44 protein-coding genes and 3 pseudogenes (1 of these 47 running past the window's edge) are annotated in these 57,671 nt (G+C 71.5%); 27 read left to right on the top strand and 20 right to left on the bottom strand.

Annotation, left to right across the window (positions count from 1 at the left end; all coding sequences use genetic code 11):
• Nucleotides 1–1,799: the 5' portion of an alpha-galactosidase gene (locus tag ACFYY6_RS18790; protein ID WP_389194209.1), read on the bottom strand. It extends 328 nt beyond the left edge of the window; 1,799 of the gene's 2,127 nt are visible here — the first part of the coding sequence; it begins with the start codon at nt 1,797–1,799; its stop codon lies beyond the left edge, outside the window.
• Between the two features lie 180 nt (nt 1,800–1,979).
• Between ACFYY6_RS18790 and ACFYY6_RS18785 the strand changes: the two genes are divergently transcribed.
• From ACFYY6_RS18785 to ACFYY6_RS18750, 8 genes are all read left to right on the top strand, one after another.
• Nucleotides 1,980–3,170, top strand: coding sequence for an ROK family transcriptional regulator (locus ACFYY6_RS18785; RefSeq protein ID WP_351519146.1), 1,191 nt, complete (start codon nt 1,980–1,982; stop codon nt 3,168–3,170).
• Nucleotides 3,171–3,309: 139 nt separating this feature from the next.
• Complete coding sequence (locus ACFYY6_RS18780; RefSeq protein WP_386607776.1) at nt 3,310–4,593, top strand: ABC transporter substrate-binding protein; 1,284 nt, start codon at nt 3,310–3,312, stop codon at nt 4,591–4,593.
• 5 nt (nt 4,594–4,598) lie between these two features.
• The gene (locus ACFYY6_RS18775) at nt 4,599–5,603 is read left to right on the top strand and encodes a sugar ABC transporter permease (protein WP_351519149.1); all 1,005 of its coding nucleotides are present in this window, start codon (nt 4,599–4,601) and stop codon (nt 5,601–5,603) included.
• A 7-nt stretch (nt 5,604–5,610) separates the two neighbouring features.
• Nucleotides 5,611–6,456 (top strand): carbohydrate ABC transporter permease, encoded by an 846-nt coding sequence (locus ACFYY6_RS18770; protein ID WP_389194204.1) that lies wholly within the window; start codon nt 5,611–5,613, stop codon nt 6,454–6,456.
• A 69-nt stretch (nt 6,457–6,525) separates the two neighbouring features.
• On the top strand, nt 6,526–8,466 hold the full coding sequence (locus ACFYY6_RS18765) for a cellulase family glycosylhydrolase (protein ID WP_351519151.1): 1,941 nt from the start codon (nt 6,526–6,528) through the stop codon (nt 8,464–8,466).
• 37 nt (nt 8,467–8,503) lie between these two features.
• Nucleotides 8,504–10,258 (top strand): beta-galactosidase, encoded by a 1,755-nt coding sequence (locus tag ACFYY6_RS18760; protein ID WP_351519152.1) that lies wholly within the window; start codon nt 8,504–8,506, stop codon nt 10,256–10,258.
• Between the two features lie 25 nt (nt 10,259–10,283).
• Complete coding sequence (locus ACFYY6_RS18755; protein WP_389194199.1) at nt 10,284–13,337, top strand: alpha-mannosidase; 3,054 nt, start codon at nt 10,284–10,286, stop codon at nt 13,335–13,337.
• Nucleotides 13,338–13,392: 55 nt separating this feature from the next.
• The gene (locus ACFYY6_RS18750) at nt 13,393–14,049 is read left to right on the top strand and encodes an HAD family hydrolase (RefSeq protein WP_386607771.1); all 657 of its coding nucleotides are present in this window, start codon (nt 13,393–13,395) and stop codon (nt 14,047–14,049) included.
• Between the two features lie 65 nt (nt 14,050–14,114).
• Here ACFYY6_RS18750 and ACFYY6_RS18745 read toward each other — a convergent pair whose 3' ends face one another.
• Complete coding sequence (locus ACFYY6_RS18745) at nt 14,115–14,750, bottom strand: response regulator transcription factor (protein WP_351519157.1); 636 nt, start codon at nt 14,748–14,750, stop codon at nt 14,115–14,117.
• The gene (locus ACFYY6_RS18740) at nt 14,747–15,973 is read right to left on the bottom strand and encodes a sensor histidine kinase (protein ID WP_351519159.1); all 1,227 of its coding nucleotides are present in this window, start codon (nt 15,971–15,973) and stop codon (nt 14,747–14,749) included. Before ACFYY6_RS18740 ends, ACFYY6_RS18745 begins: the two co-directional genes overlap by 4 nt.
• A gap of 169 nt (nt 15,974–16,142) precedes the next feature.
• Here ACFYY6_RS18740 and ACFYY6_RS18735 point away from each other — a divergent pair, with 169 nt between their 5' ends.
• Both ACFYY6_RS18735 and ACFYY6_RS18730 read left to right on the top strand, forming a co-directional pair.
• Entirely contained in the window at nt 16,143–17,231 is a 1,089-nt protein-coding gene (locus ACFYY6_RS18735; RefSeq protein WP_351519160.1) for an ABC transporter permease, read from the top strand.
• The gene (locus tag ACFYY6_RS18730) at nt 17,228–17,911 is read left to right on the top strand and encodes an ABC transporter ATP-binding protein (RefSeq protein ID WP_351519161.1); all 684 of its coding nucleotides are present in this window, start codon (nt 17,228–17,230) and stop codon (nt 17,909–17,911) included. Before ACFYY6_RS18735 ends, ACFYY6_RS18730 begins: the two co-directional genes overlap by 4 nt.
• 503 nt (nt 17,912–18,414) lie before the next feature.
• On the opposite strand, the gene ACFYY6_RS18725 is transcribed toward ACFYY6_RS18730, so the two are convergent.
• A complete protein-coding gene (locus tag ACFYY6_RS18725) occupies nt 18,415–19,035 on the bottom strand; it encodes a TetR/AcrR family transcriptional regulator (protein WP_351624345.1) in 621 nt (206 codons plus the stop codon).
• Nucleotides 19,036–19,083: 48 nt separating this feature from the next.
• Here ACFYY6_RS18725 and ACFYY6_RS18720 point away from each other — a divergent pair, with 48 nt between their 5' ends.
• Entirely contained in the window at nt 19,084–19,635 is a 552-nt protein-coding gene (locus ACFYY6_RS18720; protein WP_351519169.1) for a GNAT family protein, read from the top strand.
• Between the two features lie 18 nt (nt 19,636–19,653).
• A complete protein-coding gene (locus tag ACFYY6_RS18715; protein WP_351624343.1) occupies nt 19,654–20,154 on the top strand; it encodes a GNAT family N-acetyltransferase in 501 nt (166 codons plus the stop codon).
• A 204-nt stretch (nt 20,155–20,358) separates the two neighbouring features.
• On the opposite strand, the gene ACFYY6_RS18710 is transcribed toward ACFYY6_RS18715, so the two are convergent.
• A complete protein-coding gene (locus tag ACFYY6_RS18710) occupies nt 20,359–21,123 on the bottom strand; it encodes a GNAT family N-acetyltransferase (RefSeq protein ID WP_351519170.1) in 765 nt (254 codons plus the stop codon).
• Between the two features lie 322 nt (nt 21,124–21,445).
• On the opposite strand from ACFYY6_RS18710, the gene ACFYY6_RS18705 reads away from it, so the two are divergent.
• Entirely contained in the window at nt 21,446–22,984 is a 1,539-nt protein-coding gene (locus ACFYY6_RS18705; protein ID WP_388651805.1) for an alpha/beta fold hydrolase, read from the top strand.
• 298 nt (nt 22,985–23,282) lie between these two features.
• Here the strand turns inward: ACFYY6_RS18705 and ACFYY6_RS18700 are convergent, their stop codons facing one another.
• The 5 genes and pseudogenes from ACFYY6_RS18700 to ACFYY6_RS18680 all read right to left on the bottom strand — a co-directional run.
• On the bottom strand, nt 23,283–24,611 hold the full coding sequence (locus ACFYY6_RS18700; protein ID WP_351519167.1) for an alpha/beta fold hydrolase: 1,329 nt from the start codon (nt 24,609–24,611) through the stop codon (nt 23,283–23,285).
• A 338-nt stretch (nt 24,612–24,949) separates the two neighbouring features.
• Nucleotides 24,950–25,594, bottom strand: a complete 645-nt coding sequence (locus tag ACFYY6_RS18695) for a response regulator transcription factor (RefSeq protein WP_351525110.1) — start codon at nt 25,592–25,594, stop codon at nt 24,950–24,952.
• The gene (locus tag ACFYY6_RS18690; RefSeq protein WP_389194195.1) at nt 25,591–27,672 is read right to left on the bottom strand and encodes a hypothetical protein; all 2,082 of its coding nucleotides are present in this window, start codon (nt 27,670–27,672) and stop codon (nt 25,591–25,593) included. The genes ACFYY6_RS18695 and ACFYY6_RS18690 overlap by 4 nt, the downstream gene beginning before the upstream one ends.
• Nucleotides 27,600–28,013: a hypothetical protein gene (locus ACFYY6_RS18685; RefSeq protein ID WP_389194192.1), complete on the bottom strand. Its 414-nt coding sequence runs from the start codon at nt 28,011–28,013 to the stop codon at nt 27,600–27,602. Before ACFYY6_RS18685 ends, ACFYY6_RS18690 begins: the two co-directional genes overlap by 73 nt.
• A gap of 277 nt (nt 28,014–28,290) precedes the next feature.
• A pseudogene (locus ACFYY6_RS18680) lies at nt 28,291–28,893 on the bottom strand (sensor histidine kinase); the annotation flags it as partial.
• Nucleotides 28,894–28,970: 77 nt separating this feature from the next.
• Here ACFYY6_RS18680 and ACFYY6_RS18675 point away from each other — a divergent pair.
• Nucleotides 28,971–29,234 (top strand): DUF6223 family protein, encoded by a 264-nt coding sequence (locus tag ACFYY6_RS18675; protein WP_388651802.1) that lies wholly within the window; start codon nt 28,971–28,973, stop codon nt 29,232–29,234.
• 199 nt (nt 29,235–29,433) lie between these two features.
• On the opposite strand, the gene ACFYY6_RS18670 is transcribed toward ACFYY6_RS18675, so the two are convergent.
• Entirely contained in the window at nt 29,434–30,192 is a 759-nt protein-coding gene (locus ACFYY6_RS18670) for a DeoR/GlpR family DNA-binding transcription regulator (protein ID WP_351525107.1), read from the bottom strand.
• Nucleotides 30,193–30,241: 49 nt separating this feature from the next.
• Here ACFYY6_RS18670 and ACFYY6_RS18665 point away from each other — a divergent pair, with 49 nt between their 5' ends.
• Complete coding sequence (locus ACFYY6_RS18665; protein WP_351624332.1) at nt 30,242–30,625, top strand: DUF4406 domain-containing protein; 384 nt, start codon at nt 30,242–30,244, stop codon at nt 30,623–30,625.
• Nucleotides 30,622–31,308, top strand: coding sequence for an NUDIX domain-containing protein (locus ACFYY6_RS18660; protein WP_389194188.1), 687 nt, complete (start codon nt 30,622–30,624; stop codon nt 31,306–31,308). Before ACFYY6_RS18665 ends, ACFYY6_RS18660 begins: the two co-directional genes overlap by 4 nt.
• Nucleotides 31,309–31,510: 202 nt before the next feature.
• Here the strand turns inward: ACFYY6_RS18660 and ACFYY6_RS18655 are convergent, their stop codons facing one another.
• Nucleotides 31,511–33,325: an enoyl-CoA hydratase-related protein gene (locus tag ACFYY6_RS18655; RefSeq protein ID WP_386610199.1), complete on the bottom strand. Its 1,815-nt coding sequence runs from the start codon at nt 33,323–33,325 to the stop codon at nt 31,511–31,513.
• Nucleotides 33,326–34,116: 791 nt separating this feature from the next.
• On the opposite strand from ACFYY6_RS18655, the gene ACFYY6_RS18650 reads away from it, so the two are divergent.
• Complete coding sequence (locus ACFYY6_RS18650) at nt 34,117–34,368, top strand: cytochrome P450 (RefSeq protein ID WP_351525103.1); 252 nt, start codon at nt 34,117–34,119, stop codon at nt 34,366–34,368.
• Between the two features lie 410 nt (nt 34,369–34,778).
• Here ACFYY6_RS18650 and ACFYY6_RS18645 read toward each other — a convergent pair whose 3' ends face one another.
• Nucleotides 34,779–35,321 carry a GNAT family N-acetyltransferase gene (locus ACFYY6_RS18645; protein ID WP_351525111.1) on the bottom strand — a complete coding sequence of 181 codons (543 nt, stop codon included), beginning with the start codon at nt 35,319–35,321 and terminating at the stop codon, nt 34,779–34,781.
• Nucleotides 35,322–35,489: 168 nt separating this feature from the next.
• Nucleotides 35,490–36,314, bottom strand: a complete 825-nt coding sequence (locus ACFYY6_RS18640) for a dienelactone hydrolase family protein (RefSeq protein ID WP_351525102.1) — start codon at nt 36,312–36,314, stop codon at nt 35,490–35,492.
• A 102-nt stretch (nt 36,315–36,416) separates the two neighbouring features.
• Here ACFYY6_RS18640 and ACFYY6_RS18635 point away from each other — a divergent pair, with 102 nt between their 5' ends.
• Nucleotides 36,417–37,400, top strand: coding sequence for a helix-turn-helix domain-containing protein (locus ACFYY6_RS18635; protein WP_351525101.1), 984 nt, complete (start codon nt 36,417–36,419; stop codon nt 37,398–37,400).
• 771 nt (nt 37,401–38,171) lie between these two features.
• Here the strand turns inward: ACFYY6_RS18635 and ACFYY6_RS18630 are convergent.
• From ACFYY6_RS18630 to ACFYY6_RS18620, 3 genes and pseudogenes are all read right to left on the bottom strand, one after another.
• Nucleotides 38,172–39,656, bottom strand: coding sequence for a hypothetical protein (locus ACFYY6_RS18630; protein WP_351524502.1), 1,485 nt, complete (start codon nt 39,654–39,656; stop codon nt 38,172–38,174).
• Nucleotides 39,657–39,809: 153 nt separating this feature from the next.
• Nucleotides 39,810–40,031 (bottom strand): annotated as a pseudogene (locus ACFYY6_RS18625) (IS5/IS1182 family transposase); the annotation flags it as partial.
• A gap of 250 nt (nt 40,032–40,281) precedes the next feature.
• Nucleotides 40,282–40,902 (bottom strand): hypothetical protein, encoded by a 621-nt coding sequence (locus ACFYY6_RS18620; RefSeq protein ID WP_351524503.1) that lies wholly within the window; start codon nt 40,900–40,902, stop codon nt 40,282–40,284.
• Nucleotides 40,903–41,676: 774 nt separating this feature from the next.
• On the opposite strand from ACFYY6_RS18620, the gene ACFYY6_RS18615 reads away from it, so the two are divergent.
• From ACFYY6_RS18615 to ACFYY6_RS18585, 7 genes are read left to right on the top strand one after another with little or no spacing between them, the layout of a single operon-like run.
• A complete protein-coding gene (locus tag ACFYY6_RS18615) occupies nt 41,677–42,030 on the top strand; it encodes a hypothetical protein (RefSeq protein WP_351524504.1) in 354 nt (117 codons plus the stop codon).
• Between the two features lie 58 nt (nt 42,031–42,088).
• Nucleotides 42,089–44,200: a B12-binding domain-containing radical SAM protein gene (locus ACFYY6_RS18610; protein ID WP_389194185.1), complete on the top strand. Its 2,112-nt coding sequence runs from the start codon at nt 42,089–42,091 to the stop codon at nt 44,198–44,200.
• Complete coding sequence (locus ACFYY6_RS18605; RefSeq protein WP_386610207.1) at nt 44,197–45,516, top strand: YcaO-like family protein; 1,320 nt, start codon at nt 44,197–44,199, stop codon at nt 45,514–45,516. The genes ACFYY6_RS18610 and ACFYY6_RS18605 overlap by 4 nt, the downstream gene beginning before the upstream one ends.
• Entirely contained in the window at nt 45,513–46,865 is a 1,353-nt protein-coding gene (locus ACFYY6_RS18600) for a TfuA-like protein (RefSeq protein ID WP_351633756.1), read from the top strand. Before ACFYY6_RS18605 ends, ACFYY6_RS18600 begins: the two co-directional genes overlap by 4 nt.
• The gene (locus ACFYY6_RS18595) at nt 46,862–48,415 is read left to right on the top strand and encodes an MBL fold metallo-hydrolase (protein WP_389194182.1); all 1,554 of its coding nucleotides are present in this window, start codon (nt 46,862–46,864) and stop codon (nt 48,413–48,415) included. Before ACFYY6_RS18600 ends, ACFYY6_RS18595 begins: the two co-directional genes overlap by 4 nt.
• Nucleotides 48,416–48,433: 18 nt before the next feature.
• Nucleotides 48,434–51,823 carry a thiopeptide-type bacteriocin biosynthesis protein gene (locus ACFYY6_RS18590; RefSeq protein ID WP_389194179.1) on the top strand — a complete coding sequence of 1,130 codons (3,390 nt, stop codon included), beginning with the start codon at nt 48,434–48,436 and terminating at the stop codon, nt 51,821–51,823.
• Nucleotides 51,820–52,698: a hypothetical protein gene (locus ACFYY6_RS18585; protein WP_389194176.1), complete on the top strand. Its 879-nt coding sequence runs from the start codon at nt 51,820–51,822 to the stop codon at nt 52,696–52,698. The genes ACFYY6_RS18590 and ACFYY6_RS18585 overlap by 4 nt, the downstream gene beginning before the upstream one ends.
• Before the next feature lie 474 nt (nt 52,699–53,172).
• On the opposite strand, the gene ACFYY6_RS18580 is transcribed toward ACFYY6_RS18585, so the two are convergent.
• Nucleotides 53,173–54,123 carry an SDR family NAD(P)-dependent oxidoreductase gene (locus tag ACFYY6_RS18580; protein WP_389194173.1) on the bottom strand — a complete coding sequence of 317 codons (951 nt, stop codon included), beginning with the start codon at nt 54,121–54,123 and terminating at the stop codon, nt 53,173–53,175.
• Between the two features lie 622 nt (nt 54,124–54,745).
• Nucleotides 54,746–55,174: a transposase gene (locus ACFYY6_RS18575; protein ID WP_389194170.1), complete on the bottom strand. Its 429-nt coding sequence runs from the start codon at nt 55,172–55,174 to the stop codon at nt 54,746–54,748.
• A 148-nt stretch (nt 55,175–55,322) separates the two neighbouring features.
• Between ACFYY6_RS18575 and ACFYY6_RS18570 the strand changes: the two genes are divergently transcribed.
• Together ACFYY6_RS18570 and ACFYY6_RS18565 are read left to right on the top strand one after the other, a co-directional pair.
• Nucleotides 55,323–56,000: an HdeD family acid-resistance protein gene (locus ACFYY6_RS18570; protein ID WP_351524513.1), complete on the top strand. Its 678-nt coding sequence runs from the start codon at nt 55,323–55,325 to the stop codon at nt 55,998–56,000.
• A gap of 417 nt (nt 56,001–56,417) precedes the next feature.
• A complete protein-coding gene (locus ACFYY6_RS18565) occupies nt 56,418–57,005 on the top strand; it encodes a TetR family transcriptional regulator (protein WP_351524514.1) in 588 nt (195 codons plus the stop codon).
• On the opposite strand, the pseudogene ACFYY6_RS18560 reads toward ACFYY6_RS18565, so the two are convergent.
• Nucleotides 56,983–57,432 (bottom strand): annotated as a pseudogene (locus ACFYY6_RS18560) (DUF6928 family protein); the annotation flags it as partial. The gene ACFYY6_RS18565 and the pseudogene ACFYY6_RS18560 overlap by 23 nt on opposite strands.
• Nucleotides 57,433–57,671: the final 239 nt, after the last annotated feature.

The raw sequence follows: 57,671 nt of genomic DNA, 5'->3' as shown, positions 1-57,671 counted from the left end.
TCGGCGGCCTCGCCGAGTTCCTCGTCGGACCAGCACGTCAGGTCTCCGCCGATCCCCAGCGCCCCGGCCATGGCGACGTGGAAGCGGAAGCGCAGCGGTGTGCGCCGGCCGGTGGCGGGGTTGGGGCTGTCGGTGACCCACGCGGCCATGGCCTGGGCGGGGAAGAGCTGACCGAAGCCGTGGTGGATGCCGATCCGGTCGACCGGATCGGTGTTGTCCGAGGTCCAGGCCTGGTCGGTGCGGGCGAGGACGCCGAGGTCGATGCGACCGCCGCCGCCCGCACACGCCTCGATGCGCAGCCCGGGGTGGGCGGCGCGGAGCCGGTCCATGACCCGGTGCACGGCCCGGGTGTGGTCGATCCACAGCCGGTCGGGGTCGGGGTGCCCGTCCCAGCCGGCCTCGGTGAAGGGCCGGTTGGCGTCCCACTTGAGCCAGTCGACGTCGTGGTCGCGCACGAGCCGGTCGAGGGTCTCCAGGGCCCAGGCCTCGACCTCGGGCCGGGCGAAGTTCAGCACCAGCTGGTTGCGGAGCTCGGTCGCGTCGAGGTGGGGGGAGTGGACGACCCAGTCCGGATGGGCGCGGTACAACTCGCTGTCGCGGTTGACCATTTCCGGCTCCACCCACAGCCCGAAGGCCATGCCGAGGCGGTGCACCTCGTCGGCGAGCGGACGCACTCCGCGGGGGAACGCCTCGGGGCGGGGGGTCCAGTCGCCGAGCCCGGACCGGTCGTCGCGGCGGGCGCCGAACCATCCGTCGTCCAGGACGAAGAGCTCCGCACCGAGCCGGGCGGCCAGGTGTGCGAGGCGGATCTGGCCGGCCTCGTCGACATCGAATCCGGTGGCCTCCCACGAGTTGTAGAGGACCGGCCGGTCCCGTTCGGGCTCCGGCAGTACGTGCCCGCGTACGTAGTCGTGCCAGGCGCGGCTGGCCGCGCCGAAGCCGTGCGGGGTGTAGAGGCCGGCGTACACCGGCGTGCGAAGGCTCTCGCCCGCCCGCAGGGTCCAACTGAGGCCCTCATGGCCGAAGCCGCCGGTCCAGGTGGTGCGGCCGACCGGATCGCGGTGGACCGTGACGCGCCAGCTTCCGCTCCAGGCGAGCGTGGTGCTCCACACCTCGCCCCGCTCCTCCGCCGCGGTGCCGTCGTCGAGGGCCAGCCAGGGGCTCGCGTGGTGGCCGGAGAGTCCCCGACGGCTCGTCAGTACGGTTTCGGCGACGGGAAGTCGGTCGCGGTGGAGCTGGAACTCGCTGTTCCAGCCGCCGACCAGATGACTCAGCCGGTAGTCGGTCAGCGGGGGAGCGGTCCAGGAGGCCGAGTCCAGCCGGTCGACGGTGACCGGATCCGGCGGGCCGTCCGCGGCCCCGGTGTGGGTCAGTTCCGTCCAGCGCTCGACGACGTCGGTGCCGGGCCGGACGCGGTAGCACAGTTCGGTTCGCAGGGGGCGGTGCCGGTCGTCGAGGCGCAGTCGCAGTTCCCCGCCGTCGACGGTGTGACCGGCGAAGCGCCACTGGGCGCCTCGGGTGCCGTCGGCGAAGCGGACCTGGAGGCCGGCCGGTCCGAACCGCGCCCCGGTCTGCGGTGCGAGCTCGTCGGCGGCGGCTTCGGCCTCGAAGCTGCTCGCGGCCGGGGAGACGGGTTCCGGCATCGCGGCGAGGGCAGCGGTGTCGAGCGGGGCGCCCCAATGGAGGTGGCGGGGGCTGCCGTCGGGGGCGAGGCGGAGGGCGTACTGGCTGTTCGGTGTGCGCAGCACCGCGAGGCCGAGATCGGGATCGAAGGTGACGGGCGGGAGCGTGGCGAGCACGGATGGGTCCCCTGACGTACGGAGAGGAACAGGGCCTTGTCCAGGGCGGTGTGGTGAGGGCACGACCGACACCGCGATCCGGGGCCCCGGGACGGGCACGGAGGCGGGCCCGAGCGTAGGACGGTCCCAACTCCTAAATCAATACTGGAAGAAGTTATTTATTTGCTCTACGTTGCACCCGTGCTTCGACATCACTCCCAGCCTCTGGTCAGTGCTCCCGCCGAGACCGCGGTCCTCGCCCTGCTTCTCGCGGAGGGACCACTCAGCAGAGTGGAACTGGCACGGCGGACGGGGCTCTCCTCGACAGCCGTCACCAAGGCAGCCAGACCCCTCATCGACGACGGCTACCTGTACGAACTCCCGCCGGAGCGCACCGCACCCGGCGCAGGCCGACCGGTCAACCCGCTCGCGGTCGCTCCCGACCGGGAGTACTTCGTCGGACTGAAGATCAGCGTCGACCAGCTCTTCGGTGCCGTCTGCGATCTGCGGGCCGGCATCCGGGACACGGCTGCCCGGCCGCTCGACGTGTGCGCCCCCGAGGTCGTCGCAGCCCTCGTCGCGGAGCTGGTCGACGAACTGCTCGACGCCGAGCCCGCGTTCCGGGACCGTACGCGCCACCTCGGCGTCGCCGTGAACGGCGACGTGGACCGCGACAGCGGCCGGCTCCGCCACTCCGGCCTCCTCGGCTGGCGCGACGTCCCGCTCGGCGAACTGCTCAGCGCCTCCACCGGCCTGGCGGTCACCGTCGAGAACGACGTCAGGGCCCTGACCGTCGCCGAGCACTGGTTCGGCGAAGGCATCGGCACGGGCTACTTCGCGCTGGTCACCATCGGCGCGGGCATCGGCTCCGCCCTCGTCGTCAACGGGCACCTGCTCAGAGGCGCCCATGGGGTCGCGGGCGAGGTCGGACACATCTGCGTCGACCCCACCGGACCGCTCTGCCGTTGCGGCGCTCGCGGCTGTGTCGAGGCGATCGCCTCGACCGACGCGATCCTCGCGGCGGTCCGCCGCGCCGCCACGAACCCGCATCTCACGTTCGACGAGGCCGTCGACATGGCCCGCGAGGGCCACCTCGCGGCCCGCGACGCCTTCGCCCGGGCCGGACAGGCCATCGGAGTGGGCATCGCCGCGCTGGTCAACCTCGTCGGCCCGGAGCGTGTCGTCGTCAGCGGCGAAGGAGCCGACGCCTACGACCTGTTCAGCCGCCACATCCAGGATGCGTACGCCGCGCACGCCTTCGGAGCGGCGTCCCGATGCCCGCTGTTGCTGCGCCCGCTGCCCTGGGAGGAGTGGGCCCGCGGTGGCGCCGCCGTGGCCATCCAGGCCCTCTTCCCACAGCCCGCTGCCACATCCACGATCGGCGCCGGATGACCGAAGCAGCCACCGCCGTCCCCGCAGCCGCCGAATACGACTCCCTGGCCGCCGCCCTCCTCTGCCGGCAAGCACTGACGAGGGCGCCGGCCAGGGAGCACATCCGCCCCTCACACGCCCTCACAAAAGGACATGCGACATGAGCGCACGCAGATCAGAGCTTAGCCGACGCGGATTCCTCACGGGATCACTGCTCGTCACCGCCGGAACGGTCCTGACGACCGCCTGCAGCACCGACCCCACCGGCGGCACCTCCTCCGGAGCGAAGACCACTCTCAACGTCTGGTACCACGCCTACGGCGAGGCCGGCGCCCAGCAGGCGGCGCTCCGCTACGCCACCGCCTTCACCAAGGCCAACCCGGACATAGCCGTCAAGGTGACCTGGGTTCCCGGCGACTACTCGAGCAAGCTCTACGCGACCCTGCTGACCGACGCGGCCCCCGACGTCTTCGAGATCGGCGACTTCAGCGAGGCCCTCGCCCGCCGCGGCCAGATCGCCCCGCTCGACGACGTGTACGGCAGCGCCAAGAGCGACTTCAACACCAACGCCACCGAATCGGTCACCGTCGACGGCAAGCTCTACGGCGTCAAGATGATCGACGACGTCATGATGCTCTACTACCGCAAGAGTGTCCTGTCGAAGGCCGGGATCACCCCGCCCACGACCTTCGACGGTCTCGTCGCCGCGGCGAAGGCCCTGACCACCAAGAAGAACAAGGGCCTGTTCGTCGGCAACGACGGCATCGGCGACTCCGCGATCCTCAACGTCTGGTCCAACGGCGGCGATCTCGTGACCCCCGACGGCAAGGTGGCGTTCGGCTCGGCCCGGGCGCTCGAAGCGCTGACGGGTCTGAAGCGCCTGCACGACGACAAGTCGCTGCTGCTCGGGTTCACCACCGACTGGTGGGACCCCGCCGCCTTCGTCCAGGGCGTCGTGCCGATGCAGTGGTGCGGACTGTGGGCGATGCCCGCCGTCTCGCCCGCGCTCGGCGACGACTTCGGCGTGCTGCCGTGGCCGGCGTACAAGGCCGGCGGCGCTCCCGTCGTACGGGTCGGCGGCTGGACCAGCTGCGTCAACGCCAAGAGCAAGAACGTGGAGGCGGCCAAGAAGTTCGTCCAGTGGCTGTGGGTCCAGCAGTCCGACCTCCAGAAGGACTTCGCGGAGAGCTACGGCTTCCACGTCCCGCCGCGCACGTCCGTGGCGGCGACCGCGAAGAAGCTCTCCGCAGGCACCGCCAAGGAGACCGTGGAACTGGCGGAGAAGTACGGGAAGCACAACCCGGGAACCTGGGAGACCGCTGTGAGCAGCGCGTTCAACGCGACCGCGGCGAAGATCGCCGGGGGGCAGGGCGATCCGGCCGCTCTCCTGGCCGACGCGGTGAAGAAGGCCCAGCGCGAGATCGACAAGCAGCTCGGCCGATGAAACCGATGAACCCGGCGACCGACATCACGCCGAGGCCCGAGCGGGCCGGGCGCCCCGCGGCCACCCCGCGGGGCGCCGCCCGCACCGGCCGGGCCCGTGCGGGCCGGCCCCGCGTCGGCCGGTCCGGCTGGATCGCGTTCATACTGCTGACCGCGCCGACACTGATCGGGCTCGGCGTCTTCAAGTACGTCGCGATCGGCTGGAGTTTCCTGCTCAGCCTCAGCGACGCGCGCGGCACCATCGCCCTCGGCCACTGGGTCGGACTCGACAACTACCAGACCCTCCTGTCCGACCAGGCCTTCCGCGACTCGCTGCTCACGATCCTGCTGTTCACCGCCTTCATCGTGCCGGTCACCTTCGCCGCCTCCCTCGGACTCGCCCTGCTGGTGCACCGGATCCGCCGCGGCCGGGCCCTGCTGCGCACCACCTTCCTCGTCCCCGCGGCCGTCTCGTACGTCGCCGCTTCCCTGTTGTGGAAGATGTGCCTGTTCAACGGCCTGCCATCGGGCATCGCCAACATGATCGGCGGATGGTTCGGAGCGGAGCCGGTGCCCTGGCTCCAGTCCACCTCGCCACCGCTCTACTGGATCGTCCTCGTCACGCTGCGTCTCTGGCTCCAGGTCGGCTTCTACATGGTGCTCTTCCTCGCCGGACTCCAGGCCATCCCCAAGGAGATCTACGAAGCCGCCGCGCTCGACGGCGCCACCGGTCGGCGGCTCCTGACCAGGATCACCCTGCCGATGCTGCGCAACACCGCCGTCGCCGTGCTGATGCTGCTGTTCATCGCCGCCTTCCAGGCCTTCGACGAGTTCTACAACCTGTTCAACAGCGGGCTGTCGGGAACCGGCACCGCTCCCGTACAGACACCGCTGGTCCACCTCTACAACACCGCCATGGGCAGCCAGAACTACGGCCTCGGCTCGGCCGGAGCCTTCGTGCTCACCGCCCTCATCGTCGGAGTGACCCTGATCCAGGGACGGTTCACCGGATTCGGCAGGAGCGGAGAATGAGAAGCGCATGATCACCCTGCCCGGACTGTCCCGAACCGCGCGCCTGCTGGCACGCGGCCTGCTCATCGGACTGCTGACCGCGGTCTTCATGGCGCCGTTCTACCTGATGCTCCGCAACGCGCTGATGGACTCCCAGAGCCTGACGGCGCCGGAGTGGACGTGGTGGCCCTCGACGATGCACTTCGAGAACTTCACCGCCCTGTTCGACGACCCCGCCGTCGCCATGGGCCGGTCCCTCGGCAACTCGCTGCTGATCGCCGCCGTCACCGCGCCCGTCTCCACGCTCCTCGCCTCCGCCGCCGGCTACGCCCTCGCCAGGATTCCGGTTCCGGGACGCGGTGTGCTGCTCGCCCTGGTGGTGGCCACGCTGATGATCCCCGGCTCGGTCACCTTCGTGCCGACGTTCGTCGTCGTCGGCTCCATGGGAGGCGTCAACACGTTGTGGGGCATCATCGTGCCCGGCCTCTTCAATCCGTTCGCGGTCCTGCTGTTCCGCAACTTCTACCTCCAGTTCCCGCGGGAGATCGAAGAGGCGGGACGGCTCGACGGCCTCGGCTGGCTCGGCCTGTACCGCCGGATCGCCCTGCCGAGTTCAGGGGCGATGCTGGCCTCGCTCGGGGCGCTGTCCTTCATCGAAAGCTGGAACTCCTTCCTGTGGCCGCTGGTCATCGGCCAGGACCCGTCCGCCTGGACCGCGCAGATCGCGCTGTCCACCTTCCTCACCTCGCAGACCATCAACCTGCCCGGTCTCTTCGCCGGCGCCGTCGTCACCATCACGCCCCTGGTCGTCATGTTCCTCGTCGCCCAGCGCTACATCGTCGAGGGGATCGCCACCAGCGGCCTCAAGGGCTGATCCACCGCACCGCACCGTTCCGCACCACGCAAGGCAGGCACACGTCCCCCACCCGCAAGGAGCTTCCCCGTGACACCTCGCATCACCCTGCTCCGACGCGCGACCGCGGCCCTCGCCACGTCGTCCGCGCTCCTCCTCTGCACCCTCACCCCCACAGCCGCCGCAGCGGACACGGGAACGGCACCGCCGCCCCCGGCCCTCACCGGCGCACAGCTCGCCGCCTCATGGACCGCCCCGCTGTCCACCCGGGACCGATACGTCGTCGACGCCGACGGCGACCGGTTCAAGCTCAAGTCCGGCAACTGGGCCGGCGCCCAGGGCACCTGGCAGGGCGTTGGCGACGTCGGCGACGTCGCCAACCACCAGGCGAGGCAGATGTCGCACAACATCCCGCTCGGCCTCGACCGGAAGCCGATGGCCCAGATCCTGGCCGACTTCCACGCCCTGGGCCTGAACAGCATCCGGCTCCCGTTCGCCAACGCACTCATCCACGACACGAGCGCCGTCCCGGACTCGGCCGTCGCCGCCAACCCGCAGCTCAAGGGCAAGACCCCGTTGCAGGTGCTCGACGCCGTCGTCGGAGCCCTGACCGCGGACGGCTTCGCCGTCATCCTCAACAACCACACCACCAGCTACCGCTTCTGCTGCGGCCTGGACGGCAACGAGCGCTGGAACAGCGGCCAGTCGACCCAGCAGTGGATCGACGACTGGGTGTTCCTGGCGAAGCGCTACCAGGACGACAAGCGGGTCGTCGGAGCCGATCTGCGCAACGAGGTCCGCCGCGACACCTGGAACGACGCCAACTGGGGCTGGGGCGACGACCACGACCTCAACAAGGCCCTGGAAGCAGCCGGCAACAAGATCCTGCAGGCCAACCCGGACATGCTCGTCATCATGGAGGGCATCAACTGGCAGGGCATACCGACCGACCTGACCCCCCACGGCCGCCCGACACTCACCCCGGTCGCCACCCTGTCCAACACCCTGATCCGCTCCGACAAACTCGTCTACGCGGCCCACTTCTACGGCTACACCGGCCCGAACCACACCGGTGCCACCGGAACGGGCGAGACGCACGACCCGCGCTACGAGGAACTCACCCCCACACAGCTCGCCCAGGTCGTCGACGACCAGGCCCTGTTCGTCACCCGGTCCGGCCAGCACTTCACCGCACCCGTGTGGATCAGCGAGTTCGGCGCCGCCGGCCGCGACGACATCGACGCCAAGGAACGTGCCTGGTTCGGCAACTTCACCGACATCCTGGTGAAGAACGACACCGACTTCGCCATCTGGCCCCTGGTCGGCTGGACCGACACGAACGGCACACCGCAGGACTCCTGGGCCATGGTCAACTACAGCGCGGACGGCACACGGCTCGGTGTCATGGACGCCGGCGACTGGCGCGCCACCGACTGGAACAAGCTCGTCAACGCCCCCGGCAGGACCGGCCGGATCGCCCCCGCCCCCCGCTGGAACATGCTCAACCTGGACTACGCCGACTACAACGTCTCCACCACCATGCTGGCGAAGCCGGACTGGTCCCCGGGCAACCGCAAGGGCAACTGCCCGGACAGCCAGCGGCTGACCGGCCTCGGCCGCAGCGACAGCCGAGGACTGTGCACCGACGCCGGGGGGCCGACGAAGGGCAACGGCGCCTGGACCGTCGTCACCGACGAGCGGTACGTCACCGGGGGCGACTGGGCGTCCGGATACAACAAGCTCCAGTGCCCCGTCAACACCTTCGCGGTCGGCTACAGCGTGCGCAACAACGCCATGGCGGCCCTCCTGTGCGCCCCCGCAGCCGGCTCCCTGCCCACCACCGGCCGCGCGCTCTGGTTCGACCGCGGCGACAACCGCCCCGCCACCGGCGGCTCGACCGGCAGCGACTGGGCCCCGGGCCACTACAAGGGCCAGTGCGCCGACGACGAGTACCTCGCAGGCGTCGCCTACACGTGGAAGTGGAACCACGGAGGCGTTCCCGACGCCCTGCTGTGCCGCCCGCTCGGCTGAACCAACCGGATCCGTACCCCTGAGGAGCACCACAGCCATGCCCCGACTGGAGATCGCCGACGACGGTTTCCGTCTCGACGCCCGACCCTTCCGCATCATCTCCGGAGCCCTGCACTACTTCCGCGTCCATCCGGAGCAATGGGCCGACCGACTCCGCAAGGCACGGCTGCTGGGCCTCAACACGGTCGAGACCTACGTGCCGTGGAACCTGCACGCCCCGCGCCGCGGGGAGTTCCGCCTCGACGGAGGTCTCGACCTGCCCCGGTTCCTCGACACCGCGGCCGCCGAAGGACTGCACGTCCTGCTCAGACCCGGCCCGTACATCTGCGCGGAATGGGAGGGCGGCGGCCTGCCCTCCTGGCTGCTCGCCGAGGACGATCTCACCCTGCGCAGCCGCGATCCCCGCTTCCTGCGAGCGGTCGACGAGTACCTCGGCGCCCTGCTGCCCCCGCTCCACCCCTACTTGGGAAGCAACGGCGGGCCGATCCTCGCCGTGCAGGTCGAGAACGAGTACGGCGCCCACGGCGACGACACCGCCTACCTGGCCGAACTCGCCGCCATGCTGCGCCGCCACGGCGTGGACCTCCCCCTGTTCACCTGCGACCAGCCCTCCGATCTCGCGCGAGGCAGCCTCGACGGCGTCCTGCCCACCGCCAGCTTCGGCAGCCGCGTCACCGCCGGGCTCACCGCCCTGCGCGAGCACCGGCCGCACGGCCCGCTGATGTGCACGGAGTTCTGGATCGGCTGGTTCGACCGCTGGGGCGGCATCCACACCCGCCGCGACGCGGCCGACGCCGCCGCCGACCTCGACCGCCTGCTCGCCGCGGGCGCCTCCGTCAACATCTACATGTTCCACGGAGGCACCAACTTCGGCTTCACCAACGGCGCCAACGACAAGGGCACCTACCGTCCCACCGTCACCTCGTACGACTACGACGCCCTCCTCGACGAAGCCGGCGACCCCACCCCCAAGTACGAAGCCTTCCGCGACGTCATCGCCCGCCACGCACCCGTCCCCGCGCAGCCCCTCCCACCCGCCGCACCCAAGGCCGCATTCGGGTCGGTGGAACTCACCCGCACGGCCGGCCTGCTGGAACAGGCCGACACCCTCGGCACCCCCGTGGCCGCCGACCGCCCGCTGACCATGGAGGAACTCGGCCACCCCTTCGGATTCGTCCTCTACGAGACCGACCTGCCCACGCCCGGACCTGCCGTCCTGCACGTCGAGCGGGTCCACGACCGCGCCCAGGTCTTCGTCGACGGCCAACCGGTCGGCGTCCTGGAACGCGAGAACCACGAACACGCCCTCGCCTTCACCGTGCCCCGCCCGGGAGCCCGGCTCGCCGTACTCGTGGAGAACCAGGGCCGCGTCAACTACGGACCCGGGCTCCACGACCGCAAAGGCCTCCTCGGCCGCACAACGGTCAACGGGCACCCGCCCGCCGCCTGGCAAAGCCGCGCCCTGCCCCTCGACCGCCCCGACACCTTCGTCCACCGAACCGCCGATCCCGCGCGGCGCCCGGTGGGGCCGGCCTTCCACCGCGGCACCTTCACCGTGGACGAGCCCGCCGACACCTTCCTCCACCTGGACGGCTGGACCAAGGGCGTCGCCTGGATCAATGGCTTCCCCCTGGGCCGCTACTGGTCCCGAGGACCCCAGAGCAGCCTGTACGTTCCCGCTCCCGTCCTCGGAACCGGACCCAACGAGATCACCGTCCTCGAACTCCACGCCGCCACCACCCGACACGTCCACCTGCGTGACACACCCGACCTCGGGCCCACCGACGAGTGACCGCCCCCGTCTCACGGAGCACGCCATGCACAGCAACCGACGCCTCACCGAGCAGCGGCTCGACCGCGTGCTGGGCCAGCGCATCCGCCCGGCCGTCCACGCCCGCGCCACGCCGCTCCAGGTGGAGATCTGGAACGCCCCGGGCGAACCCGTGCCCGTGCCCGACGCACTGACCGCGCCCTACCGGCCCGTCACGGTCGGCCACCGATGGGGCCCGGCCTGGTCCACCAGCTGGTTCAGGGTCAGCGGACGGATTCCGCCGGAGTGGGCGGGGCAGCGGGTCGAGGCCGTACTCGACCTCGGCTTCGACGTCACTGGCCCCGGCTTCTCGACCGAGGGCCTCGTCCACCGCCAGGACGGCACCGTGGTCAAGGCGCTCAACCCGCGCAACGCGTGGATCCCCGTCGGCGACCCGGCGACCGGAGGCGAAGAGTTCACCTACTACGTCGAGGCCGCCGCCAACCCCACCGTCCCCCTTCCCGGTGAACCGCACCACGCACCGACGCGGGCGGGGGACCGGCCCCCCTGGCTGACGGGCGGCGATGCCACCGGTGATCCGCTCTACCGACTCCGCCGAGCAGACCTGGCCGTCTTCGACCGGGAGGTGTGGGAACTCGCCCAGGACCTGGACGTCCTGGGGCAGCTGATGCACGAGCTGCCCGAAGGCTCCGAGCGCCGATGGCAGATCCTCCACGCCGTCGAACGAGCCCTCGACGCCGTGGACGTGCGGGACGTCGCCGGAACCGCGACCGCCGCCCGCGACGTGCTGCGCCCCGCCCTGGCCGCGCCCGCCGCCGGCAGCGCCCACCGGGTCTCCGCGATCGGCCACGCGCACATCGACACCGCCTGGCTGTGGCCGCTGCGCGAAAGCGTGCGCAAGGTCACCAGGACCATCGCAAACGTCACCCATCTGATGGACGACCACCCGGAATTCCGGTTCGCCATGTCCCAGGCCCAGCAACTGGCCTGGCTGAAGGACCGGCGCCCGGATGTCTACGCGCGCGTGCGTCGGAAGGCGCAGGCGGGCCAGTTCCTGCCCGTGGGCAGCCTGTGGGTGGAACCCGACACCAACATCACCGGCGGGGAGGCGTTCGCTCGCCAGCTGATCCACGGCAAGCGGTTCTACGCCGAGGAGTTCGGCGTGGAGACCGAGGAGATGTGGCTGCCCGACACCTTCGGCTACAACGCGGCGATGCCCCAGCTGATGAAACTGGCGGGCGTGCGCTGGTTCCTCACCCAGAAGATCTCCTGGAACACCACCAACAAGTTTCCCCACCACACGTTCTGGTGGGAGGGCATCGACGGCACCCGCATCTTCACGCACTTCCCGCCGTCGGACACGTACAACAGCGAGCTGACCGGAGCGGAACTCGCCCACGGCGTACGCAACTTCCAGGACAAGGGCCCGGCGAACCACTCCCTCCTGCCCTTCGGATACGGCGACGGCGGTGGCGGCCCGACCCGCGAGATGCTCGCCCGCGCCGAGCGACTGGCCGACCTGGAGGGTTCCCCCCGGGTCGTCATCGAGCGGCCGGCCGACTTCTTCGCCCGCGCCCACGCGGAGTACCCCGACGCCCCGGTGTGGCTGGGCGAGCTCTATCTGGAGTTCCACCGGGGCACGCTGACCAGCCAACTGCGGACCAAGCAGGGCAACCGGCGCAGCGAGCACCTGCTGCGCGAGGCCGAACTGTGGTCGGCGACGGCGGCCGTGCGCACCGGCTTCCCCTATCCGTACGACGCACTCGACCGGCTCTGGAAGACGGTGCTGCTGCACCAGTTCCACGACATCCTGCCCGGATCCTCCATCTCCTGGGTGCACCGGCAGGCGGAGGAGACCTACGCGGCGGTCCGCACCGAACTGGACGGGCTCGTCGACGCCGCGCAGCGGGCGCTGGCCGGCCCCGGAACCGGCACGGTCGTCTTCAACGGCGCGCCGTTCGCCCGGGGCGGCGTCGACGCCCTCGGCGCCGAACTCCGCACCGGGGACCCCGCACCCACGGTCACCCCGGCGCCGTACGAGGGCGGCCACGTGCTCGACAACGGCCTGGTGCGTTTCGTGATCGACGACCGCGGACTCGTGGTCTCGGCCGTCGACCTCGCCGCCGGCCGCGAAGCCCTGCCTCCCGGCGCCGTCGCCAATCTGCTTCAGCTCCACCAGGACTTCCCCAACGAGTACGACGCCTGGGACATCGACGCCTTCTACCGCAACACCGTGCGGGACCTCACGGACGTCGAGGAGGTGACCGCCGTCGACGGGGGCGTGGAGGTCCGGCGCGGCTTCGGCGGTTCACGCATCCGGCAGCTGCTCTCGCTGCGGGAGGGCTCGCGGCGCCTCGACATCGACACCGACATCGACTGGCACGAGCGGGAGAGCCTTCTCAAGGCGGCCTTTCCCCTGGACATCCGGGCCGACCACTCCACCGCCGAGATCCCCTTCGGCCATGTCCGGCGCCCCACCCACACCAACACCAGCTGGGACGCGGCGAAGTTCGAGATCTGCGCCCATCGGTACCTCCACGTCGGCGAGCGATGCTGGGGCGCGGCCCTGGTCAACGACTCCACCTACGGCCACGACGTCACCCGGGACGTACGCGAGGACGGCGGCACCACCACGACCGTCCGGCTCTCCCTGCTGCGGGCCCCCCGCTTCCCCGACCCGGACGCCGATCAGGGAGGACACCGGCTGCGCTACGGCTTCGTCCTCGGCGCCGACATCGCCGACGCCGTACGCGAGGGCTACGCCTTCAACCTTCCGGAGCGCTCCGTCCCCGGGGCGACGGGGGTGGGCCCCCTGGTCACCACGGACGACGAGGCCGTCGTCGTCGAGACCGTCAAGCTTGCCGACGACCGCTCCGGCGACCTCGTCGTCAGGCTCTACGAAGCCCACGGCGGACGCGCCCGGACCACGCTGAACACAGCCGTCCCGTGGGACACCGTGACCGAGACCGACCTCCTGGAACGCCCCCTGGACGGAGCGGTACCCGCCCGGCCGAGCACACCGCGGAGCACGTCGCTCCACCTCACGCTGCGCCCGTTCGAGATCCGTACCCTCCGGATCGGGCTCCGGGCCCGTCCGTGACCCCCGGGCCCTGCCGCAGGCCGGGCCACCCGAAACCCATTCCCAGGGAGCCTCCGTGCACACCGAACTCCAGGCGGTCCTCTTCGACATGGACGGCACACTCGTCGACACCGAGCGGCTCTGGCGGCAGGCGGTCGAGGAGGAGGCCCTCGGGCTGGGACTCGTCCTCGCGGACGCGGACCTCCCGTTCGTCCTCGGCCGCGCGATCGAGGTCAGCGCCGCCCACCTCGCCTCCCGCGCGGTCGGCCGGGCCGGGGCGGCCCGGCTCGCCGCGTCCCTGGAACGACGCTTCACGCAGCTCGTACGCGAGCAGGTCGTCCCCCTGCCGGGGGCCGTGGAACTCCTCGCAGCGGTGCACACCGCGGGCGTGGCCACGGCCCTGGTCTCGGCCTCGCCCCGGCCCGTCGTGGACATCGTCCTCGACGTCCTCGGGCGGCACCGGTTCACCACTTCCTTCGCCGCGGGGGAGACCCCGCGAACCAAGCCGTTCCCCGACCCCTACCGGGCGGCCCTGGCCGCCCTCGGCGCCACCCCCACCGCGTGCGTCGCCGTGGAGGACACCCCGACCGGCGTCGCCTCCGCGGAGGCGGCCGACTGCAGGGTCCTGGTCGTGCCCTCGCTCACCCACGTCCCCGCGGCACCGCGTCGGACTGTCGCCCACAGCCTGCGGGACGTGGACCTCGGCCTGCTCCGACGGCTCGTCGCCGAGTGATGAGGCCGTCGAACCCGCGACGAGGATCACTCATCCCCCGACGGCGCGGCTCGCGGCCGGTTCGGTCAGCGGCGGATGAGGCCGAGGTCGGTGGCGGTCGCCACGGCGGCGGTGCGGGAGTCGACGCCGAGTTTGGTGTAGACGCGGGCCAGATGGGACTTGACGGTTCCCTCGGTGAGGTGGAGCCGTTGGCCGATCGCCTGGTTGGACAGGCCCTCGGCGACCAGCGCGAGGACCTCGGTCTCGCGCCGGGTCAGGGCGGCGGCCGGGGTGCGGAGCCGGTTCATGAGGCGGTCGGCGACCGCGGGGGCCAGCGTGGTGCGTCCAGCGGCGGCGGTTCGTACGGCAGCGGCCAGGTCTTCGGGCGGGGCGTCCTTGAGGAGATAGCCGGTGGCGCCGGCCTCGATGGCGGGCAGGGTGTCGGCATCGGAGTCATAGGTGGTGACGATCACCACGCGGGGCGCGCCCGGTCGTGCGGTGATCCGGGCGGTGGCCTCGGCGCCGCCCATGCCCTTGCCGAACTGCAGGTCCATCAGGACGACGTCGATGTCTCCTTCGGCGGCGCGGGTGATGGCGTCCTGGGCGGTGGCCGCCTCGGCCACCACCGTGAGGCCGGGTTCGGTCTCCAGCACCGCGCGGAGCCCGGCGCGTACCACCGGGTGGTCGTCGGCCAGGAGCAGGCGGATGGGGGTGTCGGTCACGGGCGGGCCTCGGGTTCGCTGTCGGCGGGTGGGGTGAGGGGGAGCTGGGCAGCCAGGGAGGTGCCCTGGCCGGGGGCGGATTCGACGGTGAGGGTGCCGTCGAGGGCGCGCATGCGGGCGCGCATCGCGGCGAGTCCGAAGCCGCCGCCGTCCTGTGCGGGGGCCGGTGGCCGATCGGGGTCGAATCCGGAACCGTCGTCGACGACGTCCACGGCGACGTGGTCACCGAGGTAGCTGAGGGTGACCTCGGCGGTGGTGGCGTGAGCGTGGCGGACGGTATTGGCCAGGGCGGACTGGGTGATCCGCAGCAGCGCGACCTCGTAGGCGGTGGGCAGCGTCACGGGAGTACCGGTGAGGTGGAAGCGGGCGGTGATCCGGTGGCGCGCGGAGGTGGTGGCGCACAGGCGTTCCAGGGCACCGGCCAGGCTGGTGTCCTCCAGGGCGGGCGGGGTGAGGGCGGCGACGAAGCGGCGTGCCTCGGCGAGGTTGTCCACGGCGGCCTGGCGGGCCTGGCCGACGTAACGGGTGGCGGCCTCGGGTTTTGCGGGCAGGGCTCGTTCGGCGGCGCGCAGCAGCAACTGGATGCTGGAGAGCCCCTGGGCGAGGGTGTCATGGATCTCGCGGGCCAGGCGTTCGCGTTCGGCGAGTACTCCGGCGGTGTGCTGGGCCTGGGCCAGGTCGGCGCGAGTGGCGGTGAGTTCCTCGATCAGCCTGCGGCGCTGTTCGCTCTCGCGGTACAGGGCCTGGTACCCCCACACCACCGCTACGGCCACGGCGGCGCCCAGGGCCGGGCCGATCGCCATGGCGAGACTGAAGGAGTGCTGGTGGGCGGCGAAGGCGGTGATCGCCGCGAGTGCGGTGGCCGCGACCGCGGCCAGACCCGCCCAGCGCGACAGCAGGTGGAGCTGGAGGAAGTACAGAGGGAAAGCGACCCATACGCCGTCGGCGGACAGGGTCAGCAGCAGCAGCCAGCCGACGCATGTGCACGCCAGCCACACCGCCGCGGCACGGCGTGAGGCACGCACCCGGGGCAGCAGCGGCCCGGCCGCATACACCAGGCCGCATGCCGCGGCAGCCGCGGTGGTCATCCCGGCATGTGGCAGGCCGTCGGCCACGGCCCGGCCGGCGGCCAGGGCGAGCAGGCCGAAAACCAGCAGGTGCAGGCACCAGGCCAGCACCCGGCTGGTCGGGGTCAGGGCGGAAACGGGGGCGGAGGCGGTCACAGTGGGTACAGCCTACGAAAACAGACCCGGCGACGGCCTCCATCGAAAGTTGCAACCGGTGTGCTGTCCTTCGATCCGCGAAGTGCCGCCTGACGCCAGATGCCCGGACAAGGGGGCAGCAGCGATCGTGGAGACATACCGATTCCACGTTGAAGGGGCAGACCGAGCCGTGTTCGTCGCCTGGAGAGACCTGAAGTTCGCCAAGGGGCGGTTCGCCTTGATGGGGACCGTCATCGTGCTGATCACCTTGCTGGTCGGGCTGCTGTCCGGGCTGACGGCCGGACTGGGCCAGCAGAACATCTCCGCGATCACCGGACTGCCCGCCGACAGGATCGCCTTCCAGGCCCCCGCCGACGGCGGGGACCTGTCGTACTCCAACTCCACCGTCACCGCCGAACAGTGGCAGCGGTGGTCCGAGGCGCCCGGCGTCGAAAGCGCCGAACCGCTGGGGATCACCACCACCAAGGCCACCGCCGGGGACAGGAGCATCGGGGTCTCCGCCTTCGGCGTGACGCCCGGCTCCCACCTGGCCCCGGACAGGAGCAAGATCGACGACCGGTCGGTGGTGCTGTCCACCGCGGCCGCCGACGACCTCGGCCTTGCCCCCGGGGACTCGTTCACCGTGGCCGGGCAGCGGCTGACGGCGGCCGCCGTGCGGGGCGATGCCTCCTTCAGCCACACCCCGGTGATCTGGACCAGCCTGGACACCTGGCAGAAGATCGCGCCGCCCGCCGACAACGGCGACCGTCCGACCGCTACCGTGATCGCGCTGAACACCACCTCCGGGGCCGATGTGGCGGCCACCGACAAGCAGGCCGGCACCAAGACCGTCTCCACCGGTGACTCGCTGTCCGCGATCGGGTCCTACACGTCCGAAAACGGCTCCCTGCAGATGATGCGCGGCTTCCTGTTCGCCATCTCCGCCCTGGTCATCGGCGCCTTCTTCACCGTGTGGACCATCCAGCGCAGCGGCGACATCGCCGTTCTGAAGGCACTGGGGGCCTCCACCGCCACCCTCCTCAAGGACGCCCTCGGCCAGGCCGTCGTCCTCCTCGTCGGCGGCACCCTGGTCGGTACCGGCATCGCCGCCGCCGTCGGCGCCCTCGTCGTCGGCAGCGCGGTGCCGTTCCTTCTCACCCCCGCCACCGTTCTCGTCCCCGCCGCCGTGATGATCCTCCTCGGCGTCCTCGGGGCGGCCCTGTCCGTTCGCCGCATCACTTCCGTCGACCCGCTGACCGCCCTGGGGAGCGCCCGATGAGCCTGAACCTGACCGACATCACCCTCACCTACCCCGACGGCGACACCCGCCTGACCGCCCTCGACAAGGTCGCCCTGGACGTGCCCAAGGGCAGCCTCACCGCCGTGGTCGGCCCCTCCGGCTCCGGAAAGTCCAGTCTTCTGGCCGTCGCCGCCACCCTGATCACCCCCGACGTCGGCACGGTCACCATCGACGGCACCCCCACCACCGGCATGAGCCGCGGTGAGCTCACCGACCTGCGCCGTCACAAGATCGGCATCGTCTTCCAGCAGCCCAACCTGCTGCCCTCCCTCACCGCCGCCGAACAGCTCCAGGTCATGGCCCAACTCGACGGCCGCAGCCCCGCCAGGGCCCGCACCCGCGCCCTCGAACTCCTCGACGCGGTCGGCCTGGCCGACCAGGCCCGCCGCCGTCCCCACCAGCTGTCCGGCGGCCAGCGCCAACGCGTCAATATCGCCCGCGCCCTGATGAACGACCCCACCGTCCTCCTGGTCGACGAGCCCACCAGCGCCCTCGACCACGAACGCGGCGCCGCCGTCCTCGACCTGATCACCCGCCTCACCCACCAGCAGGCCACCGCCACCGTCCTGGTCACCCACGACCGCACCCACCTCACCGCCGTCGACCAGATCGCCGAAGTCCACGACGGACGCCTCCGCCCGATGGCCCTCACCCGTTGATGGCGTAGGGCGTGTTGCGAAAGTCCTGTCTGGCCTGCGACGCCTGGCACGGCGCCTCGCCACGTTGTCGGGATCATCCACGTACGCCCCGTACGAGGACGACCCTCCGCCTTGCGATGCACCGCACCAGACGCCGCGGGCCGCGCCCTTCGGGCGGACGACGCCACTTTCGCAACACGCCCTGGCACTGTGGGCGCTCCACGACCTGCCGCGTGAGCTGCCGTTGCTCAACTCGTTCCGGCGGCGGGCCGGTTGTTCCCGCGGCGGGCCGGCGCCGTCGATGGCTGCGTGCCGCGGGCGCGGACACTCCTCATGAGTGTCCGCGCCTCTTCTGAGTGCCGCTCCTTTGTGCTGCGCTGTTGTGACGAGGGGCCGAAGTGAAGGCTCGCCCGTGGAGAGCGGGTGCACCTGGCCGTCGTGGACGCCGCTCATCACGGTCGCCCCGCCCACGTCGACGACTTCTGCCCGGGGAGTGAAATCCCGAACGCGATCCAGCTCGGTCGTCAGGGCGAGACCGCGTGATGGTCACTGGGCGGAGGCGGGGAGGCCAGCGCGGCCAGGTAGTCGTCGAGGAGTTCGGTCTGGCGGTGCGGCGGGAACGCCTCCGGGCTGAACAGGGCCTGCACCACCAGGCCGAGCACGAAGGCCTGGGCGCCGGCCGCGACGCGGGCCGGGTCCCCGGCGGGCAGCTCACCCAGTTGTTGGGCCGCGGCCACCAGGTCGCGCAGCCGGTCGCGGCTTCGGGCGTACTTGCGGGCGTAGTCGTCGCTCAGCTCGGGGTCGGCGAGCGCTGCGTCCCAGGAGGACACCCAGATCCGGTTGCTGACGGTGGCCTCGTCTGTCAGCGGCAGGACGTCCAGCAGCACGGCCCTCACGGCGGACATGCCCTTCCCGGCGGTACGCCGGGGGCGGGAGGCGGTACGCAGTTCGAGCAGGTCGAGGGCGTGTGCGACCAGATCGCGCTTGGCGGGGAAGTAGTGGGTGAGCAGGCCGGTGGTCGCCCCGAGTTCGGCGGCGACGGCGCGCATGGTCAGCCCGCCGAAGCCGTGCGCGGCCAGCACCCGCCAGACTGCCTCGGAGACGTCGCGCCGACGGGCTTCGTGGTCACCCTTGGTACGTGGCATGCTGCTACCGTACATAGCCATAACGCTTGTTGTGTGAATGGGGTCATCATGTTCTCCCTCCCGCTGCGGGACAACGCCTGTCTCCGCCCGCTCGAGATATGGCACGCCGAGGAGTTCGCCGCCCACATGGACCGGGCCCGCGAACACATCCGGCCGTGGGTCGGGGAGGCGTTCGTCACCGACGATCTCGACGGTGCGCGGGCCACCTTGCGCCGGTATGCCGAGCGCCAGGCCGCGGACGGCGCCCGCCTCTACGGCATCTGGCTCGACGGCACGCTGGTCGGCGGCGTGATGTTCGTGAACTTCGACGCCGCCGTCGGTTCGTGCGAGATCGGTTGCTGGCTGGAACCCTCCGCCGAGGGGCAAGGCCTGATCACAGAGGCATGCCGCACTTTGCTGGAGTGGGCGTTCACCTCCCGGGGAGTACACCGCGCCGAGTGGCACTGCCGAGCTGACAACGAGCGCAGCTCCGCTGTGGCCGAGCGGCTCGGCATGACACGCGAGGGCGTGCGGCGCGAGTACTGGCCGTACGGCGGCACCCGCCACGACAAGGAGCTCTGGGCGATTCTGGCCCCCGAATGGCACGCTCGTCGCCGCTGATCCGAAATGGGGGTTCTGATGGACGTCACGTTGCGGGAAGTGCAGGACGGCGACCTGGCGATCTTCTTCGCTCAGATGAACGATCCTGAGGGATTGCGGATGGCGGCGTTCACTGCCGAGGATCCGTCGGACCGTGCCTGGTTCGATGCGCACTGGGCGCGGCTTCGCCACGATCCGGGGGTCGTCGTGCGCACTGCCGTCGGCGAGGCCGGGGAGGTCGTCGGCCATGTCGCGGTGTTCGGCCCGCCAGAGGAGCGCGAGGTCACGTACTGGATCGGGCGTGAGTACTGGGGCTGTGGAGCGGCGACCGGCGCGTTGCGAGAGCTGCTCGGCGTCCTACCGGAGCGCCCGCTGCATGCCCGTGCGGCTGCGGACAACGGCGGCTCCATTCGTGTCCTGGAGAAGTGCGGATTCGTGCTGACCCGCAACGAGCGAGGCTTCGCGGACGCTCGCAGCGAGGAGATTGATGAGGTGGTTCTCACCTTGTCCGACCAGGGCGCGCTTCGAAATCGAAAGTAGCGTCGTCCGCCCGAAGGGCGGGGCCCGCGGCGTCCGGTGCGGTGCGTCGCGAGGCGGAGGGTCGGAGGCACCCGGCGATTGCCACGAGGCAGGACAAGCTCGCGGTCCGCTAAGAGGCGACCGTTCTCGTCACGGCCATCAACGAATGGTCGCGACGAGGATCGTTATGGAAGTGGGCAGAACGCCTTGTGGAGTTCGGGGTGTTCAGGGGTTGATGGTGTGTTCGGTGAACTGGCCGCAGGAGCGGAACCCCAGGCGGCGGTAGACGGGCTCGCCGTCGGTGGACGCCTGCAGGACCGCGATGTGGTGATCCCGGTCGCGGGCCGTGTGGAGTGCGGCGAGCGTGATGGCACCGCCGTAGCCGCGTCGGCGGTGGGCGGCCAGGGTGCAGATGTTGTAGATCCCGGCAACCCCCGCGTGATGAAACACTTCGGCCGAGCAGACCGGACGGCCGTCCACGTAGCCGACCAGGTAACGGGCCGGACAGTGCGCGGCCAGGGCCTGCGGGGCTGCCTGGGCGAAGAAGCGGCGGACGGTGTCGGAGGGCGGGGTCCAGTTCGCGGCGAGAACCGAGGCGTAGTCGGCGAGCTGTTCGGGCGTGGCCACCGTCCGGATGTCCAGTCCTGGGGCGGCGGGCAGCGGCAGGGTGTCGTCCAGCTCGGCCCACATCGCCGTCTCGCGTTCGGATGCCGGCAGACCAGCCGCTGTCAGGCGGGCGGTGAGGTCCGGTGGCGTCGAGGCGGGCCCCACCCACCAGGAGAAGCGGCGGCCGGTGCGAGCCAGCGTTCGGGCGGTCTCGGTGATACGTGCCGCAGCGGTGGTGGTGGTGAAGCGGGCCGCGGCAACGATGTTGAAAGTGTCGTCGTCCAGGCTGCTGTCGGCGACCAGGAGGTCATCGGTCTCTGCAACGGTCGCACCGCTCATGCTCCGATGCAGGTGACAAGCATGTTCCGCCAGATTCCGCTCCATCCTGTCCATCAAGTCCGCGTCATTGAGAAAATGAACATCCATGACGAATGATCCCAGCACGACTCGGCGCAGGTTGCACATGATTTTGGATCGCTCGCCGGCGGTGTCACGCCGAGCTGTTCGCGGAACTCGCCCGCCCGGCCCCGGCGCTGACCTCGATGGGCTCCATCGTCTCGTCCACGGGACCGGATCCCGACAGATGGACGTGCCGGAGCACGGGGGGGCGTGCGGGGATGCGGGCACGTAGACGCCGGGTCCCTTGTTACGTTCCCACCATGTGCTCATGGAGGCACCGTCATACGCGACCGGAACAGTCACGTGCGTGAACACGAGCCTGTATGTGAACCCGATTCCGAACCCGGCCTCGATACCACCCTCTCCACCGAGACGGCGAGCTCTCTCCGCACTCCTTCTCCTCGCGCTGTCCGCCTCCTCCTTCGCCGCCACCGCTATGACCGTCCCCGGCACGGCGGTCGCCCAGGAGCCGTCCGGCGCCACCACCTCTGTCCCGCCGATCAGTTGGGGCGCCTGTCCCGCGGCCGAACCGCCCTACCCCGACCCCAGCCCGCGGGCGCAGTGCGCGACGGTGAAGGTTCCGCTGGACTGGTCGAAGCCGCAGGGCCCGAAGACCGGCATCTTCGTCGCCCGCTACCGGGCCACCGACCCCGCGCGGCGGATCGGCGTCCTGATGTCGAACCCGGGCGGCCCCGGGACGCCCGGGGCCGATGACGCGCTGTACGCGGACGACCCCGTCAGCGGCTATTCCCCGGACATGCTCCGGCGCTTCGACATGATCGGTTTTGACCCACGTGGCATCGGCCGCAGCCGGAGTGCCGTCTGCGACGAGACGATCACCGAATCGATCCCGGCCCGCCCCCGCGACGCGGCCGAGTTCGAGCGGCTGCGCACCCTGAACGGCCGCCTGGCGGACAGCTGCCTGCAGCGGACGGGGCCGCTTGCCGCCCACATGGACACGGAGAGCGTGGCCCGCGACATGGACGCGATCCGCGCCGCCCTCGGCGAAAGCCGGATCAGTTTCATCGGCCACTCCTACGGCACCTCCCTCGGCGAGCGCTACGCACGCCTGTTCCCCGGCAGGCTCCGCGCGCTGGCCCTCGACAGCGCGATGGACCCGGACCGGCCGGACGCCGAGCGCTACCTCACCGACGCCAGCGTCACCGTCGACGACACCCTGAAACGGCTCGCGGCCTGGTGCGAGAAGGACCCGTCCTGCGCACTCAACGGCAAGGACCTGATCGCCGTCACCGACGAGCTGTTCGCCCGCGCCGACGCGGGCACGCTCCGCGAGCCGGGCCCGAACGGACCGACGCGCACCAAGGTCGACGCCGACAGGCTTGCCGACTTCCTGACCTTCGCCGTCGGCAAAGGGGGCCGGGAGGAAACGGTGAAGCAACTGGCCGCCCTGTACACCGGCAAGGGCGAGGTCCAGTGGATCCCCAAGGTCACCGTCATCGCCTCGCGGCTCGTGCTGTGTCGCGACTACGACTTCCGGATCCGCGACTACGCCGAGTACCGGGACATCCTCAAACGGGCTGCCAAGGCCGCCCCGCACGTCCGTTACAACTCCCAGGCGCTGGACATCATTCTCGGCTGCCAGGGCTGGACCATGCTGCCCAAGCCCCGCCCCGCCCAGGCGGAGGGTCCCCTCCCGCCCGTCCTCGTGGTCAATGCCACCCATGATCTGGCGACCCCTCTGCCCGGTGCGCGCCGCATGGCACGCTCCTTCCCGAAGGCGACCCTGTTCACGATGGACGTCGTGGGTCACTGGCTGTACCGCAGAGGCGGGACGGAGGAGGCGATGCGGGTCATCGACGCCTACCTCACAGACCCGAAGGGCTGACGCGGAGGAGCGCGGGGGAGGGCCAGGCGCCGTCCCCTGCCTCACCCCCGCACCCGTCTACCGGAATCGCCCCGGGGCCGAGCGCGACACCGACCGCGGCCGTCTCCTGGACGGCAGCCGGTCCGAGGCAGGCGCGTGATTCTCTGGAGAGGGGCGGACAGGAGCGCGATGACAAGCCTTCCGGACAGTTGAGCGGCGGATGAGCCTCCTCGCGTTCCGTCAAGGTCCCTCGGCCGAGACCTGCAACACCCGTCCACAACCTCCCAGGACGGAACACCTGGGCCGACGACGGCCGGGACTACGGACCGGTGGGCGACGCGTGCCCGGCCCCGGGGACTCCGGATCCGGGCGCCTCCGGGGCGGGGAGGGGCTTGTCCAGCAGGAAGGCCCGCAGGAGCGCGGTGTACAGGCGTGGCTGCGCATGCGCGATGGCGTGCCCCGCACCCCGGACACGGACCAGCCGGGAGTCCGGCAGGGTCCGGCGGTACTCCTGGGTGACCTCGGGTTTGACGAAGTCGCATTGACCGCGCAGGATCAGCGACGGAACGTGCACCCCGCGCAGCACGGGACGCGGGTCGGGGAGCTGTTCGAAGTCCTTGACGGTCATCTGGTTGCTGTAGAAGCCTTGCGGGTTGTTGTGCGCCTCGGTGGGCGCCGCGCCCACACAGGACGTGGTGTTCTTGCCGAGAAGAGCCAACTCGTGCATCCAGTGGTCGAGTTCGCGGTCGCCGGCCAGGGCGTGCGCGGCGCGCGGGTTGACGCCGAGAAGCAGGCTCGCGGTGATCAGGCGGGGCCTGCTGTCCAGGTCGTCGCGCCGGGAGCGCTGGGCCGGTGTCAGGTCGTCCCAGGGCTCACCGGCCTTGGACCCGGGATACTCCCGGCCCCATAGGGCGCCCGGCGACGTGAAGACAGCCTTCGCCACGTGCGGGGCGTGCGCCCGCAGGTACTGGGCGGCCAGGGAGCCGCCCCACGACTGGCCGACGAGGACGATCCGGTCCGCACCGAGGAGTCGGCGGATCGCATCGAGATCGGCGACCTGGCGGGCGACGGTGTAGCCGGTGACGTCGGAGAGCCGGGTGGAACGGCCCGCGCCGACCTGGTCGTAGGAGTAGACCTCGAAACCGTCCGCGGCCAGTTCCCGCCCGCCGGTGGGGATGCCCTCCGCCGGGGTGCCGGGGCCGCCGTGCAGGAAGATGACGGGGGTCGGCCGGGGCGTGCCGACGGCGCGCGCGTGGACGTACGCGATACGGGAGCCGGTAGGCAGGTTCCAGAAGCGGACGTCGGACGGGACCCGGCCCGCGGCCGGGGTCGGCATCGGGCGGAAGACCGTGGCCGCGGCCAGGCCCGTGACGCCGAGGAGCAGGATGCCCGTGAGGGCGGCCGTGGCCCGCAGGCCGCCCTTGCCGAGCAGGCTCAACGCCGCGCCGCCGAGCAGCGCGGCGACCACCGCGGCGACGGCGAGACCTGTGGCCGCGAGCAGCGGGACGCTCGCGGTCGCGAACGCCGCCACGACGAAGCCGGCCGCCGCGGCGGCCGGTGCCAGCGCCACGGTGACGGCGAGCAGAAGGCCGCCGCATATGCGGCGGACGAGCGGGGACTGACCGAGCGGAGGAATCCTGAGTGCCATGACCGCGAGGCTAGGTGCGGGTGCGGGGCCCGGTCGTCAGGCCGCCGGACGACCGTCCGGCCGCGAGATCCGCTGGTGGAGGGGGTGGTGACCCCCGCCGCACGGCGGGGGTCACCACCCCTCGGGAAGGGCGGCCGGACCCGCCGAGACCCGGAGGTTCCTCAGGGTCCGGCCCAGGAGTCCGGGGTGTCGGCACTCTGTGTTGGTGCGGGCGCGGGCCGCCACCCGGCCCGTACGTTCCGGCGGACACCGCGGTGCGTGACGGCCGCTGTGTGATGTGCCGCGCCCGGCACGGCCGGTTCGGCACGGGCCGACCGTCGGTGCCCCCGGCCGGTGCTTCAGCGGACCCCGGGGCGTACGAGACCGGTCTCGTACGCGGCGATCGTCGCCTGGACACGGTCGCGGACGCGTAGTTTGGCGAGGACCACCGCGACGTGGTCCTTGACGGTGGCCGGGCTGATGCCGAGTTCGGCAGCGATCTCGGCGTTGGCCAGCCCGCGGGCCACGTGCCGCAGGACCTCGGTCTCGCGCGGGGTGAGCTGCCGCAGCCGGGCGGCGTCGGCAGGGAAATCACCGGTGGCATACCGCTCGATCAGCCGTCGGGTCACCACGGGGTCGAGCAGCGCGGCGCCGCGGGCGGCGACGTGCACCGCGTCGACCACCCGCTCCGGCTCGGCGTCCTTGAGCAGGAAGCCGACGGCCCCGGCCCGCAGCGCGGCGAACAGGTACTCGTCGAGGTCGAAGGTGGTCAGGACGACGACGCGCGTGCCGGGTGCGTCCGCGGTGATTCGGGCGGTGGCGGCCAGCCCGCCGACGCCCGGCATCCTGATGTCCATCAGGGCGACGTCCGGCCGCAGTTCGAGCACGCGCGCGACGGCGGACTCGCCGTCGGCCGCCTGTCCGACGACGGACAGACCGGGTTCGGCGTCGAGGATCGCCACGATTCCGGCGCGTACGACGGCCTGGTCGTCGGCGACGGTCACCCTGATCGTGATGGGAACACCTCCGGCAGCCACACGCGTACCGCGTCGTCGGTCAGGGTGAGCGTACCGCCCATGGCGTCGGCCACCGCCTGGACGTGTCGTCGCGTGCCGGGCACGGCAGGCAGCGGTCCCGACACCTCGACACCCGCGGCGCCGCGCAGCACAGTCAGCGTGACCCCCTCGGCCAGCAGCATCGCCGCGACGCGGTATGCGGCCACGCCCACGACGACGGGCTCGGCAGCGCGCGATCCCCGGTAGCTGACGGTGGCGCCGTAGCAGGTGGCCAGCGCGGAGATGCCGGCAAGCGTGGGCGGCGGCACGGCGACGCCGGCGCGGCCGTCGGCGCCGCCATACCCCTTACCGGCCTCGCCCTCGCCGCGCAGCTCCGCGAGCAGTTCCCTGAGCGTGGCGAGGCCGGCTCGTGCTTCGGCGAGGACGGTGTCGAGCCGCCCGGCGTCGGCGGCAGCCACCACGTCGCACGCGTGCCGGTGCGCGGTGCGCAGCAGGCCCGCGGCGATCACGCGGCGCTGGTTGCGTACGGCGTCGGCGGCGTCCCGTTCGAGTAGTTCCCGGCTCCGGGCTGCGGCGGCCCTGCGGCGCTCACGCCGCAGGGCCGTGTGCACCCCCAGTCCCCACAGCGCGAAGGCGGGGACAGCGAGCAGGGCGGTCAGCGCTGCCCAGGCCGCCGCCCGGCTGCCGGTGATGCCGCTGCCGCCGGCGAGTGCCAACCCGCCGATCGCGGCGACCGCGACGGGAGCGAGGGCGCCGCGGCGTACCGGCAGATACGCGCCCGCGCTGTACGCGAAGGTCAGTTCGACCCACCAGTACACGAGGAAGATGTCGCTGACCGGCGGTCGCGTCCAGCCGGCCTGGTCGCAGCCCCACCACAGCACCAGCGCCGACAGCACCGCGATCAGCCCCGCCCCGGGGGCGCGCGACCGCCGGCCCAGCGGTACGGCGTGCAGGGCGGACAGCAGGACGAAGGCGAGGCCGGACAGCTTGCCGTGGAACGGGTCGGGCACGTCCTCGGAGAGCAGGCCCACGCCGAGCGAGAGCGCGACGGCGAGCACGACCAGGGCCCAGTCGAGGGAAGTGGGCCCGCGCCAGAGCGGGTGGCGGCGTGGGCCCGCCGGCTCGACAGGACGAGGCCGGATCCGAAAGCGGAGGCCGAGCCCCCCGGCAGGGCTCACCCGTGCCCGGGCGCGCCGCCGAAACCGGCCGGTGAAGCACGCGTACGCCGCCCGGCGTGGGCTGCGAGTCCCGGCGCGGCGAGCCAGAAGCCAACGGCGCGCGGGCGCCGCACCGTTGGGGGCCCGCACACTGCTGGACGCGGGCGCCACGTCCTGTTCCGGGTCGCACGGCGGAAAGCCCGTGCCCGGCGTGGCGCCGGGAGCCGGGACCGGTCGTCGGGAGACGGGCAGCGGGCGTCCGGGCACCGCGGCGGGACGGGACCGCCGGACCCGACGGCGTGCGCTCTCTGCCGTCGTCCCGAGCCAGGCGGGAGCCACGCCTCGCGGTCCGCCGGGCATCGGCCCGGACGACGGATCTCCGGGCCAGGGGAGTTCGGCGTGGACGGCCCAGCCGCCGGACGTCGGTCCGTAGGAGAGCGTGCCGCCGGCCGCGCCGACGGTGCCGCGCAGTCCGGCCAGGCCGCGGCCGGTGCCGAGGTCCGGCTCCGCGGCGGTGCCGCCGTCGTCCGTCACGGTGACCGTGATGAGTCCGGGGCGGCTGTCGAGGGCGACGCGTACGGCCGCGCCGCGGGCGTAGCGGGCCGTGTTGGTCAGCGCCTCGCGGACCACGCGGTACGCGACCGCGCACGTCGCGGCGGGGACGGCCGGCACGGTGTCGGCGGTGCAGCAATGCAACTCGGCGCCCCACTCGGCGGCCAGCTCGGCGATGTCGGCGAGTGAGACGTGCGCGGCGCCTTCGCCCGCGCCCGCCAGGCGGTCCAGCTCCGCCACGGCCTTCCGGCCCGCGTCCGCCGCGTGCCGGAGGGCATCGGCGATCAGGTCCGGGTCGGTGAGCCGGTGGGCCGCCGCGGCGGAGACGACGATGGCGGTGAGCCGGTGCGCTGCCACGTCGTGCAGTTCGACGGCAGCCGGTCCCGCTCGGCGAGCGCGGCGAACCGCGGAATGGCCGCCGCGCGGGCGCGGTACGCGGCCAGGGCGGCGCGTTCGGCCCGGCGCCGCCGCTGGGACCTGCCCAGCACCCAGGCCACGGCCGCGGCGCCGGCCGCGACCAAGGCCGTGCCCATGACGTTCCACGGGCGCAGTCCGGCAGCGGCGCCCGTCGTGGCGGCCGCCACGACGGCGACGGCCGATCCCGCGACGGCGAGCCCGGCGGTACGCCGCAGCGCGAGGGCATGCAGAACGACGAACGCCACCACGGCGGCGACGGTGGCGGCCACGGTTGGGCTCACGGCCGCGCTCCGCGGGCGTACGAGTACGCGCTCCCGCGAGGCGGCCACGCCGCACGCCAGAACCGTCCGGGAGGGACCCGCGGCACCGGATCCCGCATGCCCCACCGCATGCCCGCAGGATAGCCAACCTGCCCTGTTCTCCCGTCATTTGAACACCGGTCGGCCACCCTCTGCCGCCCGATTCGCGACGCGTCGGCCACGTGGAACCGGCTCCTTCGGAGAAGGGCGGGCGAAGCCGGTGCCAGGGTTCGGATTCCGGTCTGCCTCCCCTGCCTCGTCACCCGCGGATACCCCTCGTCGGCGGTTGCGCCCCACCACCCGACTCGCGCTCGCGCATGCCGAGCAGCCCGAGGCCCGGTACCGGGGCGGTGTCCGGCATCGCCCCGCCGTCGTCGTCGATGCGTATCGCGAGGGCGTCCTGACGGCAGTCGATCCGGACCGACGCCGTGGCCGCGTCCGCGTGCCGGGCGACGTTGGTGAGCGACTCCTGGACGATCCGGTAGACGGTCCGGTCCACAGTGGCCGGCACGTGGTCTCGCTGCCCCTCGATCGTCAGCGTCGCGTCCAGGCCGAATGTACGGGCCCACTCCACCAGTGCTGGGACGTCGTCGAGTCCGCGGGGAGGGGCCGTGTCGTCGTCGCGCAACGCCTCCAGCGTCGCGCGCAGTTCACGGCTTGCCTCGCGCCCGGCCTCCTGGATCGCCAACAGGGAGGGCGGCACCTCCTCACCCCGCCTGCGGGCCACGTGCACGGCGACTTCCGCCTGCACCTTGATGACCGAGATCTGGTGGGTGAGCGAGTCGTGCAGTTCCCGAGCGATACGGAGCCGTTCCTCGTCGGCGCGGCGCCGCGCGGTCTCCTCCCGGGTGCGCTCGGCCTCGCGTACCGGCCCAGTCCGCCGCCGTCGATGCCTACAGCCTGACCGCCGAACGCCTCGTCGGCACCACGGCCGCGCTCGTGGCGCTGGTCGGCGTGGCCATCGGTGCGCTGGCCCTGGGCCGCTCGGCCGACCGTGTCGGCACCGGCGACAGGAGAAGCAGGGCCATCGTGGCCCTGGCCGGGTCGGCCGGCGTGGTCGTCGGCGCGCTGAACCTGGCCGTCGCCGATGGTGGTCCCGGTACCGGCAACGGAGTGGTCGGTGGCGCCTCGGCGCTGGTGCTGGGGCTGATCGGCACGGCCCTCGGTGCCCTGGCACTGGCCCGCTCCCGCCGGACCACCTGACGGCAAGAGCCACGAGGAGGCGCCCTGACCTGCCTGAAGACCGATCAGGTGCGGCCGAGCAGCGGTTGCTGTCGATGCTCATGACCCGTCGGGGCGAGCACCTGCCGGACTGGCTCTACGGCGTCCGGCACGACGACCTGCCCGCGATGGCGGGCGGGTGCGTCGGCCCGCCCGCGAGCCCGTGGCCGGCGCGTGGCTTTCAGCCGGCTGTCAGGACCTCCACGCCGCGCGCCGTGAGCTGCCTGACGACTGCGTGGCGGGGGTCGGCGTCGGTGATCAGTCCGCTGGTCTCCTCCCAGGGCAGGACACGGAACCGGGAGGCGGTACCGATCTTCTCGGACGAGGCGAGGATGTAGGTGTCCGCGGCACGTGCGGCCAGGGCGCGCTTCATTGCGGCCTCCTCGGTATCGCCGGTGGTCAGCCCCGCCTCCGGGTGGACGCCGGTGACACCGAGCAGACAGAGGTCGGCGGAGATGTTCTGGGTGGCCTCCACCGCGGTCGCGCCACAGGCGACCGCGGAGTGTTTGAAGATGCGGCCACCGAGGAGGAAGACCTCGGCCCGCGGATGGTCGAGCAGCGCGGTCGCGATGGTCGGGCTGTGGGTGATCACGGTGCAGTCCAGGTCCGGCGGAAGGGCGTGGGCTACGGCCAGGGCCGTGGTGCCGCCATCCAGGATCAGGGCACTGCCCGGCCGTACCAGCGCCGCTGCCGCTGCTGCGACCTTTCGCTTGCCGCCAGGAGTGACGGCTTGCCGGGCGGCATAGTCCGCCACGGCTGGAGAAACAGGCAGCGCACCGCCGTAGACCCGCTGGCAGAGCCCCTCGGCGGCGAGGTCGCGCAGGTCACGCCGCACGCTGTCCTCGGAGATGCCCAGGTCCGCGGCGACGGCCTTGGCGACGATCTTTCCCTCGCGGGCGAGCAGATCCAGCAGATGGTCCCGTCGTTCGGCCGCCAACATTCTTACTCCTTCCGGTTCTTGCATGTTTCTGCGTGTACTGTAGCGCGCCATGACCGACAGACCGACGCTCATCCTCATCGCCGGGCCGTACCGCTCAGGCGTCGACGGCAAACCGCGGGCCATGGCCGCGAGCGTCGCCCGTCTCGAAGCGGCGGCGGATCCGGTGTTCGCCGCCGGACACGTACCCGTGCGCGGCGAGTGGATCGCCCCGCCCGTCCTGCGCTCGGCGGGTGCGGGTCCCACCGATCCCCTCCGTGATCAGGTTCTCCACCCGGCTTCCGAGCGCCTGTCGGCCCACTGCGACGCCGCGCTCCGGCCTCCTGGCGACTCCATCGGAGCGGAACAGGACATTGCCACCGCCCGCCGTCGTGGCCTGCCCATCCATCACCACGTGAACGAGATCCCTCGCCACACCCTGAAGGAGACCGCGTGACCGGTCCGACGCCCCGCCCCGGCATCGACACCCCTGACCACCGCGGCCGCACCGGTCTCGACCGTGCAGGACGCGACCTGGACCGCAACCCCGACATCGTCATCCGCGACGTGGAGCTCACCTCCCGGGGCTGGCACGTGCTGCGCCGCACCACCTTCGACTACCGGCGCCGCGACGGGCGCTGGGAGACCCAGCAGCGCGAGACGTACGACCGAGGCAACGGCGCGGTCGTCCTGCCGTATGACGCCGATCGCGGCTGCGTGCTGCTCACCCGTCAGTTCCGCTACCCGGCCTACGTCAACGACCATCCGGACGGCATGCTCATCGAGGCGGCGGCCGGGCTGCTCGACGGCGACGCCCCGCTCGCCGCCGTCCGGCGCGAGGCCGCCGAGGAGCTCGGGGTCGCACTCGGCCCGCTCACTCACATCCTGGACGCCTACATGAGTCCCGGCTCGGTCACCGAGCGCCTGCACTTCTATGCGGCCCCCTACACGTCGGCCGACCGTACCGGAAGCGGCGGCGGGCTGGAGGAGGACGGCGAGGACATCGAGGTACTCGAACTACCCTTCTCCGAAGCCCTCTCCATGGTCCGCGACGGACGCATCGCCGACGGCAAGACCACCATGCTCCTGCAATGGGCCGCTCTGAACGGCCTCTTCGCCCCCACGGAGAGCTCCAGCTGACACCGCCGTACCCCGGCCGGCCCCGCTTCGGCAGTACGGGCCGGCCGGGTCACGCCCTCGGGCGGCGGCGAGCTCCGGCCAGTCGACGAACTGTCCGCGTTCGCAGCGGGCTCCAGCACGGCCGCGGATACGATCAAGCCGTGCGGCCGTGGCGGCGTGTGTTCGGAACTGGCGTACGAGCTCGCTCCTGAGGCTTCCGAATTCACGGTTCTTGGTGGCAAGTGCTCGGCGGGAGTGCGGCACGGTTCGCCTCCGGGGCGGCGACGCCGGTGTCCGGGCCGCGCCACTTCCCTGTGGATCCGGTGGCCGAGGACGGGGAGAGGTGCGGCGGTCGGCCCGCAGGGGGATCCTTGCGCACGAACGCACGCCGCAGAGCGTGGTACGACGATCGCGGATCGAAGAAGATCCGCCGCATCACGGTCAGCTCCTCCGCCCGGTAGGCGGCCAGAGGCTTGTGGGCTTCGTCCCTGTCCCGTTCGGCCTTCTTGGCGGCGATACGCAACCGAGTCGCGGGTGACGCGGCGAACTGGGCCGCCAGCCGGGCGACTTCGTCCGAGAACGACTGCGCATCGCAGTCGACCGTCCGGTCGACCAGGCCGAGCCGCACTGCGGCCTCGGCGCTCACCGGCAGCGCAGTTCCCGTGAGGCGCTCCGCGACAGCGGCCCCCACCCGGCGCGGCAGTGTGTACGTCCAGTACTCGGATCCGTACAGCCCCATGAGGCGGTAGTGCGGGTTCAGCACCGTCGCCTGCCTGCACCAGACCTCGTCGGCGGCGAGGGCGAGCATCACCCCGCCTGCGGCGGCGTTGCCGGCCACGGCGGAGACCACCAGCCGGTCGTTCGTGGTGAGAACTGCCTCCACGAGGTCGTTCATGGCATTGATGTTGGCCCAGGACTCCTCGCCGGGATCGGCGGCGGCCTCGATGACATTGAGGTGGATGCCGTTGGAGAAGAAGTCCCGGCCACCCCCGAGCACCAGCACCGAGGTGGGCCGTCGGCACGCCATCCGGTAGGCGTCGAGCAGGCGTCGGCACTGTGTGGTGCTCATCGCGCCGCCAGGGAAGGAGAACGCGAGGAAACCGGCCTGTCCCTCCTCGCGATAGCTGATGTCGCTCCAGCCGATTGGGTGCTCCTGATCGTGCGGCGGCGCGGGATGTCGCGGAAGCGCGGGCAGACGCCCGCCGAGTGCCGTCGTCGCGGGCAGTTTGAACGTGGCGGGACCATCCGGCCGGCGGCAGGCCCGGAGCTCGGGGATCCACACCGCGCCGTCGGCCGTCGCCCGGCAGACCGCCCCCGCCCGTACGGCCACCAACTCGCCCGGATTCCCGCGTAGTTCGGGCTCCGGATGTCCCCCGTGCAGAAACCACTCGCCCCCCAGCAACTCGTCACGTACGCCGGGGGAGGAGTCGGCGGCACGCAGCTTGCGAAGAACCGTTTCCGTGGAGTCGGATGCCCAGTCGATGCGCCGATGCTCCTGACGCAGGTACGGGCGCGTACGGATGAGCAACTCCGCGCCTGCGCCGCTCTGCGGACAAGGAACGTACGCACCGGAGGAGAAGCGTTCGACGGCGAGGTGCACGGCCCGCGACGCGGCGTCCGAGACTTCGTTGCGGTACAGATCGCTCTTGCCCACCGGGGGCACCGGAAAGGTGGCCGACGCCCAGATGGCCCCGGCGTCCATCTCCTCTTCGGCCTGCAGGACGGTCACCCCCCAGGTGTCCGCGCCCTCTTGAATGGCCCAGTCGAGAGACGAGGGCCCGCGGTCGCCCGGTGGGCCGGGATGGACGACGAGGCAGGTGCGCGCCGCCCACACGTCCTGCGGGATGGCGGTCTTCAGCATGGGGGCCACAACGAGGTCCGGCGCGAAATCCCGCACGGCCTGCCGCAACGACGCGTCACGCACCGAATCGTCCGGCAACGCGATTTCCACCGCTACGGTATGGCCGCGGTCCCTCAACTCGGCATGAATACGCTGAGTGAGGCTGTTGAACACGCTCGCCACGAGCAGGATGCGCACAACGATCTCCCAACGCCCGGCCCGTCCCGGTCTGGACGGGTCCGGACGGTTGCGATGCTGGGGCACGGTCGACGGGGCACGGGCAGCAACCGGCGAGCGAGTCACCCGAAAGCGAACGCAGTGGCGGCCACTCAGGGGAACCCGGGCACCGGACGGCTCCAGCTCGCCCACCGACCTCACCGGATCCGCTCGCCCATGAGTGCTTCGACCGGCGCATGATGCGCAACCGCGCCCGCGGAGCAGGACCCGGCTCCGGATCCGAGGCCGGCCGACGGAGCCGATGGGCTTTCGGCTCGGTAGGAGGCGGGGCGCGGAGCGGCCGTTCCCGATCCGCGCAGTGGGTCCTCAAGGCCGGCGAGGAGCGCCGACCGCCCCCGGCCCGGGGGCATGGAGCGGTCCGGCAGCGCCGCGGCACGGCGGGGGAGTGAACGTCGGCGTCAGCGGACACCGGCTGCTCCGGCTGCTCCCCCCGTGCCGCTGCCCGGTCACCCATCGGCCGAGGCCATGGCACTGACGGCGGCGCGCTTACGGCAATTACGTTCGTTCGGAGGGATTGGCGCCCTGAGGGATGCGGAGGACAGTCTCTGCACATGATGCCGTCACTGAACGATCACGGCGTTGGAGGCTCCGAAGTGGCTGTGCGGGACCACGGCACCACCGGGACCGGCGGAGAACCGCTGGACCTGGCCGATCAACTGTCGGCAGCACCTCCGTGCGCACCGGGGAAGCCATCCTCCCGATCGTTTCCGCGGCCAACCGCGACCCGGCCGTCTTCACCGACCCCGATCGTCTTGACTTCGGCCGCCCGCCGCAGCAGGGAATCTCATCTCGGATTCGGGCACGGCGCCCACCGCTGTCTGGGCGCGCACCTCGCCCAGGAGGAGACCGCCGTGGCTCTGACCGCGTTGCTCAACCGTGTCCCCGATCTGCAGCTCGCCACCGACCCGAAGCACCTGGAACGCGGAACAAACTCTGCCGACTGGTACCTGAAAGCCCTCCCCGTACGCCTGCAAGCCCGGTCCCAGGGCGTGTATCGAGAGTAGATCTCGGTCGTGGGACGATCTCGGTTCGTGGCACGTGGGGACCTGACGGACGGGCAATGGACGGTGCTGGAGCCGTTGTTGCCGAGGGGCAAGAAGCCCGGCCGCCCGCTGACGTGGGCCCGGCGACAGTTGATCGACGGATACCGTTCCGGTCCGCACCGGTGTCCCGTGGCTGCGCCCACCTGCGGCGTCGCGGTATCGGCTGCACCACTCCGGACAAGGCCGACCAGGTCCGCAACCGCAAGATGCGCGGGTCAGCGGTGGCCGGCCACCGAAGTTCGACCCAGAGGACCACAAGGCCCGGCACGCGGCCGAGTGCGGCATCAATCGCCTCAAGAGCCATCGAGCCGTGGCCACCAGGTACGACGAACTCGCGGTCCGCTACGAGGCCACCGTCCTCGTAGTCGCCATCAACGAGTGGTTGTGACGTACTGGTCCGACGACAACTCGAACACCCGTACTCGCCGACCGCAGGTGGGATTGACGGTCTCACGGACCGGACGCATCCCCAGTTTGGTCATGATCCGTTCGGAGGCGTCGTTGCCCACTTGAGTGATGCTGACGATCCGCTCCAGCCCTCGTTCTTCGAACCCGAACCGTACAGCGGCCGCGGCTGCCTCGGTGGCCAAGCCCTGCCCCCAGTGGGGACGTCCCAGCCGCCAGCCGACCTCAACCGCCGGCAGTACCTCCGGCAAGAAGTCGGGTACCGAAAGGCCGGTGAACCCGGCCAGCTCGCCCGTGGACCGGATCTCCACGGCGAACAGGCCGAAGCCCTGTGCCTCCCACTCGCTCTCCCATGCCCGGACTCCGTCACGGGTCTGCTGTTCGTCACGGACGCTGCCGTCACGGATCCACCGCATGACCTCGGGGTCGGCATTGACGGCAGCCATGGGCGCAATGTCTTCCTCGCGCCAGCGACGCAGGATCAAACGGGGAGTCTCGAGCGTGACCATCCAATCATTCTGGATCACACATGGGCTCTCCGTCATCCTCACCAGGCACTTTCGATACACGCCCTCGTGCTCTGACCGAGAGGGATCACCAGGTCGGTGGTGGCGCGGCCCGACCCGGTCGGATGTGGGAGTTGGCGGCGCCCCGCCGGGCGCCGGAGCGCCAGGGACTCATTCCTGCCGTGTTCCGAGCCGCTCGGTCAGGAAGGCGATGATTTCGTTTCGGGCCTGCATGGTGGGGTGACCGTCCCGATCAACGAGGTGCGCCGTGACGACACTGTGGGCGCAACCGACGACATCGCGGAAGAAGGGTGGCGGATTCGTGTTCGCCGTCCCGGCCTCGAGTACGCGGCCGTCGAATGCATCCCCGAGGAGTGCTCGGTAGGCCGCGAACCGCTGGCCAGTGCACCACCTGTCGTTGTCGAAGCGGTAGGCGAGAACCTTCAATCCGTCTCGCGCTACGCGTTCAGCCACGGCGGCGGCGTCTTCGTCACTGATCTCCAGGCCGCCGGCATCGTCGAGCGGAAGCGACGGATGGTTCACCACCGGTGCGATGACAGCGGGTTCGAGTGCCATGGTCAAGGCGAAGTTGCCGGTAAAACACAGACCGACGGCGCCGACGCCGGGCCCGCCGCGCTCGGCGTGCGCCAGGCGAGCGAGGCCGCGCAGCCACGTGACGACGGGGCTGGTACCCCCGCCGGCAAACGCTCGGAACTCGGCGCTGACACATGCGCGTCGAACGACGGTCTCCTGTGCCTCGGCGAGCGGATAGGCACCGTCGACGCCGAAGAGAGAGGGCAGGTACACGGAGAAACCGGCATCACGCACCCAACGCGCGAACCGGGCGACGTCGGGGCTGATACCCGGCATCTCGGGCATGAGGACGACCGCCGGTCCTGACCCGGCAACGTACACGGTCTTGTCGATGTCATCGACGCTGACGACTCTTCGCGAGAAGTCGTCCAAGGGGTCGTTCTGCCCTCGCATGATTGTCATGACCGAGATGATCGCGAGTGGCCGCCCTCTCTGAGAAGCGGCGGCATCGCCACGTATCCCGGTAATATCGCCACCCGTTCCCAAGGTGCTGGAGGCGGCAGCATGAGCCCGCTGCGAGTCGGAGTGCTGGCCTATCCCGGCTGCTTCGCGTCGGAGGTGTTCGGAGTTCCCGACCTCCTGACGATGGCCACTCACGTCGCCGCGGCGCACGGGTCGGTTCAGGCGGGCTACGAGACGTCGGTCGTCTCACCCCGGCGGCGGGTGACCGCGTCCGGTGGCGCGGTCATCGACGTCTCGGCGGTCCGCCCGGTGGACGTCCTGATCGTGCCGGGTTTCGAGCTTTCGCCCATGCTCGATCTCGACGCCACACTCGCGAACCTGGGACCGGAAGTAGCATCGATTCGCTCGCAGGCGGCCTCCGGGACCGCTGTCGTATCGATCTGCGTGGGCGCCTTCCTGCTCGCTGAAGCCGGGCTGCTCGGAGGGCGAGAAGCGACCACGTCCTGGTTGTTCGCGGACCGGTTCGCCCGCCGGTACGTCGACGTACGCCTCCGCCCGGAGAAGTTGGTCGTGACCGACCGGGGGGTGACGACCACAGCGGCCTTCAGCGCCATGTACGACTTCGCGCTGCAGTTCGTCCGCGAGCACGACGGCCCCCGCGTCGCCCGCAGTACCGCGCGCATCGCGCTCGTCGATGACGCACGTTCCACGCAGGCTCCCTATGTCGACACGCGGCTCGTACCCACTGCGGGCGGGGAGTTCTCACTCGGCGTCAAGCGGTGGCTCGACCAGAACCTCAGTGCTCGCTATGACCTGTCCGCCCTCGCCCAGGAGTTCCACGTGAGCACGAGAACCATGCTCCGTCGCTTCGGCGACGAAGCCGGCGAGACGCCACTCGCGTATCTGCAGACGGTCCGGGTGCGTCGAGCCAGACACCTGCTGGAGACGACCGACAAGACCGTCGCAAGCATTGCCGCCGATGTCGGGTACCTCGACCCCGGGGCGTTCGGCGGCATCTTCGCCAGGCACACGGGTCGGCGGCCGGGGGAGTATCGCGCGATGTTCCGTCGTCGCCGCGACGGGTAGAGCACGCCGTCCCAGGCGTCGCGGGCCAGACGGGACCTTCGGAACACGCCCTAGGCTTGTCTAGTGCCGTGACCGGCAACGTTTGCCCCGTCGCACCGTCCGGCACGCACTCCCCAAGGCCTTAAGGGCCAGGGGGACCCCCTTCGGCGTTGGCCGAGAGCCCACGTAGCCCTTCCCCGAGCTCTCGACTTCGTTCGAGCAGGGGAGACCCCGTCCGAGGGCTTTCGGCCGCCTTGCGATCAATGGGGTCTCCCCTGCTCGAACAAGGCTGAGAGCTTGGGGAAGCACCGGACGACGCTCCTTCCGGGCAGACCTTGCCGGTCACGGCACTAGTGCCGCGGCAGGCAACGTTTGCCCGTCAAGGAGCGCGTCCGGTACGTGCTCTCGGTGTGCCGGCCGGAAGCCCTCGTACTGGATGTACTTGGGATTTCGGCCGGTGCGGCGAGAGGGCGTGCCGGGCGTCGCGACGGGGCGAACGTTGCCTGATGCGGCACTAGCTGGAGACGGGCCGCTCTTGCCGCGCTCGCCGATGCCCTCCGTGCCCACGGGGGCAGGCGCGTACGCATGAGTCCTGCCCTTCGGACAGGTCGGCGCCGGGCTCACCCCGCGGTCCGCGCGAGCCGTAGTGGCCGTACTCACCTCCCGGTCGATCACCGTGCCATGCCGTCGGCGGCGGGACCTCGGGCCCGGCTTCAAGGGTGTGGCGCGCCCGTAGAAGTCCTCCAGGTTCGGTTCGACGCCATGACGTCGTTTCCCCCTCGTAGTCGTGCGTCAGTTGTTGTGCAGGATCTCCAGGCGCTGTCGTGCCACGGACAGGTGTCGGTGGTCGAGCGTCGGCAGGGTGCGCAGCAGGCTGATCAGCTCGGGGCCGCACTCGCGGGCCTGCCGCGGGTCTCTGATCTGCGTCCAGCAGTAGTGGGCGCTCTTCACTGCGGCGATGACCTGCGGGGCGTCGGGCGACTGGTGGGCGAGGCGGGTCCGGCAGGCAGCGATCCACAAGTGGGTGGCCAGTATCCAATTGCCCTGCATCTTCGCGAGGTCCGCGCGGATCTCGGTCCACTGGATGGCCTGAGGAGAGGTGACACCGTAGGTGATCAGGGCATGCTGCTCCCACACTTGGGCCAGTTGCATCGCCTCGGGATACCGGTGCTGCTCGGCCAGTGCGTGGATGTACGGACGCGGGTCGGTCTCGGGCGGCGCAACCGGCTGCTGGGCCGCCGGAACGTGCCGCGTTGCGGGAGTCGAGGCCGCCACGGGGGCCGGGTGCGGAGCCCGTACCGGGGCAGCGGGTTCCGCACGCTGCCACTGGTGGTCGATGTCGTCGTGACCGGGCCGGGGCGCCGGCGGCGTGGGCGCGGCCGGCTGGGACTGCTGAGGTACGGGCGACTGTGGCACGGGGCGCGGGCTGAGCGCAGCAGGCTGCGGTGGCGAGCTTGGGAACAGGAGTGGGGGGCCGGGCGCGGGCGGGGCCGGGTGCCGGTCGAGGCCGGGCATCGCCTCGCCCGGCTCCTCCTGCTGCTGGTCGTCTGCGAGTAGCAGCAGGTTCGTCCTTGAATGCTGGGGTTCGGTCTGCGGGGGGCTGATCCCCGGGATGTGCGGGAGGACCAGGGCGCCGGGTGGGAGCGCCACGGAGCCGACGGTCTGCGCGTGCAGTCGGGCGTTCGTGGGCCGGTCGGGGGTGAGGCGCAGTTGCTCGACGAACCCTCGTGTGTAGATGCTCACGCCGTTGCTGCCGGCGTAGCCGGGAGGGGTGATGGCCCCGTAGACCTCGGCGGCCGGGGGAGTGGCGAGCGCCCCGGGCTCCTGTAGGTGGGGCCATGCGTGCTTGTCCGCGGCGAGGTCGACCAGGACGGTCGTCAGTCCTGCGGGGCGGTGGCGCAGCTCGGTCCCCAGCCATTCCCAGGGCAGTGCGGTGTAGCGGATGGTGGATGCCGTGGTGTGCGTCAGTGCGAGGTAGAGCTGGTGGTCGCGGCGGGCGAGGGTGAGGCGGCCGGAGAGGTAGACGAGCAGCGGGCCCGGCGTGGCGGCGGCGCTGCGCAGTTTCATCAGCAGGGCCTGCTGGTCCTTGACGCCGTCGAGGTACGTGGTGTCTGCGGGCACGTTGCTGGCGAGCAGCACGGGCACGGGCACCATCGACAGGGCTGCGAGGTTGGCGCTGGGCTCGACCTGCACGGCGCGCCGTCGTATGGCGGTGTCACCCGCGATGAGGAGGACGTGTCCGCGCTGTTCCTGACCCGCCCCGGTGGTGGTTTGCATGTACTGCACCGTACTCATCAACAACGGTGATTCCGGCGGGGTTTCCCATGGCAACAAGCAGAACCTGATGGAAGGGGCGGCGGCCGTCGGCGCGTTCCGGTAGCCGTCTTCCAGTCGCGCAAGCTGCGCATCGGCGCTGACGGGCCAAGAGGCTGTGGAGGCCGAGCAGGTGGTGCCGGTGATCGTCTGGTGGGAGGAGCCGAAGCGCAGGAGGTGCAGCATCTTGTCGAAGACGATCCGGTCGCTGATTCGTCGGCGGTGGCAGCGCAGCGGATGGTCCGGGTGGTACTCCGGCCGTTCGGGCAGCAGGGCCGTGAGTTGGCCCTGGAGAGGTTCGGGCGGCCATGATGGCGGCGCAGACGCACGTCTCCCCAGCGATCACGGAGCGTCGCAACTCCATGATCGTCGGCATCCGTGGCTGTCCTGCTGCCCGGCCCCACGACCGAGCCACGGCCTTGACCACCGGCGTCTCTGCGCGGGATCCGCACCTGACGAGCATGAAGTGCTGGGTGTAGATCGCTGTGACGTGAAGACGGGCAGGCGTGGTTCGTGCGGATCAGCGGGCGCTGCATTCGATGAGCAGTGCGTCGGTGAGGACGAGCCGGGGTCGGAGGGCGCTGAGCGGTCAGTCGTGGAGAGTGACGTGGGGCAGCGGACGGCCAGTGGCGTCGAACAACGCGGCTCCACAATCGCAGCGCTCGTCGGCCAGGGTCTGGTCCGCCGACAATTCCCAGACCAGCATCTGCGAGCAGTTCGGGCAGTCCAGGCTGACCAGGGTCTCTTCGGGTTCCGAGCCCCAGGCCCGCACCGGGAGGCCCTGGTGCATCAACCCGGTCGGCTCACGCTCATCGGTGAACGCGACCAGTACCTCGTAGGTGTCGGTGCCGTCCTCCCACACCATGAGCGTGCAGCGGAGATCTGCCAGCACACCGGACAGGTGATCGAGCTGACGGACCGGCAAATCACCGCGGCGCAGAGTCGGGTCGGTCTCGGCCGCTTGGTAGACGACATCGGTGTCGACGTCTGTCGGCTCCGCCCCGAAGGCCCGTACTCGACCAGCCACGAACGCAGCCAGCTGGCCCGGGTAGTCCTCACCGGTCCAGTCCATCGTGAACATCACGCTGTCGACTTGAACCCCCCGGGTCCGTTCGTCGGGGCTCAGGACCAACTCTTCCAGTTCTGTCACGACGATCACGCTATCAACTGCCAGGCGGTGGACGGTGCCGTTGTCGTGCACGACCAACACCAGCCTCTATATCTATCTGCGCGACCGCTGAGCCGCGGGGTCGGGCGTCCCGGGTGGCGGCCGGGACGGCCACCTGGGACGCGCGCTTCACGCTCAGGCCGGCGGTCGCCGGACATCGGCGTTCACAGTCGCATCCCCTGAATGCCGAATCACCCCGATCGAATTTTCCGACGGTCGCCTTCCAGAGCGTGTTGTATCGGTGAGCTGGGGAACCGCAGGCACTGGCCTTGCCGGCCGACCTCTCTGGACCGCGTCGTATCCACCGTCTCCCGGCCGTATAGGGGAAGGATGCGCCTGCAACACGAATACCGTGTGAGGAAAAAGACACGGCGTCAGCGTGGGCAGCCATTCCAGGGAATGGGAAGGAATCTCGCCACTTCGTGAAAAGCGGGGGAGTAAAGGAAGCGGATTCGGTACCGAGAACGTGTAGTCGAACCCCGCAACCGCCCGCCGTGTGCCTTCGCTCCGCATTCGCTGACCGAGCGATGCCGCACACCGCCATCCACGCGTGGGTGGAGGGCGTCGGCCAAGCCCTCGGCCTGGTCACTGTCGGAGCCGATGCTCGCCACCCCACATCGGACCCTTTCGCCCCGGGTATCCACGGACGGCTCCCCGGGGGAACCCTCATTCCGCGCCGCGGGGCCAGGCTGTCGGCTCCGAGTCGCCCTCTCACCCGAATCGCCCCGTAATACGGACCCGTGTCCGTGGAATACCTGGAGGTGTTCACATGTGGAGGGTCCGCGAGACGGACCCGCCGACCAGGAAGGACACGAAATGGCCGACAACAAGAGCAACGACGAAGGCGGCACGATCATCCGCGGCGAGGACGGGTCGCTCTATTTCCTGCGCGACGAGATGCTGGATGCCTGCAAGGTGACCGAGCCCGATATGGCGCAGTTCTGTACGAATCTGCTCGACGCGGTGCAGGTGGCCGGCGGCGAGGAGATCACGGGCAACGGTTTCCGGATGGGCACGGGCAAGGCGGCCCAGGCGCAGTCGTTCGTGGGCCCCTTCCAGCGGGCCGACCTGGCCGAGGACGTGAACTGGAAGGCATCGGGGACGGTCATGTGCCCGGGAACGATGGGCCTGGCCAAGTTCAGGGTCAATCCGAGCACGGTCTCGCGCTGACCGGGCCACCGCTCCCACCGTCCTGCCCCCTGTCGTTCGGCCCCTGGAGACCGCCCTCGTGCACGCAGTACTCCTGTTCCCGCCAGCAGCCGACCCCCGCAGCCCGCACCTGGCCCTTCCGTCTCTCACGTCCCGCCTGCGCCGCAACGGCGTCGAGGTGACCCAGCGGGACCTCGATGTGGAGGCGGTCGACGCGCTGCTGCGCCCCGCCGCGCTGGAGCGAGCGGCCGGGGTCTGTCGCGACCGCCGGTCCCGACGGGTCCCGGCCGACGAGCGGGACCGGCTCGACCGGGTCCTGGCCATGGCCGAACGGACGCTGGAACTCGCCCCGGGAGCCGCCGACACGCTGCGCGACCCTGTGGCCTTCTATCATCCGCTGGCCCTCGCCGAAGCACGTGAGGCGCTGTCCCACGGACTGCGCATGGTGGGGGCCGCCCACGGTGTGGACTGGGACATCGCGCCCGTGACCTACGCGGTCGACGCCATCGACCCGGCCCGGCTGCCGGACCTGGATCGCGCGACCGCCGACCCTGCGGTCAACGTCTTCGAGGACCACTGGTCGCACGGGATCCTCGCCGATCTGGAAGCCGCCCGTCCGGACCTGGTCGGCATCTCCATCCTCAACCACCAGCAGGTCATTCCGGGTCTGACGCTCGCGCGGCGGTGCAAGAGCGCGGGCCACACCGTCGTGATCGGTGGCACCGTCTACGCGAAGTTCGCGTCGGCGCTCCTGCGGCGGCCCCGATTCTTCACGCTGTTCTGCGACGCGCTGGTGCCATACGAAGGGGAGGCCGCCCTGCTGGGCGTCCTGGAACGCCTGGCGGACGGCCGGGACCTGGCCGGTGTGCCCAACACCGTCGCGCTCGACGCCTCCGGGGCCCCGGTGGCGGGGCGGGTGGTGGCCGAGGACGTGGCGGCCCTGCCGACCCCCGACTTCGAAGGCCTTCCCCTGGACCGCTATCTCACGCCTGTACCGGTCCTGCCGATCCTCACCGGCAAGGGCTGCTACTTCAACAAGTGCCGGTTCTGCGACATCCCGCACATCAACCGGGTCGCCCCCCGGCCCTACCGCACGCGCCCCCCGGCCGTCGTGGCCGAGGACATCGCCCGGCTGACGGAACGCCACGGCTGTCGGCACTACGAGATCACCGACGAGGCGCTGTCCCCCCGCTTCCTCCTCAGACTGGGCGAGGCCCTGGCCGAACGGGACCTGGACGTGTCGCTGGTCGGCTACGCCCGGCTGGAGCCCGGCTTCGACGCCGCCACGTGCGAACGCCTGGCCGCCATGGGGGTGCGCAAGCTGTTCTTCGGCCTGGAGTCGGGCTCCCAGCGCATGCTCGACCACATGGACAAGGGCGTCCGCCTGCCTGTCGCCTCGCAGGTCCTGCGCGCGGTGCACGAGGCCGGGATCTGCCTGCACCTGTTCAGCATGGTGGGGTTCCCCCAGGAGACCGAGCAGGACGCACAGCAGACGCTGTCCTTCCTTCTCGACCACGCCGACGTGCTCGCCGACCCCCGGCACAGCTTCGACGTGCACGGCTTCAGCCTCGACCTGCGGACCGACTACTTCGAGCAGGCGGACCGCTTCGGCATCGAGATGGACGCGGAGGAACTGGCCGGTGCCGACTTCCCGCTGTCGGTGCGGTCGTGGACATCGGCCGGGGGACTGTCCACGCAACGGGCACAGCAGCTCATCGCCGACTTCCAGGCCGTCCTGCGGGCCCGTTTCCCAGTGCACCGGCAGTTCCCCGCGCACCTGTGGCCGAGTTTCGAGGAGTACGCCATGTTGTACGCCGAGCGTTACGGAACCGACCGGTTCCCCTGGCAGCTGTGCCTGCCGCCGCCCGGGGATCCGCTGCTGTTCCGGCTGGAGTGGCCGCGCAGCACGCGCTTCCGGCCCACCGGCGAGGGCTTCGTCGCCGAGTCGTTCACGGGACGGGTGCGCACGCCGCGGCAGTTGCTGCAGTTGCTCGCCCGGCCCGCCGAACCGTGCCGGGTCGACGACTTGCTGGGCGCGCTCGCCTCCCAGGTCGCTCCGGGCGGCGACCGCGACACCCACGACCGGGCGGTGATCGCCAAGGAACTGCGCGGCATGATCGACGAGATGCTGGCCGCAGGCGTGCTGTGGCTGGTGCCGGCCGCCGGAACCCGGATCGGAGCCGCCGCGTGAGCGACGCCAACGCCGCCCTGCGGGATCTGCTCGCCGCGGGCTCGGCCCCCGTCCCCAAGCTCTTCAAGGGTGGGACCCACCGCTGTGTCCCCCCGGAGGACACCGTCCGCCGCGTGAGCCCCCTCTTCGACATGATGGGCATCACCCGCGTGGCGGACGTCACCGGACTCGACCACATCGGCATCCCGGTCGTCGTGGTCAGTCGGCCCAACTCCCGTTCGCTGTCGGTCTCGCAGGGCAAGGGCGTCGACCTGCCCGCCGCGCGGGCCTCCGCGGTCATGGAGTCCGTCGAGGCCTGGCACGCCGAGCGGATCGCCGCGCCCGTGAAGCTGGCCACGTACGAGGAACTGCGCTGGAGCCACACCCTGGCCGATGTCACCGCGCTGCCCGCCGACGCCGGCTCGGGGTTCCATCCGCATCTGGACCTGCTGTGGACGGAGAGCTGGGACCTGCTCGGGCAGACGCCGACCTGGGTGCCGTACGAACTGGTCCACACCCGCTTCACGCTGCCCCGGCCCACCGGCGCCGGCTGCTTCCTGGCCTCGTCCAACGGCCTGGCCTCGGGCAACCATGTGATCGAGGCAGTGATCCACGGCATCTGCGAGGTGGTCGAGCGCGACGCCACCACCCTGTGGCACCTGCTGGACCCGGACGCGGCCGCCGCCACCCGCGTCGACCTGGCGACCGTGAGGAACCCGGACGCACGGACCGTGCTGGATCTGTACGAGCGGGCCGGTGTGGACGTGGCGGTGTGGGAGACGACGACCGCCGACATCGGTGTGCCCTCCTTCTTCTGCGTCATCACCGAGGGCGACGACCCCTTCCGCCGCATGCACTCGGCAGCGGGCATGGGCTGTCACCCGGTGCGTACGGTGGCGCTGCTGCGGGCGCTGACCGAGGCGGCGCAGAGCCGGCTCACCGTCACCGCCGGGTCCAGGGAGGACGTGGCCCGCGACGACTACGACCGGGTGCGCAACCCCGATGTGCTGGCCCGGGAGCGGGCGCTGCTGCGGGGGAGGCATGCCCGGTCCTTCGACTCCGGTCCAGGCTTCGACGCCGACACCTTCGACGCGGACCTGGCCTGGCTGCTGGAACGGCTCAAGAACGCCGGCATCACTCAGGTCCTGGCCGTCGACCTGACCCTGCCGCATCTGCGCATCCCGGTCGTGCGGGTGGTGATTCCCGGGCTGGAGTCGGCGAGCATGCTGGACGGCTGGGTGCCCGGGCCACGGGCCCGGGCACTGCGCGGCGGCGTCGCCGGCCCGCCTCCCGTCGCCTCCGACCACGCCTGCGACAGCGAAGGGAGCGCCCGATGAGCGCGCTGAGGGGCGCCGTCTGCGTCTTCGTGGGGCCCACGCTGCCGGCCGGGACCGTCACCGACACCCTCCCGGACGCCGTCGTCCTGCCGCCCGCCGCGCAGGGGGACGTGTACCGCGCGGCCAGGGAACGGCCGCGGGCCCTGGCCGTCGTGGACGGCTACTTCGAACGGGTGCCCTCGGTGTGGCACAAGGAGGTCCTCTGGGCCCTGCGCGAGGGCATCCCCGTCTACGGCGCCTCCAGCATGGGAGCGCTGCGGGCCGCGGAGCTGCGGGCCTTCGGCATGGTCGGGGTCGGCTGGATCTTCGAGCAGTTCGCCGCCGGCACGCTCACCGACGACGACGAGGTCGCGGTGGCGCACACCGAGCAGGCTCTCGGCTACCGGGCGGCGTCCGAGGCGATGGTCAACATCCGCCGGACCCTGGAGGCGGCGGCAGGCGAAGGAGTCATCGGCGGCGACGACGCCGACACCCTCACAGCGCTCGCCAAGCAGCGCTTCTACCCCGAGCGCTCCTGGTCCGCCCTCCTCGAAGAGGCGAGTGCGCGGGGCCTCGCCGACAGCGCCGCCGCCCTGCGCGCCTGGCTTCCACACGGCCGGGTGGACCAGAAGCGGCTGGACGCCCTGGCGCTGTTGGACCTGCTGCGCACCGATCCGCCGGAACCCGTCAGCGTCCCCTGGACCTTCCAGCACACGCTGTGGTGGGACGACCTCGTACGGAGCGCCGGCCCGGCCCCCGCCACCGGCGACCACGGCGCGCTCACGATGCACCTGATCCTGGAGGAACTGCTCCTGGAGCCGGAGGACTTCACCGATGTCTACCGCGGGGCCCTCATCCGCACCCTCGCCTCCGCCGAGGCGGAACGCTGCGCGGTGCGGCCCGACGCCACGGCCGTACGCGAACGCGCCAACGACCTGTGCACCGCTCTCGGCCTGACCGACCAGGCGGCCTTCGACGCCTGGCTGGCGCACAACCACCTCGACCTGGACGGATTCAACGCCATGGCCAGGACCGACGCGGCGGCCACGCTGGTCGCCACGCGTGCCGGGGCCGACGTCCTCGCTCACCTGCCCGACCAGCTCCGGGCCACAGGCCGCTTCGGCCGGCTGGCGGCGCGGGCCGAGGACAAGCAGCGCACGCTCGCCGCGGCCGGCCTGGAGAACCCCTCGGCCGAAGCAGCCGGAGGCGGCACGCGCGAGCTGTATCAGGAGTGGTTCGACCGCCATGGCATCCCCGTCCCGTCCCATGTCGACCGGTGGGCCAAGACCGCCGGCTACCGCGACGAGGACGCCTTCCGGCGGGTGCTGGCCCGCGAAGCGGTGTACCGGAGTCTGAAGGAGAACGTATGACGCGGACGTGGCTGCGTGCCGATGTGAGCATCAACGTCACCTACGAGGACCGGACACGCTTCGGCAGCCCGGTCACGGCGAATCCGGAACTCGCGGCGCGTCGGCTGTACGCGCCTCTCGCCGAGCACGCCGAAGCCCACGGGCACGCCTCGCTGGTCGCGGCGGCCCCCGGGCTGCTGGCCGAGGTGGTGCGGGGGCAGGCGTTCCGGGCGGTCGCCGACGCGGCGGCCGACGGCGGCTGGTACCTGCACGAGGACGTCCGCCACCCCGACCCTGCGCTGGCCCGGCCGCGCCTGCTCACGCTGGGCCGTGAGGACCTCGCGGTCGGCGAGGCACTCGTCCGGCTCCGCCTGCCGGACAGTCATTGGGCGCCGGTCCACGCGCTGATCGCGGATCTGAGCAACGGCGGCCTGACCGAGGCGGCCGCCCGAGAGCTGCATCCCGACATGCGCACCCTGCTGACCGGCCTGCGCGAACAGAGCCTGCTCGCCGCGGTGCCACCCGGCCGCCGCGCCCCGGAACTGGAGGAGGCCGACGTCACCTTCTGCGGCCACAACACCGTCCTGGTGCAGGGACGCCAGGCCCGGGTGGTGGTGGATCCCTGGCTCCCCGCCCGCCGCGCCATCTACCCGGAGACCTATCAGCCGATGCAGCCTGCCGACCTCGGCCGGCTCGACGCGGTCCTGCTGACGCACAGTCACCCGGACCACTTCGACCCCGCGTCGCTGCTCCGGCTGCCGCCGGACACACCCGTCGTCGTCCCGGTGGTCGAACGGGAGAGCATCCTGGCCGCCGACCTGGCCCTGCGCCTGACCGAGCTCGGCTTCACCACGGTCGTACCGCTCGCCTGGCACACGTCCTGGCAGGTCGGCGACATCACGGTGACCGCCCTGCCCTTCTACGGGGAACAGCCCACCGACGCCAAGCGGCTGCACCCGGAGGTCACCAACGTCGGCAACACCTATCTGGTCGAGACCCCGCGCTCCCGCTCCGTCCTCCTGGCCGACGCGGGGCGCGACGACCGCGGGGACATGCGCGATGTGGCCCTGGAGGCGCGCGCCCGGCTGGGCGATCCCGACCTGGTCTTCGCCGGCTACCGCGGCTGGCGCATGTACCCGGTCCAGTTGCTGTTCTCCTCCATCGCCCGCTATCTGCCCTTCGTGCCTCCGGAACTGTGGGCCTGCCGCATGCAGCTGATGACCGACGCGGACGGTGCGCTGGACCTGGCCGAGCGCTGGGGCGCACGGACCGTCGTGCCGTACGCCGACGGCGGAGCGCCGTGGCACTGGAACCTGGGTCTGGGACCGCGGCTGGACGGGCACGGCGAGGAGATCGCGGGAATCGACCCGTTCCCCGAGTGCGTGGCGCGGACAGCGCGGTGCCGCTCGTCGCTGCTCGACGGCCAGGTGAGCTCCACCGGCGTGGAGGTGTGCCTTCTGCGCCCCGGCGACTCCCTGGCGCAGCTGCGCGGCCGGCGCCGACTGGTGCGGGTGCCCGGCCACAGCTGGCCCTGGCAGGAGGGGGTACCGGAGCCGGCGAATGTCCACTGACCGCGGACGGACCGGGACATGGACGTGAGGGTGATCGGCGGGCCGGTCCTGCGAGTCGCGGCCTGGCCGGTCGACCTGCTCGAATCCTTCGCCGCCGACGCTCTCGCCCGCCGGGCCGACCAACTCCTCGCGCTGCGCGAGGCGATCACCGCCCGCAGCGGTGAGCTCACCGACGCCCTGTTCCCGGTGGTGCCCGCTCTGCCCCGGCGCGAACGCCGCGCCGTGCTGGCCCTGCGCCGCGCCCTGCACGCCGGCCCGGAGCCTGTACGGTGCGACGCGTCGGTGGCGACGCTGCTGGACGCCCACGGCGACGTGGGCCGGCGGATCCGGGACGACCTGGAACAGCGGCGGCGCCTGGCCGCCCTGACCGAGGAGTTCGCCGCCGCCTGGGCGGCCGAGGACGGCCGGCAGCGTGCCCTGCTGCGGCGGATCGCCCGCTCCGACCGGTTCCGTACGGCCCTGGCGGTGGGCAACCCCGCCGTCCACGACGCCTTGGAACGGTCGCGGCACGACGACGGCGCCCCGGCCAGACGCAGACGGCTGGAGCACACCCTCTGGCGGCTTCTGAGCCGGGCCTGCGCCCGCCCGACACCACAGGGCCTGTGGTCCGGCGTGGTCCACCCGCACCGCACGGAAACTCCGGAGAAGGTCCGTTACGAGGTCGGGGTACGCCTGGCCCCCTTCCGCGCCGCCGCCGAGACACTCGCCCACCGGGACCCCCTGCGGGGCCGGCTGCGCCGCGACCCGAGCGTCCACCGCGAGGGGGACGCCTGGTGGTGGCTGTCGTTCGGGCCGGACGGCCCGGTGTGGAGCCGCGTCGGGGGACAGCCGCTGATGGACGCCGTCCTGACCGCCTGTGACGGCGGCCGGAGCGTCGACCCCGGGCACCTGCTCGCCGCCCTGGCCGGGGACGACACCGCGGCGCGGCCGGCGCTCGAACGTGTCCTGCGGGTCCTGGTGGCGCGCGGGCTCCTCCAGCCGTGTGCGGGACTCCCCGGCACCGCCGAGGACGTGTGGCAGGCCCTGGAGGCCGTCACCCCCGGACTCGGGGCCGGAGACGCGGAGATGTGGGCGCTGTCGGTGAAGCGGATCCGGGCGTTGTGCGAGGAGCTGGCGCTCGGCCTGGCCGAGTGGTCCCCGCGGCGGGTGCGCGAGCAGGTGCGGGCCTGTGACAGGGAGGCAGCAAGGCTGTTCGCGTTCGCGGACGTCCCCGCGCCGGAGGGCACGGTCGTCACCGTCGACTGGGAGCCGGGAGCCGCGTTCCGCCTCTCCTGGACGGCCGCCGACGACCGCGCCGCCGAGGAGACGATTGCCGAGGCGCTGGCGAACGCGGGGGCCGACGCGACCGCCGAACGGTACCGGCACGCGTCGGTCGGGGAACTGGCAGAGGCGCTCGCGGGCCTGCCACCCGTACCGCTCGGGGAAGCGATGCGCCGCTGGGACGCCGTACAGGCTTCACGGCACCACCCCGGCGGGCGGCCCGCTACCGCGGACAGCCCGGACACCCGGCCCGGCGTCCTCGACCTGCGATTCGGCCCGCGGCCGTTCACCGCCCTGGGGGTGCAGGAGGACTGCGATCTGTGGGAGGAACGTCTGTTCGCCGACCGGCGAAGCCCGGTCCACACACTCGCCGCGATGACCCGCCCGACGGGCGGCGGGCAGGGCGCGGCCGTGCTCACCGCGGACGGCAGGGGGCACCTGGCCTTCCTGTGGGGACGCCCCCAGCCCGCCGTCTTCCACGCCCGGCACCGGCCGGGAGCGGCGGACCGGGCGGCGTTCCGCGCGGCCCTGCTCGGCCGGGCGGTGGAGGTCGTCGGTCGCGACTGCGCCGAGCCGGGCACGGCCGTCCGCCCCGACCTGACCGGCGCGCGGCTCGACCTGACGGCCGCCGGGCAGGCCTCGGCCGACCGGTGGCTGCTCACGGTGGACGACGACGGCCGCGTCTGGTGCGTGGACTCCCGGGAGCCGGCCCGGCGCCTGATGCCGGTCTACAACGCGGCGGCCGAGACGGGTCATCGGGATCCGCTCAGCCATCTGCTGTGGACGGCCGCCATGAGCCACGGCTGGGAATGGCTGTCGCTGGGGCTGCCGGCACTGCCGGCCGAACGCGAGGTCTGGCGGCACCACCCCGAGGTCAGGACACACGGCGGCATCCGCATCGGCACCCGCCGCTGGACCGTCCCCCCGGTGGCGGTGGCCGGGCTGGTCCGCCTCTCCGGCCCGGCCCGCTACCTCGCCTGGAGACAGGCGGTACGGGACATGGGGCTGCCCGCCCTGGTGCAGGTCCGCCCGGAGCACCCCGCCGCAACTCCCTTGGCCGTGCCGCCGTCGAGCCCCCTGGCCCTGGACGCCCTCGTCCCCCTGGTGTCCCGGGCGGACCCCGGACCGCTGGTCATCACCCCCGTGTCCGGCCGGAAGGACCCCCGGCGCCGACTGGTCGACGGCGAGGGACGCGAACACCTGTGGGAGGCCGCCGTGGCATGGAGTACGTCCGACGCGCCCGCCGGGCACTGCCCCGGCGCGGACAAGCGGCCCGTGCTCGATCCGTACATCGCGCTGTGCGGGCCGGAGAGCCTGCGGGCCACGGGCGAATCCTGGGTGCAGTGCGACTGCGATCTGCCGGCAGACCGGGCCGAGTGGTCCCGGCTGCGGGAGGGAGTCGCGCGATGGCAGGACGAAGGGCTCGTCTCCCGGTGGTGGTTCCTGCACAAGCCTCCGGGGATCCGGCTGCGGCTGGAGTCCCCGGACCCCGGCTCGCTGCGCCGCGCGATGGCGGACGCGACGCCGCCCGCCCGGCTCCCGGGGCTGCGGACGACCGGCGTGTACGAACCCGAGACGTATCGCTTCGGCGGACCGGCCGGCCTCGATCTGGCACACACCCACTGCGCGGCCGACAGCCGCCTCGCCTTGTCGTGGAACACCTGCCCGGACGGCGGAGAGACCTCGTTCGTCCCCTTGTTGGGCCTTGTCACCGCGCAGACGCTGCTGTCCAGGATCGCCGAGGACGCGGACGAGCTCCGGGACCTCTGGCTGCGACTCGACCACGCCCTGCGCACGGCCCTCGGCCCTCACGTCGCACCCGACGGTCCGCCGTACGTGGACCCCGCCGTGGCGGGCTCGCTCCTGGCGGGGCGGGTGCCGGTCACCGGCGACGCGGTGGCCGACACCCACCTGGTCCGTGCCCGGAGGTGGGCGGCACGCACGGGCGACGCCGCCGCCCTGCTCCGGCGCGCTCAGGGCTTCCCCGTGCGTGCCTGGGCGACGGCGCTGGTGCTCTTCCACTGGAACCGGTGGGCGCTCACGCCCGAGCGTCTCCTTCCGGTGGTGCGGGCCGGACTGTCCCCGTACGACGACTCCGCCTGCCGCCAGGAGTACGGCTCACAGGTGCGAGGGAGCGGGACCGCGTGACGCTTTCCGGTCCCCGGCAGACCCGGCAGACCCGGCGCGACCGGCCCGACCGGTCCGACTGGCACGCCTGGAGGGTCCGGTGCGCTTCGGCGTCCGCGAGGGGGCGGCTGCTGGTCCTGGTCGGCGGTGCGGCGCGAACCTCGTGGTTCTGGGCCGACCTGCTCGACGGGGGCGCCTCGATGGAGTTCGCCGTCCCCGTCGCTGAACCCCTCGACGCCCAACTGGACTGGATCACCGACGCCTTGAGGCGCGGGCTCGTCACCGCTGCGCAGCCCCGCTCCTGTGCGGCGGTGTGCAGCCCCGGCCTGTTCCCCCACGGCCGCCAGCCTCTCGTCTGGGGCGATCTGCTGGCGGCGACCAGCAACCGTGCGCACGGTGTCCTGACGTCGGGCTCCGGTGACCCGAGCGGGTACGCACCGCAGGACGTGATCGCCGACGAAGTGACGAGCCTGTACTCCTGGCTGGTTCCGGAGCGCCATCGGTCCGCCGTGGCCGACTGGCACCTGGCGTGGCTCGAAGCCACCGCCGGCCACCGTGCTTCCGGCACTCCCCCGCCCACACCGCCGCCCGTCGCTCCGGCCTTCCCCCGGCTTCCCGGCCCCGGCCTGCCCGTCGGCCTCGCGGTGAGCCTGCACACCTGGTCCTCCTGCGTCGCCCGTACGGCCGGTGTCCCGGTCGACGAGGTGTGGACGCCGGTGGTCGCCAGGCTCTGCCACATCCAGGCCGTCCGCCTCGGCGGTACGGACGCGGGGCGCCGCGCGGAGACGGCAGCTCTGCTCGCGATTCGCGGAGGTGACGCCGGCGGGGCCGGGAGGCCGGCCGCCCCGCACGGGCCGTCGACGCCGTTCCCCCACTCGACGCCTGCGCAGCCATGATCCGGGACTCCCCGGCCACCGGACGGGAGCAGGACTCCCCGCTCGGCCTCCGGCCGGGAGCCGAAAATACGCCGGACCGCCTCGGTGACGCGGATGCCGTTGACGCTCGCTTCCCGCCGACGCATCAGCCCGTCGTCGTGGGGCGGCCCGACGGCCGCCCGGGAGTACGCCTGCTGCGCAGCCTGTTCGACCGGGTCGTCGTCGAGGCGCGTGGACCGGCCGGCGGCGGCGCGGCGGCCGGCCGGTGCGCGGCTGGGGGAGCGGTGCAGGCGGTGGGGCCGGCGGACGTGCCGCCCGTGGCACTCCAGGCAGGAGCCGACGGGGCGCAGAGGTATTGGCGGAGTGCACGTGTTCCGTGGGTGCGGCATTCCGGTACGGGCGGCGGCAGAGGCCCTGAGTGACCGAGCGCCCGAGTTGGCCGGGCCGAGCACCGCAGTCGGCCACTGGACGGCCGCCCTGGGCGCAACTGCACGCCTACCGGAAGCCGAGGTGCGGATCGGTGCCGACCAGCTCACTGCTGGCCGTCCAGAGGCGAGCGGCGGCGGCCGGGTCGGTCATATGAGGGGGGACGGGCTCACGCCGTGGTGCGCCACGCAGCCCGAAGACCCTCGGCCCCCAGAGCTGCCCTCCCCGCACCTCCGGGTCGAGGACGGCACGGACAACGGGCCATGCCCCGGCATCCTTGCCCTGCACCAGGAGTCCGGCGGGCAAGGCGCGCAGCCGTTCGCCGGGGGTCGTCACGTGTACCGGCGGGCGGGACGGGGTGAGGGAGTCCAGTGCGCCGCCGGGGTGGGCCACCACGCTGAGCACCGTGCTGCCGAGTGCGCGCAGGCAGCGATCGAGTTCGAAGCCGAAGCACATCTGCGCCAGCTTCGATCGGCCGTAGGTGCGCTTGGGCCGATAGTCCTGGGTCGACTGCAGATCGCCCAGATCCAGTCGCTCGGACCGTGCCGCGAAGCTTCCCACCGTCACGATGCGGCCTGCCGGTGCCGCGGACAGCAGTGGGGCCAGCCACTGGGTGAGCGCGAAGTGGCCCAGGTGGTTGGTGCCGAACATCAGCTCGTGGCCGTCCTCGGTCTCTCGACGCGGCGGGTCGTCGAGCGCCACCCCCGCGTTGTAGACGGCCGCGTCGAGATGCTCGAGGTCCAGCCTGTCCATGGCGGTCTTCAGGGATGACAGGTCGGCGAGGTCCAGTTGAAGGTGCCGCACGTGCGCGCCGGAGACGCGCGAGCGGATCGAGGCCATGGCGGCGTCGGCCTTCGCGGTGTCCCGGCTGCCGAGTACGACGACGGCGCCGGTGGCGGCGAGCTGCTCCGCGACGAAGTAGCCGATCCCGGCGTTACCTCCGGTGACCAGGAAAGTCCTGCCCTCGGCAGACGGCAGCCACTGAACGTTCCACGATCGGCTCTGGGATGCGGAAGACACGATGACGGGCTCCTTGCGCTCGGGGCAGCGTGCTCATGGGAGCACCGACCCGACCAAAGTCGCAGCCTCCACCGACACACCGCCGACAGACCGCCGATACCCCTCCGGAGGACTGCAGGGAGCAAGGAGGCCGCTACGTCATGCCCGACGAAGAACTGAGCGCGAGCGCGGCCGGGCGGAGCACCCAGTGGCCAACTCGGGTGCTCAGTCACGGTCGGCAGCCGTGCACGATGCCGGCCCGGCGCCCGGAGGTCGTCGGGCCGGCAAGGCAGAATCCGGAGTGATCAACCTGCCTTGGCCGGTTCCTCCTCTGCTGGGAGATGCTGTCGGACGTCTGCTACATCGATGTGCGCAACCTCCACCGGCTCATCGACCTGCTGGCCCCAGCTGTGGAGGACGCACATTTCTTCGTCTGCTCGATGGGCGATGGTCTCGACCGGTGGGTCGACGAAGTGCGCATCTGCGACGGGCGTAGCAGCCTTGCCCGGTGGACCGTGTGGGCGATGCCTGGGCTGACTTTCCTACGCTGTGCGCGGAGCTCGCCGCCAATCGCGCCGGGGACGAGGTCTTCGGTCGTTTCGTCACCTTCCTGAGCGATCGGTGAGCCCAGGCACGAATCCGATCACACCGCAGTGCTCTCCATTTCGTCGCGCCCGGCTGTGCCGACGTCGGCAGGAAGTTCGCAACACTGCGGGCCTTGCCAGCAGCGCTGATAGCGGGAGGCGGGGAAGACCTCGACGAGGGCCTTCCACAGGCCCATCGCGCCGTCGCCGACGACCGGTTCCGGCTCGCGCATACCCCGGCGGCGGCAGTAGCGCGGCAGGTCGGCCCACAACTGGGTGCTCTCCCACAGACCTTCGGGCAAAGCGATCAGTTCCTCGGTGCCGTGCAGCCGCATGCCGAGCAGGACCAGGACGCGGCTGTGCGCTTGTCCGAGCCGGACCTTGGGGCGCACGCCGTCGGCCCGCACGTGGACGAAGTCGCGATCCGACAGGTCGCGCTGCTGGAAGGCGGCGTGGTGCGGGGCGTGGGCGACCGATGGCGTCCGCACAGGGGTTGGGTCGTGCGATGCCGCCGACCAGAGGCTCCCCCCAGCCGTTGACGGCCGGCTTTCCGTGCGGCGTGGTCCGCGCTTCCGCCGTCAGCCGGTTGGACCGGCAAAGGTGGCGGAGCGCCCGTGCCCGGTACAAGCATGGATCATGACCGACGCACCGAGCGGCTCCCCCCAGGGACCGGAATACGACGACCGCCACACACATGCCGCAGGTGACGTGCACGCGCCGAAACCGCACTCGGGCTACATGGAGCCGCCCTTCGAGGGGTTCCTGCACCGCCTCGCCCGCACTGCCTGGCAGGTCGTCCTGACAACCGGCATCGCCTCCCTGATTCTTGGGATCGTGATCCTGGCCTGGCCGGGCCCGTCCCTGCTCGTCGCCGGGATCCTCTTCGGCATCTACCTCATTCTCAGCGGCGTGCTCCAACTGGCGGCCGCCTTCGGCACGCACAAGGCGACCTCGCTGCGTGTCCTGGCCTTCATCAGCGGCGCCCTGTCGATCCTGCTGGGCCTGTTCTGCTTCCGGGGCCGGTTGGAGTCGATTCTGCTGCTCGCGTTGTGGATCGGCATCGGCTGGCTGGTCCGCGGGATCACCCATACTCTGGCCGTCGTTCACGACTCCACCGTGCCCGCGCGCGGCTGGCAGGCCGTCCTCGGTATCGTCACCTTCATCGCGGGGATCGTGCTGATCATCTCGCCGTTCACCTCGATCGCCGTGCTCACCCTGGTCGCCGGCTGGTGGTTGGTCGTGGTCGGCATCGTCGAGATCGTCACGGCGCTCCGGCTCCACGGCCGTGCGCAGCGGATCCCGCGCACGGCATGAACCCCTTGCCGTGCGCCAACTCCGTGCCGGACAGGTAGCCCGCGAGGGGTTTGTCGGGGTCGGCACACATGGGCCAGGGATGCCCGTCTCAGTCTCGATGAGCGGACGCAGTCGTGTGTGGTCGTTCAGCTCCGGCGCGTCCAGCGCACGCACGCAGCTGGGCCACAACGAGAGTCCGGCGCCGACTGCGTGAAGGTTGCGGTGCGTTCCAGCACCTCCACCCGCCGTCCTGCCGGATCAGCCCGACGGCGACGGCCGGACCGCCGATCCCCCTCTGATCGCGTTCGTGCTGATTGCGTTGCAGATTGCCGCGCGGACTTCCCCTCCGTATCTGTGGCAATCATGGACATGATGCTCCGACAGAGGAAGGTATACTACATTTGTAGAGTGGGGGTGGTCGCGCGAGGAGAGGAAGCAGTGGCCGAACGTACGACAAGGCGGCAAGAACTGGCCAATGCGGCGATCGGCACGCTGGCCCGGGCGGGGATGCGCGGTCTGACGCATCGCGCGGTCGACGAGGCCGCCGGTGTGCCGACCGGCACGTGCTCGTACTACTTCCGCACCCGGCAGGCGCTCCTGCAGGCGACGGTCGAGCGGCTGGCCGAGGCGGATCTCGCCGATCTGGCCGACCGCCCCGTCATCACCGAACCAGCGGACATCGCCCAGGTCGCCGCGGTCGCTGCCGGCCTCGTCGAACGCTGGGTCACCGACGGTCGCGAACGCATGCTTGCTCGCTACGAACTGTCCTTGGAGTCCACGCGGCGGCCCGAGTTGCATGCCGTCCTCGTTGCCGCAGGCGAGGCATACCGGGCCGTAGCACAGGATTTGCTCACCGCCATGGGCGCATGCGATCCACCGTCACAGGCGCCGATACTCGTGGCCTTCCTGGACGGTCTCGTCTTCGATCACCTGGCAGGCGCGGGTGCGCTTGATCTGACGTCCGACGAACTTCACAGACGTTTCCTCGATCTGCTCCATGGCTTCACCAGGCCGCTCCATCCATGAGCCACCGAGGAGCGACCTGACGGGGTGGCTTCCGCCCCCGGGAGGGCGCCTCGAACGGCAGCGGCTCTCCGATATTCTCCGCGACGCCGCCGTTCGGTGAGAGGTTCGGCGAGCGTTCAAGTTCGCCCCGCCAGACGGCGAAGGCGCACCGATCCATGACGCCGTGCATGAGGTGCGGCACCACGTGTCGGCCTCCCGCTGCGCGGCGGACCCGGCCAGCCGGCGACGACGGCCTGGCGACCGTCAGCTGCCGATCGCAGATGATGTCGACCCCGTCGAGGCGTCCCGCATGGACGGAGTCGATTCGTGGGCGGAGCGCGGAGCCCAAGGGCCGGCCCTGAATCGACTCCGAACGTTCGCCGGGATACCACTGCGCGACGAGGTCTGCTGCTGGAACCGGATCGGCAGCCGGGCCGGTTCCGATGACTGCGGCTGCGGCTGCGGGGGCGCGAAGGGCGGGGAGGTGCCTTCTTCGGAGGTGAACAGCGGCGTGGTGTTGTCACCCAAGGTCTCTGTCTTCGTTCGGTCGAATCGATCGGCGGCGCATGGGGGTTTTCGGGAGCACCGCACCTTGACTGGAAAGAACGTTCTAGCGACACTCCTCTCATGCGACGACTCATGCTGGATGAACTCAGGCGACTGCGTTGGGAGGACGTCCCCGAACCC

Origin of the sequence: Streptomyces sp. NPDC001750 (assembly GCF_042892615.1) — a bacterium.
Lineage (GTDB): Bacteria > Actinomycetota > Actinomycetes > Streptomycetales > Streptomycetaceae > Streptomyces.
This window is presented reverse-complemented; position numbering and strand designations above follow the sequence as displayed.

What these genes read in the sequence shown, in the direction of transcription:
- ACFYY6_RS18725 (WP_351624345.1), bottom strand. Translation starts at nt 19,035, where the DNA reads ATGCCACGTACCAAGGGTGACCACGAAGCCCGTCGGCGCGACGTCTCC.
- ACFYY6_RS18700 (WP_351519167.1), bottom strand. Translation starts at nt 24,611, where the DNA reads ATGGCACTCAGGATTCCTCCGCTCGGTCAGTCCCCGCTCGTCCGCCGC.
- ACFYY6_RS18635 (WP_351525101.1), top strand. Translation starts at nt 36,417, where the DNA reads ATGAGCCCGCTGCGAGTCGGAGTGCTGGCCTATCCCGGCTGCTTCGCG.
- ACFYY6_RS18720 (WP_351519169.1), top strand. Translation starts at nt 19,084, where the DNA reads ATGTTCTCCCTCCCGCTGCGGGACAACGCCTGTCTCCGCCCGCTCGAG.
- ACFYY6_RS18760 (WP_351519152.1), top strand. Translation starts at nt 8,504, where the DNA reads ATGCCCCGACTGGAGATCGCCGACGACGGTTTCCGTCTCGACGCCCGA.
- ACFYY6_RS18600 (WP_351633756.1), top strand. Translation starts at nt 45,513, where the DNA reads ATGAGCGCGCTGAGGGGCGCCGTCTGCGTCTTCGTGGGGCCCACGCTG.
- ACFYY6_RS18615 (WP_351524504.1), top strand. Translation starts at nt 41,677, where the DNA reads ATGGCCGACAACAAGAGCAACGACGAAGGCGGCACGATCATCCGCGGC.
- ACFYY6_RS18780 (WP_386607776.1), top strand. Translation starts at nt 3,310, where the DNA reads ATGAGCGCACGCAGATCAGAGCTTAGCCGACGCGGATTCCTCACGGGA.
- ACFYY6_RS18590 (WP_389194179.1), top strand. Translation starts at nt 48,434, where the DNA reads ATGGACGTGAGGGTGATCGGCGGGCCGGTCCTGCGAGTCGCGGCCTGG.
- ACFYY6_RS18775 (WP_351519149.1), top strand. Translation starts at nt 4,599, where the DNA reads ATGAACCCGGCGACCGACATCACGCCGAGGCCCGAGCGGGCCGGGCGC.
- ACFYY6_RS18730 (WP_351519161.1), top strand. Translation starts at nt 17,228, where the DNA reads ATGAGCCTGAACCTGACCGACATCACCCTCACCTACCCCGACGGCGAC.
- ACFYY6_RS18645 (WP_351525111.1), bottom strand. Translation starts at nt 35,321, where the DNA reads ATGGTCACGCTCGAGACTCCCCGTTTGATCCTGCGTCGCTGGCGCGAG.
- ACFYY6_RS18770 (WP_389194204.1), top strand. Translation starts at nt 5,611, where the DNA reads ATGATCACCCTGCCCGGACTGTCCCGAACCGCGCGCCTGCTGGCACGC.
- ACFYY6_RS18755 (WP_389194199.1), top strand. Translation starts at nt 10,284, where the DNA reads ATGCACAGCAACCGACGCCTCACCGAGCAGCGGCTCGACCGCGTGCTG.
- ACFYY6_RS18715 (WP_351624343.1), top strand. Translation starts at nt 19,654, where the DNA reads ATGGACGTCACGTTGCGGGAAGTGCAGGACGGCGACCTGGCGATCTTC.
- ACFYY6_RS18640 (WP_351525102.1), bottom strand. Translation starts at nt 36,314, where the DNA reads ATGACAATCATGCGAGGGCAGAACGACCCCTTGGACGACTTCTCGCGA.
- ACFYY6_RS18670 (WP_351525107.1), bottom strand. Translation starts at nt 30,192, where the DNA reads ATGTTGGCGGCCGAACGACGGGACCATCTGCTGGATCTGCTCGCCCGC.
- ACFYY6_RS18665 (WP_351624332.1), top strand. Translation starts at nt 30,242, where the DNA reads ATGACCGACAGACCGACGCTCATCCTCATCGCCGGGCCGTACCGCTCA.
- ACFYY6_RS18570 (WP_351524513.1), top strand. Translation starts at nt 55,323, where the DNA reads ATGACCGACGCACCGAGCGGCTCCCCCCAGGGACCGGAATACGACGAC.
- ACFYY6_RS18595 (WP_389194182.1), top strand. Translation starts at nt 46,862, where the DNA reads ATGACGCGGACGTGGCTGCGTGCCGATGTGAGCATCAACGTCACCTAC.
- ACFYY6_RS18630 (WP_351524502.1), bottom strand. Translation starts at nt 39,656, where the DNA reads ATGCAAACCACCACCGGGGCGGGTCAGGAACAGCGCGGACACGTCCTC.
- ACFYY6_RS18710 (WP_351519170.1), bottom strand. Translation starts at nt 21,123, where the DNA reads ATGGAGCGGAATCTGGCGGAACATGCTTGTCACCTGCATCGGAGCATG.